The sequence below is a fragment of the Saccharibacillus sacchari genome, assembly GCF_037722395.1.
In the GTDB taxonomy this organism is placed as follows: Bacteria; Bacillota; Bacilli; order Paenibacillales; family Paenibacillaceae; genus Saccharibacillus; species Saccharibacillus sacchari_A.
On the sequence record NZ_JBBKAR010000018.1, the window covers coordinates 1 to 57,671 of the forward strand.

Annotated in this window: 49 protein-coding genes, 1 pseudogene, 1 CRISPR repeat array and 1 riboswitch (1 of these 52 running past the window's edge); of the genes and pseudogenes, 37 read left to right on the plus strand and 13 right to left on the minus strand. The window is 54.1% G+C overall.

The features are described from left to right. Positions 1-221: 221 nt before the first annotated feature. Positions 222-2,036: an adenine deaminase gene (gene ade / locus WKI47_RS05780; protein WP_340226225.1), complete on the minus strand. Its 1,815-nt coding sequence runs from the start codon at positions 2,034-2,036 to the stop codon at positions 222-224. A 143-nt stretch (positions 2,037-2,179) separates the two neighbouring features. Next, positions 2,180-2,279: riboswitch (purine riboswitch) on the minus strand. Between the two features lie 170 nt (positions 2,280-2,449). Between ade and WKI47_RS05785 the strand changes: the two genes are divergently transcribed. Beyond that, positions 2,450-3,670 (plus strand): TraB/GumN family protein, encoded by a 1,221-nt coding sequence (locus WKI47_RS05785; protein ID WP_340226226.1) that lies wholly within the window; start codon positions 2,450-2,452, stop codon positions 3,668-3,670. A gap of 141 nt (positions 3,671-3,811) precedes the next feature. Here the strand turns inward: WKI47_RS05785 and WKI47_RS05790 are convergent, their stop codons facing one another. Then, the gene (locus WKI47_RS05790; RefSeq protein ID WP_340226227.1) at positions 3,812-4,837 is read right to left on the minus strand and encodes a zinc-dependent alcohol dehydrogenase; all 1,026 of its coding nucleotides are present in this window, start codon (positions 4,835-4,837) and stop codon (positions 3,812-3,814) included. A gap of 102 nt (positions 4,838-4,939) precedes the next feature. On the opposite strand from WKI47_RS05790, the gene WKI47_RS05795 reads away from it, so the two are divergent. The 3 genes from WKI47_RS05795 (at position 4,940) to WKI47_RS05805 (ending at position 8,715) form a co-directional block, all read left to right on the plus strand. Next, the gene (locus WKI47_RS05795) at positions 4,940-5,569 is read left to right on the plus strand and encodes a M15 family metallopeptidase (RefSeq protein WP_425355437.1); all 630 of its coding nucleotides are present in this window, start codon (positions 4,940-4,942) and stop codon (positions 5,567-5,569) included. Between the two features lie 174 nt (positions 5,570-5,743). Beyond that, positions 5,744-7,723, plus strand: a complete 1,980-nt coding sequence (locus tag WKI47_RS05800) for an acyltransferase family protein (RefSeq protein WP_340226228.1) — start codon at positions 5,744-5,746, stop codon at positions 7,721-7,723. A 233-nt stretch (positions 7,724-7,956) separates the two neighbouring features. Continuing rightward, positions 7,957-8,715, plus strand: a complete 759-nt coding sequence (locus WKI47_RS05805) for a helix-turn-helix transcriptional regulator (protein ID WP_340226229.1) — start codon at positions 7,957-7,959, stop codon at positions 8,713-8,715. A 10-nt stretch (positions 8,716-8,725) separates the two neighbouring features. On the opposite strand, the gene WKI47_RS05810 is transcribed toward WKI47_RS05805, so the two are convergent. Beyond that, the gene (locus WKI47_RS05810) at positions 8,726-10,114 is read right to left on the minus strand and encodes a PLP-dependent aminotransferase family protein (protein WP_340226230.1); all 1,389 of its coding nucleotides are present in this window, start codon (positions 10,112-10,114) and stop codon (positions 8,726-8,728) included. A 115-nt stretch (positions 10,115-10,229) separates the two neighbouring features. Between WKI47_RS05810 and azlC the strand changes: the two genes are divergently transcribed. Then, positions 10,230-10,958 carry an azaleucine resistance protein AzlC gene (gene azlC / locus WKI47_RS05815; RefSeq protein WP_340226231.1) on the plus strand — a complete coding sequence of 243 codons (729 nt, stop codon included), beginning with the start codon at positions 10,230-10,232 and terminating at the stop codon, positions 10,956-10,958. After that, on the plus strand, positions 10,955-11,281 hold the full coding sequence (locus WKI47_RS05820) for a branched-chain amino acid transporter permease (RefSeq protein ID WP_340226232.1): 327 nt from the start codon (positions 10,955-10,957) through the stop codon (positions 11,279-11,281). The genes azlC and WKI47_RS05820 overlap by 4 nt, the downstream gene beginning before the upstream one ends. Positions 11,282-11,671: 390 nt before the next feature. Here WKI47_RS05820 and WKI47_RS05825 read toward each other — a convergent pair whose 3' ends face one another. Next, positions 11,672-12,121, minus strand: a complete 450-nt coding sequence (locus tag WKI47_RS05825) for a GNAT family N-acetyltransferase (protein WP_340226233.1) — start codon at positions 12,119-12,121, stop codon at positions 11,672-11,674. Positions 12,122-12,210: 89 nt separating this feature from the next. Between WKI47_RS05825 and WKI47_RS05830 the strand changes: the two genes are divergently transcribed. The 4 genes from WKI47_RS05830 (at position 12,211) to WKI47_RS05845 (ending at position 16,105) form a co-directional block, all read left to right on the plus strand. Continuing rightward, on the plus strand, positions 12,211-12,663 hold the full coding sequence (locus WKI47_RS05830; RefSeq protein WP_340226234.1) for a MarR family transcriptional regulator: 453 nt from the start codon (positions 12,211-12,213) through the stop codon (positions 12,661-12,663). A 43-nt stretch (positions 12,664-12,706) separates the two neighbouring features. Then, entirely contained in the window at positions 12,707-13,222 is a 516-nt protein-coding gene (locus WKI47_RS05835; RefSeq protein WP_340226235.1) for a DUF402 domain-containing protein, read from the plus strand. Between the two features lie 318 nt (positions 13,223-13,540). After that, positions 13,541-14,860: an Nramp family divalent metal transporter gene (locus WKI47_RS05840; protein WP_340226236.1), complete on the plus strand. Its 1,320-nt coding sequence runs from the start codon at positions 13,541-13,543 to the stop codon at positions 14,858-14,860. 516 nt (positions 14,861-15,376) lie between these two features. Then, positions 15,377-16,105, plus strand: a complete 729-nt coding sequence (locus tag WKI47_RS05845; protein ID WP_340226237.1) for a phosphatase PAP2 family protein — start codon at positions 15,377-15,379, stop codon at positions 16,103-16,105. Positions 16,106-16,435: 330 nt separating this feature from the next. Here WKI47_RS05845 and WKI47_RS05850 read toward each other — a convergent pair whose 3' ends face one another. Then, positions 16,436-16,918, minus strand: coding sequence for a GAF domain-containing protein (locus WKI47_RS05850; protein WP_340226238.1), 483 nt, complete (start codon positions 16,916-16,918; stop codon positions 16,436-16,438). Between the two features lie 335 nt (positions 16,919-17,253). Between WKI47_RS05850 and WKI47_RS05855 the strand changes: the two genes are divergently transcribed. Both WKI47_RS05855 and WKI47_RS05860 read left to right on the plus strand, forming a co-directional pair. Beyond that, entirely contained in the window at positions 17,254-17,556 is a 303-nt protein-coding gene (locus WKI47_RS05855) for a hypothetical protein (protein ID WP_340226239.1), read from the plus strand. Between the two features lie 287 nt (positions 17,557-17,843). Further along, entirely contained in the window at positions 17,844-19,271 is a 1,428-nt protein-coding gene (locus WKI47_RS05860) for an MDR family MFS transporter (RefSeq protein ID WP_340226314.1), read from the plus strand. 230 nt (positions 19,272-19,501) lie between these two features. Here the strand turns inward: WKI47_RS05860 and WKI47_RS05865 are convergent, their stop codons facing one another. Next, complete coding sequence (locus tag WKI47_RS05865; RefSeq protein ID WP_172245215.1) at positions 19,502-19,969, minus strand: MarR family winged helix-turn-helix transcriptional regulator; 468 nt, start codon at positions 19,967-19,969, stop codon at positions 19,502-19,504. A 299-nt stretch (positions 19,970-20,268) separates the two neighbouring features. Between WKI47_RS05865 and WKI47_RS05870 the strand changes: the two genes are divergently transcribed. Beyond that, entirely contained in the window at positions 20,269-21,003 is a 735-nt protein-coding gene (locus WKI47_RS05870) for an ABC transporter ATP-binding protein (RefSeq protein ID WP_340226240.1), read from the plus strand. After that, entirely contained in the window at positions 21,000-22,271 is a 1,272-nt protein-coding gene (locus tag WKI47_RS05875; protein WP_340226241.1) for an ABC transporter permease, read from the plus strand. Before WKI47_RS05870 ends, WKI47_RS05875 begins: the two co-directional genes overlap by 4 nt. A gap of 355 nt (positions 22,272-22,626) precedes the next feature. On the opposite strand, the gene WKI47_RS05880 is transcribed toward WKI47_RS05875, so the two are convergent. Beyond that, complete coding sequence (locus WKI47_RS05880) at positions 22,627-23,901, minus strand: NAD(P)/FAD-dependent oxidoreductase (RefSeq protein WP_340226242.1); 1,275 nt, start codon at positions 23,899-23,901, stop codon at positions 22,627-22,629. A 220-nt stretch (positions 23,902-24,121) separates the two neighbouring features. Here WKI47_RS05880 and WKI47_RS05885 point away from each other — a divergent pair, with 220 nt between their 5' ends. From WKI47_RS05885 to nadE, 3 genes are all read left to right on the plus strand, one after another. Next, positions 24,122-25,792 (plus strand): ATP-binding protein, encoded by a 1,671-nt coding sequence (locus WKI47_RS05885; protein WP_340226243.1) that lies wholly within the window; start codon positions 24,122-24,124, stop codon positions 25,790-25,792. A 203-nt stretch (positions 25,793-25,995) separates the two neighbouring features. Further along, positions 25,996-26,430 (plus strand): BrxA/BrxB family bacilliredoxin, encoded by a 435-nt coding sequence (locus tag WKI47_RS05890; protein ID WP_340226244.1) that lies wholly within the window; start codon positions 25,996-25,998, stop codon positions 26,428-26,430. Positions 26,431-26,680: 250 nt separating this feature from the next. Further along, positions 26,681-27,496, plus strand: coding sequence for an ammonia-dependent NAD(+) synthetase (gene nadE, locus WKI47_RS05895; protein ID WP_340226245.1), 816 nt, complete (start codon positions 26,681-26,683; stop codon positions 27,494-27,496). 159 nt (positions 27,497-27,655) lie between these two features. On the opposite strand, the gene WKI47_RS05900 is transcribed toward nadE, so the two are convergent. Further along, positions 27,656-28,429, minus strand: a complete 774-nt coding sequence (locus WKI47_RS05900) for an HAD-IIB family hydrolase (RefSeq protein ID WP_340226246.1) — start codon at positions 28,427-28,429, stop codon at positions 27,656-27,658. Positions 28,430-28,521: 92 nt separating this feature from the next. Here WKI47_RS05900 and WKI47_RS05905 point away from each other — a divergent pair, with 92 nt between their 5' ends. After that, positions 28,522-29,208, plus strand: coding sequence for a Crp/Fnr family transcriptional regulator (locus WKI47_RS05905; RefSeq protein ID WP_340226247.1), 687 nt, complete (start codon positions 28,522-28,524; stop codon positions 29,206-29,208). Positions 29,209-29,268: 60 nt separating this feature from the next. Here the strand turns inward: WKI47_RS05905 and WKI47_RS05910 are convergent, their stop codons facing one another. Then, the gene (locus tag WKI47_RS05910) at positions 29,269-29,886 is read right to left on the minus strand and encodes a PH domain-containing protein (RefSeq protein ID WP_340226248.1); all 618 of its coding nucleotides are present in this window, start codon (positions 29,884-29,886) and stop codon (positions 29,269-29,271) included. A 698-nt stretch (positions 29,887-30,584) separates the two neighbouring features. On the opposite strand from WKI47_RS05910, the gene acpS reads away from it, so the two are divergent. Together acpS and mutY are read left to right on the plus strand one after the other, a co-directional pair. Continuing rightward, positions 30,585-30,983: a holo-ACP synthase gene (acpS, locus tag WKI47_RS05915; RefSeq protein WP_340226249.1), complete on the plus strand. Its 399-nt coding sequence runs from the start codon at positions 30,585-30,587 to the stop codon at positions 30,981-30,983. A 95-nt stretch (positions 30,984-31,078) separates the two neighbouring features. Further along, on the plus strand, positions 31,079-32,263 hold the full coding sequence (gene mutY, locus WKI47_RS05920) for an A/G-specific adenine glycosylase (RefSeq protein ID WP_425355438.1): 1,185 nt from the start codon (positions 31,079-31,081) through the stop codon (positions 32,261-32,263). A gap of 420 nt (positions 32,264-32,683) precedes the next feature. Here mutY and WKI47_RS05925 read toward each other — a convergent pair whose 3' ends face one another. Continuing rightward, positions 32,684-33,295, minus strand: a complete 612-nt coding sequence (locus tag WKI47_RS05925; protein WP_340226251.1) for a superoxide dismutase — start codon at positions 33,293-33,295, stop codon at positions 32,684-32,686. Between the two features lie 580 nt (positions 33,296-33,875). On the opposite strand from WKI47_RS05925, the gene WKI47_RS05930 reads away from it, so the two are divergent. From WKI47_RS05930 to WKI47_RS05955, 6 genes are all read left to right on the plus strand, one after another. Continuing rightward, positions 33,876-34,301 (plus strand): GNAT family N-acetyltransferase, encoded by a 426-nt coding sequence (locus WKI47_RS05930; protein ID WP_340226252.1) that lies wholly within the window; start codon positions 33,876-33,878, stop codon positions 34,299-34,301. A 358-nt stretch (positions 34,302-34,659) separates the two neighbouring features. Next, positions 34,660-36,633: a tRNA epoxyqueuosine(34) reductase QueG gene (queG, locus tag WKI47_RS05935; protein ID WP_340226253.1), complete on the plus strand. Its 1,974-nt coding sequence runs from the start codon at positions 34,660-34,662 to the stop codon at positions 36,631-36,633. 110 nt (positions 36,634-36,743) lie between these two features. After that, complete coding sequence (locus WKI47_RS05940) at positions 36,744-37,028, plus strand: YneF family protein (protein WP_037284892.1); 285 nt, start codon at positions 36,744-36,746, stop codon at positions 37,026-37,028. A gap of 95 nt (positions 37,029-37,123) precedes the next feature. Continuing rightward, the gene (gene folE / locus WKI47_RS05945; protein ID WP_340226254.1) at positions 37,124-37,717 is read left to right on the plus strand and encodes a GTP cyclohydrolase I FolE; all 594 of its coding nucleotides are present in this window, start codon (positions 37,124-37,126) and stop codon (positions 37,715-37,717) included. Positions 37,718-37,860: 143 nt separating this feature from the next. Continuing rightward, complete coding sequence (locus tag WKI47_RS05950; protein ID WP_340226255.1) at positions 37,861-38,388, plus strand: hypothetical protein; 528 nt, start codon at positions 37,861-37,863, stop codon at positions 38,386-38,388. 161 nt (positions 38,389-38,549) lie between these two features. After that, on the plus strand, positions 38,550-39,482 hold the full coding sequence (locus tag WKI47_RS05955) for a lipoate--protein ligase family protein (RefSeq protein WP_340226256.1): 933 nt from the start codon (positions 38,550-38,552) through the stop codon (positions 39,480-39,482). 162 nt (positions 39,483-39,644) lie between these two features. Here WKI47_RS05955 and WKI47_RS05960 read toward each other — a convergent pair whose 3' ends face one another. After that, positions 39,645-40,697 (minus strand): alpha/beta hydrolase, encoded by a 1,053-nt coding sequence (locus WKI47_RS05960; protein ID WP_340226257.1) that lies wholly within the window; start codon positions 40,695-40,697, stop codon positions 39,645-39,647. Between the two features lie 633 nt (positions 40,698-41,330). On the opposite strand from WKI47_RS05960, the gene WKI47_RS05965 reads away from it, so the two are divergent. Further along, positions 41,331-42,077: an IclR family transcriptional regulator gene (locus tag WKI47_RS05965; protein WP_340226258.1), complete on the plus strand. Its 747-nt coding sequence runs from the start codon at positions 41,331-41,333 to the stop codon at positions 42,075-42,077. Positions 42,078-42,714: 637 nt separating this feature from the next. Further along, positions 42,715-44,663: direct repeats of the CRISPR family, unit length 32 nt; unit sequence GTTTCAATCCACGCTCCCGCACGGAGAGCGAC. Positions 44,664-44,808: 145 nt separating this feature from the next. Here WKI47_RS05965 and WKI47_RS05970 read toward each other — a convergent pair. Next, positions 44,809-45,744 carry a LysR family transcriptional regulator gene (locus WKI47_RS05970; RefSeq protein WP_340226259.1) on the minus strand — a complete coding sequence of 312 codons (936 nt, stop codon included), beginning with the start codon at positions 45,742-45,744 and terminating at the stop codon, positions 44,809-44,811. 201 nt (positions 45,745-45,945) lie between these two features. Between WKI47_RS05970 and WKI47_RS05975 the strand changes: the two genes are divergently transcribed. The 6 genes and pseudogenes from WKI47_RS05975 to WKI47_RS06000 form a co-directional block, all read left to right on the plus strand. Next, positions 45,946-47,052 (plus strand): extracellular solute-binding protein, encoded by a 1,107-nt coding sequence (locus WKI47_RS05975; RefSeq protein ID WP_340226260.1) that lies wholly within the window; start codon positions 45,946-45,948, stop codon positions 47,050-47,052. Next, positions 47,025-48,746, plus strand: coding sequence for an iron ABC transporter permease (locus tag WKI47_RS05980; protein ID WP_340226261.1), 1,722 nt, complete (start codon positions 47,025-47,027; stop codon positions 48,744-48,746). Before WKI47_RS05975 ends, WKI47_RS05980 begins: the two co-directional genes overlap by 28 nt. After that, positions 48,743-50,005 carry an ABC transporter ATP-binding protein gene (locus WKI47_RS05985; protein ID WP_340226262.1) on the plus strand — a complete coding sequence of 421 codons (1,263 nt, stop codon included), beginning with the start codon at positions 48,743-48,745 and terminating at the stop codon, positions 50,003-50,005. The genes WKI47_RS05980 and WKI47_RS05985 overlap by 4 nt, the downstream gene beginning before the upstream one ends. A 173-nt stretch (positions 50,006-50,178) precedes the next feature. Then, a complete protein-coding gene (locus WKI47_RS05990) occupies positions 50,179-50,931 on the plus strand; it encodes a metallophosphoesterase (RefSeq protein ID WP_340226263.1) in 753 nt (250 codons plus the stop codon). 189 nt (positions 50,932-51,120) lie between these two features. After that, the gene (locus tag WKI47_RS05995) at positions 51,121-51,402 is read left to right on the plus strand and encodes a hypothetical protein (RefSeq protein WP_340226264.1); all 282 of its coding nucleotides are present in this window, start codon (positions 51,121-51,123) and stop codon (positions 51,400-51,402) included. A gap of 12 nt (positions 51,403-51,414) precedes the next feature. Continuing rightward, positions 51,415-51,624 (plus strand): annotated as a pseudogene (locus tag WKI47_RS06000) (GNAT family N-acetyltransferase); the annotation flags it as partial. Between the two features lie 118 nt (positions 51,625-51,742). On the opposite strand, the gene acnA reads toward WKI47_RS06000, so the two are convergent. Beyond that, on the minus strand, positions 51,743-54,463 hold the full coding sequence (acnA, locus tag WKI47_RS06005) for an aconitate hydratase AcnA (protein WP_340226265.1): 2,721 nt from the start codon (positions 54,461-54,463) through the stop codon (positions 51,743-51,745). 253 nt (positions 54,464-54,716) lie between these two features. Between acnA and WKI47_RS06010 the strand changes: the two genes are divergently transcribed. The 4 genes from WKI47_RS06010 to WKI47_RS06025 form a co-directional block, all read left to right on the plus strand. Then, entirely contained in the window at positions 54,717-55,805 is a 1,089-nt protein-coding gene (locus WKI47_RS06010) for a D-alanine--D-alanine ligase (RefSeq protein WP_340226266.1), read from the plus strand. 40 nt (positions 55,806-55,845) lie between these two features. After that, complete coding sequence (locus tag WKI47_RS06015) at positions 55,846-56,175, plus strand: hypothetical protein (protein ID WP_340226267.1); 330 nt, start codon at positions 55,846-55,848, stop codon at positions 56,173-56,175. Positions 56,176-56,294: 119 nt separating this feature from the next. Then, positions 56,295-56,579 carry a hypothetical protein gene (locus WKI47_RS06020; RefSeq protein ID WP_340226268.1) on the plus strand — a complete coding sequence of 95 codons (285 nt, stop codon included), beginning with the start codon at positions 56,295-56,297 and terminating at the stop codon, positions 56,577-56,579. A 444-nt stretch (positions 56,580-57,023) separates the two neighbouring features. Continuing rightward, positions 57,024-57,671: the 5' portion of an inositol monophosphatase family protein gene (locus WKI47_RS06025; protein WP_340226269.1), read on the plus strand. 213 nt of this gene lie beyond the right edge of the window; the window shows 648 of its 861 coding nt (coding positions 1-648); the start codon lies at positions 57,024-57,026; its stop codon lies beyond the right edge, outside the window.

Sequence of the window (57,671 nt, forward strand, 5' to 3'; positions counted from 1 at the left end):
AGTAAAACTTGCGCAGCAAGAGGCCGTTCCCCAATTCATCGGGAACGGCCCTTCTTTTACCTACCACCGGTCGTCAAGCCCAGCGGAGGGAGGGATTCAGTGTAGGAGCGTCAGCGTTCGCCTTTGAAATTGAGAAATCACCTTATAAAACTTCCAATCCGATTTCTCAATTTCAACACGCGACCGAAACGAATCCCTCCCGCAGCGCCACCCTTGCACGACTACCTCTCCGCCACCACACCAATATAAGAGCCTGACGAAAACTCATACAACCCCTGATCCGTCAACTTCAACTCCGGAATCACCGTCAACGTCAAGAACGACAGCATGAGGAACAAATTAAATTCTTTCGACGCCCCCAACCGAGGCAGTGCCCCATTTACCTCTCGCATCGTCGCATACACATCCTCGTACGGCTTGTCCGACATCAACCCACCTACAGGCAGTGCCAACGATGCAATCAACTCCCCGTTTTCCACCACAACCAGCCCGCCGTCCAATCGAACGACATGCTCGATCGCCGCCAAGATATCCGCGTCCGATGCGCCTACCGCCACGATATTATGCGAATCATGCGCGACCGTCGTCGCGATCGCTCCACGCTTCAGTCCGAATCCTCGCACGATCGCAGCAGCTGCATTCCCGGTAGCCCGGTGCCGTTCCGCGACCACCATTTTCAGCAGATCCCGTTCAATAGAAGGTTGGAAAAATCCGCCTTGCTCGTCGACCGATTGAATGCTGCGCTCCGTAATCAGACTGCCCGGCACGACTTCGATCACATGGCACTGCGCAGATCCGGCAGGCAACGCAATCTCGATATCGCCTAGCGTAACCGGTTTGGCATTGAGGTGAGGGAGTGCAATCCGTGATTTAGGCGCTTCGACAGGGATCGGCTGCCGCGATTGAAGCCACCAGGGAACCGTCGTGTCTTCTCCGTTTTCGTCAAGGTCAACGTTCAATCTCGCATCCCTTTTCCGATCGAACACGCAAAGCCCTTTTTTATACACCTGATGAATCGCCACGTCGTTCAGATCGTCCAGCAGCAGGAAGTCCGCCTGATAGCCGGGAGCAACAGCTCCCAGATGACGCAAGCCGAAGCATTCGGCCGCGTTCAACGTCGCCATCTGCACGGCCGTGATCGGATCAAGCCCTTCGGCGATTGACAAGCGTACGCAATGGTCGATGCTGCCTACCTCGATCAGATCGTCGAGCAGCACGTCGTCGGTGACGAACAGGCAGCGGCGCGAATTGCTGGGCGTGACGGCAGGCAGCAGCGCCTTCAGATCTTTTGCCACCGTGCCTTCGCGGATCATGAGATACATGCCCATGTCCAGACGGTCGCGGGCTTCCTGCACATTGACGGCTTCGTGGTCGGTACGGATATTCGCGGCGGCGTAAATATTCAAGTCTTCGCGTCCGATTCCCGCGGCATGGCCGTCGATCAGACCGCCGCCCGAGCGGATTGTGTCCAGCTTGGCGAGCATGCCGGGACTGCCGTTTGCGACCGAAGGGAAGTCCATCACTTCGGCCAATCCGAGTACGCGAGGGTCGGACAAGAACGGGGCGAGCTTGTCCGCATCCAATACCGCGCCGTTATTTTCGGTAGGGGTTGCGGGTACGCAGGAAGGCAGCATAACGAACAGATCCAGTGGAACCTGCTCAGCGTCATCCAACAGGTATTGAATGCCGTCGACGCCCGCTACGTTGGCAATCTCGTGCGGATCGGTAACCGCCGCGGTCACGCCGTGGCGCAGCGACACTTTGGCGAATTCCGAAGGCAGCAGCATGGTGCTTTCGATATGGACATGACCGTCGATAAACCCCGGCACGATAACGCGTCCGCTGGCATCGATGATTTCTTTTCCTTCGTACGAGCCGATTCCCGCAATGATTCCATCGACGACAGCGATATCGCCTTGCATCATTTCGCCTGTAAATACATTGACGATCACTCCGTTTTTGACGACGAGATCGGCTGGGAGACGTTTGGCGGCGACCTCGATTCGTTTGCTTAAAGTTGAAAGATTCGTTGGCATGGATAGGCTCCTTTTCACGTGATAGGCATGGAAACTTGTTAAGACAGTCGATTGAAAAATAAAAAATCCCGACCACAAAGCAAATGCGAACGGATATGAACCCATTCGAAAACACACCGCAGTACCTCGTCAACTCTAAAGGTAAAAAGTGTGCATTTGTTTGTAATCGAGACTTTACGGTTCCCGGTAGAGACCTCCGTACCTTATCTACGGAGTTATACGTGTATGCAATTGGTCGCGGTGATCGATTAGGGACGATTATATCAAGCCGCGAGACAAAGCTCAAGGCGAAAAGCCGTATCGCTCGAACGCGTAAGAATATTGCGACTTTTTGTGCGAATTTGGGTAAAAGGTAAAGAGCAGGCAAGACAACTGTTATTTTATTATCCCACCTTTAAGGAGAACCCACCTACATGAAACCTTGGAAAAACATGCTTTTGTCCCTAACCGTATCCGTTGGCTTACTGGCGTCTTCGGTTCCGGCTCTGGCGGCTACACCTACGGCGTCCGCACCGGATACGACCATTCAAGTGAACGGCAAAGCCATCGATTACGCGTACGGCGAAGCGATTGTCAAAAAAGGAATCACGCTCGTGCCCGTACGCCTGACGGTCGAAGCGCTGGGCGGCAAACTGCAAGACGTCAAAAACGGAACCGTGCGCATCGTCGTAAACGGCGAAACGGTTACGCTGAAGGACAAGGCGCAGCTGATCGGCGGCGTGTCGTTTATTCCGGTGCGTTCCCTGGCCGAAGTAGCGGGTTACGACGTTCGTTGGGATCGTCAGACCCGTACCGTGCTTCTGGTTTCGAAAGCTACGGGCGAGGCAGCGCGCGGCTTCCTATGGGAAGTGAAAAACGGACCGACAACGGTCTATCTGGTCGGTTCGATGCACATCGCGGACGATAGCTTCTACCCGCTGCGCGACGAGTTTGAAAAAGCGTTCGCCGAAGCGGATTACCTGGGCGTCGAGATCGATATCAGCAAAGCGGCCGACGAAGAGCAGCAGCAGATGATCAGCAAAATGGGCATGTACAGTGACGGAACCACGCTGAAAGACCATATTTCGGCCGGTACGTACAAGCAGCTCGGCGAACTTTTGAAAGCCAACGGATTGAAAGCCGACGCGTTCGATGCGTTCAAGCCGTGGGTGGTGGAGACAACGCTGGGCAGCTTGCAAGCTAGCGGTGCCGGATACGAAGCCGACGCGGGCGTCGATCTGTACTTTATCCAGCAAGCGGTCAAGAACAAGATTCCGGTGCTGGAGCTGGAAACATACGAATCGCAACTGGGCATGTTCGACGGTCTGTCCGACGGTCTTCAGGAACGTAATCTGAAGGCCGCGATCGAGAGCTTCGATACGATTGCCGACAGCACCGACGATATGGCGAAAATGTGGAAAAGCGGCGACGAAAAGGCTTTGCTTGAGATGACCAACAGCGTCGCGGAAGATCCCGAGTATTACAAAGCCCTGCTTGTCGATCGCAACGTCGGCATGGCGGACAAGATCGACGGCTATCTGAAAAGCGGCAAAGCGGAAGAGTATTTCATCGTTGTAGGCGCGGCGCATTATTTGGGCAACGACGGCGTGCTCAAGCTGCTCGAAGACAAAGGCTATACTATTTCGCGTAAGTAAAAAGAAAGCAATCTGCGCCATAACGAAAAAAGCCTGTCGATACTCCGATGCTGCAACCGGAGTCCGACAGGCTTTTTTTATGCAAAAGTCAACGCGTAGGCACCTGATCCTGTATGGCCCTGCTTCATCTTCGCGTCCGGTTCACGCCAAGTCGATCAGCACTTTCACCGTTCCCTGCGCGCCGATCGCTGTGTCGAAGGCTTCCGCGATCTCGTCCAGCTTGTACACGTGAGTTACCAATCCCGACAGTTTGGCATGATGCTTGGTGATATGGCCCACTACCGCCGCCAGATCTGCATGCGTATAACCGCTCGCTCCTTGCACCCGGACTTCTTTGGACATGATCTGTCCGAGGCTGAACGGAACTTCCTGTTTGTACACGGCGATGATCGCGATCCGCGCTTGCGGCTTGACGATCTCCATCACGGCTTTGAACAACGGAGCGGCACCTGCGGCATCGACAAAAGCATCGACGTCCGGCACATCCAGCCCATACACGTTCACTTGTCCGAAAAGAGCGGTCAGCCCGTCAGCCAGCGCGATTTTCGAGGTGTTGACGGTAAGGGCGCCCAACGCCTCGGCTTTGGCCAATCTCCATTCGTCGATATCGACCACGCATACGTCCGCGATGCCTTCGGCGATTAGGCTGGCGGCAGCCAGCAGCCCGATCGGTCCCGCGCCGAGAATAACGATATGTTCGCCCGGCTTCGGATCGACGCTGAAAGCCCCGTGTCGGCCTACGCTCATCGGTTCCAGCAATGCAGCAGCTTCCAGTGGTACCTCCGGCGCGAACGCGTAGAGGTTGTGATTCAGCGCCGCCTCTTCAACCACCACATACTGCGAAAAACCGGAGCATTCCAACGATTTGCGCCGCCCGGCCTTTTTAGCGGTAATCGGATTGATTCCGACATGCTGCCCGACCGAAATTTCCGAAGAAACTTCCGAACCGACCGCGACGACTTCGCCTGCCATTTCATGTCCGAACTCCGAGCCGAGGCTGATCCCAAGATTGCCACCGCCGGCTTTGACGATATTGATATCCGTTCCGCAGATGCCGCTGCGCAAGTTGCGAACGAGCACGTCTTTGGGGCCGATCTCGGGGAGTTCCTTTTCTACGATACGAATATTCGCTGTTCCTTCATATACCGCTGCTTTCATTTTGTTCATGTTTGCTCACTCCTTATCGGTAATGGTGCGACTTGCCCTCTATCCTGCCGGAGTGTTATAAATTCAAGATAAACAAAGTTCGGGAAGGAAAGGGGCAAAACGATGTCGGGAGCAGCGCCGGGGCCGAAAGTTCGCAGAGCGATACGCAAAAAGAAAAAAGGGAAGACTGCGGCGATTTCTATCGTCTTTTTGCTGATCCTTCTGGTTGCCGCCTGGAAAGGCATGGCGTTTTTCGGTTATGTACCGGATGTTCCGGGCGAAGAACAAGGGCGGATCATCGGCATTCACCCGGAGGTACAGGCCAAAACGAACGACTTGGTTGCGCAAGCGGCCGACCGGGGCATCGAGATTGTGATTACGTCGGATTTCCGCAGCAGCGAGGAGCAGGATCGGTTGTTCCGGCAAGGACGCGAAGACTCGGGGAATATCGTGACCAATGCGCGGGGCGGTCAGTCGTATCACAATTACGGTCTGGCTATCGATTTTGCGTTGCGTGACGGAAAAGGCGGCGTGGTGTGGGATATGGAAGTCGATCGCAACGGCAACGGACGCCCGGATTGGATGGAGGTCGTCGAGTTGGCGAAAGCGTTGGGCTTTGACTGGGGCGGCGACTGGGATCGTTTTCCCGATTACCCGCATTTTCAAATGGACTTCGGCTATACGCTGCGTCAGCTTCAGAACGGTAAAGTGCCTAAAGGCTCTCAGGTGGAAGCGATAAAGACCGATGATTGAAGCCGGATCAGGTATAGTCGTATTTTGAACCCGTAGGGAAGGTTAGTTGTTCGGAAGAAGCAAGAAAGTTACGATTTCCACTCCTTTTTGTCATCTTTTATTTTCTTTGTACGTCTCGGAGAAGCGTATAATTCGAACGGTGTAAATAAGCAGGGAATGAAAGGTGCAGCAGGAATGCAAAATACTTCAGGCAAGGCGATAGATGCAAAAAATCGGGCGACCTTATATTCCCCGAACATTCATGGACCCGGCAAGGCCGGGAAGCTGAAGGCCGAAGACGGGCGACGGCATATGTATGGATTGGACGGCCTTCGGGCTGTTGCGGTACTGGCGGTTATCGCCTATCACCTCGACCTCGGTTTTCTGCCGGGGGGATTGTTCGGGGTGGGGCTATTTTTCGTGTTATCGGGGTATTTGATTACGGATATTCTTCTTTCTCAATGGCATCGCACAGGCTCTATGAACCTGGCCGATTTCTATATTCGACGGGCAAGAAGGCTTCTGCCTGGCATGGTTGCCGTGATCGCCTCCATTATGATTTGGCTATTTTTCGCTGACCCAAACCGGCTGTCCGAGCTTCGTGGCGATATCGGCGCGGCAGCGTTATACATAAGCAATTGGTGGTACGTTTTTCATCACGTTTCTTACTTCGAAAGCTTCGGTCCGCCGTCGCCGTTCGGGCATTTCTGGTCGCTGGCGGTAGAAGAGCAATTTTATATCGTTTGGCCGTTGCTGTTGTTGCTGCTTATTCCCTTGATGCGGAAAAAAGGGCCGCTGCTGGTATTCATCATCGGGCTTGCGCTGCTATCTGCGGAAATGATGGCGTTATTATACAACCCGGATCTCGATCCAAGCCGTGTGTATTACGGAACGGATACGCGTGCTTTTGCACTGTTGGCGGGGGCTGCGTTGGCAGTCGTCTGGCCGAGCCAAAAGCTGTCTTCCGCGATCGGTCCGGGCGCACGGATCGTGATGGAGTTGATGGGGGCGGCTGCGTTGGCTTTCCTGCTCTACGCGATGCTGACCGGAAGCGAGTATGATCCTTCGCTGTATACGGGCGGCATGGCGCTGCAAGCCTTGTCGGCCGCGCTGCTTGTCGCCGCATTGGCACATCCGGCGTCTCTATTGGCCCGCGTGTTCGGAATCGCGCCTTTGCGTTGGATCGGGCGGCATTCGTACGGACTGTATCTGTGGCATTATCCGGTCATCGTCTTGACGACGCCGAGCGTGGACACGGGAGGGCTTAATCTTCTTCGCGTTGCGCTTCAATTGCTGGCGGTATTCGTATTGGCGGCTGTGTCGTTAAAATATATCGAAGATCCGATTCGCCGGCATGGATTCCGCGCCTTCGTATCCGGTCTGTGGAAACGCGGCAGACGCCGTTCGGGCCGTGTCGTGCTTTCCCGCACCGTTACGCTGATGAGTGCGGCGCTGATCGTGCTCGCGTTGGTTCGACTCACGCATACGCCGGAGTCTGCGACCACGGCCGACGTCGCCCAGCCTGCTTCGCAAAAGCAGGCGGCAGCTATTTCCAAAGAAACGGTGAAGACCGCAAAGCAGGGAAACAAACCGGCCTTGCCAAGCAGGCTGGGAGCTTCGGTCAACAGCACTCCGCCTGCTTCTACTCCTTCAAAAAAGGCGCAGAGCGAGCAGCCAGCCGCTAACACGGATACAGTGGCGTATACGGTGATAGGCGATTCGGTGATTCTCGACGCCAAGCCTTATTTGGAGGAAAGTATCGCGAAAGTCTTTGTGGACGGTAAAGTCGGACGGCAAATGTGGGAAGCGCCTGACCTGCTATCGCAGTTGGAAAGTCAGCAAAAGCTGGGTGGACGCGTCGTGATCGAACTGGGCACGAACGGTTCGTTCAATACGAAAAAGCTGAACGAAGTGTTGGACAATCTACAAAGCAAAGAGCGGATCTATCTCGTGACAGTGAGAGTGCCTCGCTCCTGGGAGCGTACCGTGAACCGTTCCCTGACCGAAGCGTCCGAGCGTTACAACAACGTCTCGCTGATCGATTGGTTTAGCGTCAGCGCGGGACATAACGATTATTTCTCGGAGGATGGCGTACATCTGACTCCTACGGGAGCGGAAGCTTTTGCGGCGCTGGTGAAGCAGGCGATAGAGAAAAAGGCTGCGATTCGTTCCTGAATCGCAATCTTGATGTACGGCTTCGCCGATGAAACAGAAGCAGGTTACGGAAAAAGCGCGGGCGACAAAAGGATGGGGTTGGAAACGGCCCGAATATCCCGTCTTTTCGCGCTTTTTTGCTCGATGCAAGCTATGCTTGAACCGCTGTATTTCCCGAACTCAAGCAGCGGTTGATATACAAAAAATCCGGCTCGGGCTACACTACAGTCATTCCAAAACAAGGAGCGATGGACATGTTCGACATGACGAAGATCGGCCTTAACATTGCACGTTTGCGCAAGGAAAGCGGAATGACTCAGATGGAGCTGGCGGATCGGTTGGGCATCAGTTATCAGGCGGTAAGCAGTTGGGAACGGGGGAGCACGATGCCGGATATTTCGAAGCTTCCTTTATTGGCGGATAGCTTCGGCGTGAGTATCGACGATATTTTGAGCGGCGGACGGGGAGCGGATCTGGTGCGTAAAATTGTATCGGGACCTGTCGAAGAAACGCTGCAACCGGGCGAAGTATCGGCGGAGGAGTTTCAGGAGCTGGCTCCGCTGCTGCCGTCCAAGCAAGCCGACGCCGTATTTGGCCGCACGGAGCAGCCGAGCGGGTTGGGCGAGCTGATCGCGGTTGCGCCTTTTATCAGCGAAGACGTACTTGGGGAATGCGCGCTGCGGGCTTTCGGTACGGTGGCGTTGTCGGAACTCGTGGCATTGGCTCCATTTTTGGATGAAAAAGCTGTGGACGAATTGGCGCTGCGCGCGTATGGAACGTCCGGGGTTTCGGGAATGGTCGCATTGGCTCCTTTTATGGATCGGGACCGACTGGACGCATTGGCGAGAGGGATAGCGGCCGATAGCGGCAAGGAGGGAGTAGCGGCGCCTGCACCACCGGCAGCTCCGTCTGCACCTGCCGAGGTCCACTCGCCGCAACCGGAGGATCGAGAAGAAACGGACGGGCCGAAAATGGGCAGCCATTCGTCTTCCTTCGCTGATCCGTCCCGCTAAGGAACTCGGATCATAGATGGCTGCGAAGAATCTCAAGCCCTGTCCGCAGCTCGTCACGGGATTCGGTTGACGATAACGCGACGCGCACATGCTGATCGCGCGACGCCGTTCCGACCAGAAAGCGCTCGGAGTGGAAAACCCGTACGCCTTTTGCCAGTAGGTCACTCTCGAAGCGCGAAGCATGGACCGGATTCGGCAGACGCAGCCAGCGGAAAAAGCTAAGCGGGTGGCCCGGATCGTCCGGTTGAGGAAAATAGTCGGCAAACAAATCGTTGGCGGATTTCGCCAGCGATTTTTTGTATGCGACAATTTCGGTTCCGCGCCCGGACGCGATAATCTCGGTGATGATCTCGGCGTCGAGCGAAGAGGTCTTGACGTTGACGTGGTAGATCGCCCGAAGCATCCGCTCGCGCATGGCTTCGCTGAAAACGACATAAGCGACGCGCAGACCGGAACAGATCGACTTGCTGGTGCTGCAAATATAGACGGTCTGCTCGGGTAGCATCTGACGGAGAGGAATGCCGTCTTCCGGCGTCGTACCGTGGAGCAGGGCCGCGTGAATATCGTCTTCGATGACGATAAGGCCGTGCTTTTCGATCACGTCGGCCAGCGCTTTTCGGCGTGCATTGGGGATGAAGATCGCGGTAGGGTTGCAGCACGACGGCATCAGGAACACACCTTGCAGCTCGGCATTCCGACAGCCGTTGTCCAACTCCTCCGGAAGCATGCCAAAGTCATCGCCGGGGATCGGAATCAGCTTGATACGCAGCGATCGCGCCAGCTCGATAAAGTTGGAGTACGTATATTCGTCCACGGCGATCCGGCTGCCCGGTTCGAACAGCGCAAGGAGCGTGATGGTCAGCGCGTTTTGCGCACCCGATACGATGGCGACCTGGTCGATGGTGGCTTTTATGCCCAGCGGCTCCATCCAACGGAGCGCGGCTTCTTTTTGATGCGGTATGCCGGCGGGGTCGTCGTAGTTGAGGAAGCGCTCGACGCCGACTTTTCCCGCTACTTTTTTCACGGCTTCGGCGATCATGAAGTTGCTCTGCTCGAACGAAGCCACCAAGCCGAAGTCGATACATTCCATAGGAACGCGGTCGCGCGAGATCGTGACGGAACGGACGGCATTGGTCGAGACGAACGTTCCGCTTCCGGTGACCGCGTGCAGCAGACCTTTCAACTCGCAAGTTTTGTAGGCACGCGTAACGGTCGTAAAATTGATATCGAGAAAGTCGGCCAGCTCCCGCTGCGGCGGAAGTTTGGTTCCCGGCGGCAGAAAGCCCTCCGTAATATCGCGTTCCAGCATCCGGGCCAGCGACAGGTAGATCGGACGGGTCAGCTCGCGCCGCTCGGGACGCCAGGACATCGGATAATCGACAAACGAATTGATCGGCATTCAGCACGTCACTCCCCGCAAAATTGTAATCCATACAATTATACAATTGATTGTATGGATTTACGAGCCTAAAATGAACAGGACAAGTTTACATGCGAGGAGAGGAATAGACGATATGAACGAAAATGCAACGAGTTCCAAAGCATTCCGCGCCGCGTTTCCGGTGACGCTGCCGATTCTGGCCGGTTTTATGTTCCTCGGAATCGCTTACGGCGTATTCATGAACGTATCCGGCTTCGGCGCCGGTTGGACGTTCCTGATGAGCCTGCTGATCTTCGCCGGTTCGATGGAATTCGTGGCGGTCGGATTGCTACTCGGAGCTTTCAATCCGCTGGGAGCGCTGCTGCTGACGCTGATGGTTAACGCGCGGCATTTGTTTTACGGCATCTCGATGCTGGAAAAGTATAAAGGAACAGGCTGGAAAAAGCCCTATCTGATCTTCGGCATGTGCGACGAGTCGTTCTCGATCAATTACTCGGCCAAAATTCCGGAAGGCGTGGACCGGGGCTGGTTTATGTTCTTCGTGACGCTGCTCAACCATGCGTATTGGGTAGCCGGGGCGACGATCGGAGGCGTGCTGGGTTCGTTCGTGAACTTCGATCTGAAAGGCTTGGAATTCGTGATGACCGCGTTGTTCGTCGTCATCTTCGTCGAGCAATGGATGAAGCAAAAAATACACGATAGCGCCGTGATCGGCATCGTCGTCTCGGTGCTGGGCCTGATCCTGTTCGGACCGGACCGCTTTATCATTCCTTCGATGATCGCGATCCTGGCCGTACTGACCCTGACGCGCAAAGCTTTGGAACGTAAAACGGCGCAAGCCGAAGAAGGAGGTGCGGCATGATCATGACCGTCAGCCAACAAATCGTCATGATCGCCGTCGTCGTGCTCGGCACGATGGCGACGCGCTTCCTGCCGTTCCTCATTTTCCCGCCCGGCCGCCCGACGCCCGAATACGTCAAATACCTCGGCCGCGTCCTACCCGCCGCCGCAATCGGCCTATTGGTCATCTACAGCCTGAAAGACATCAACCTGCTATCTTCGACCCACGGCCTGCCCGAACTGGTCTCCGTCGCTGTCGTCGTATGGCTGCACATCTGGAAAAAGAACATGTTCCTCTCCATCGCCGCAGGCACGATCCTGTACATGATCTTGATCCGTCTATGACGCGGATAGCATAAAGAAAGCCAGGCCCGAAAAGCTCGAATCCGAGCGCCCTACGATCGGATTTTCGGAAATAAGTGCGTATATGCACTTAATTTCCTCGAATTATTCCGTTTTCAGATAATAGATGTGTATATGCGCTTAATTACTCTGTACAGCGATCTTTCACGCGTTTTTTCTTCAAATAAGTGTATATACACACTTATTTGAAGATTCGAGAGCAAATCCAGCGAAATAAGTGTATTTGCGCACTTATTTCAACCCCTCCCGCTCAAACAATTCCCACTTACACCCTTTCGAAAAAGTGAATTTCGGACGCCTGCGCTAACGAATTTCTCTCGCAAGGCTCCCGCATCACCCGAACTTTTTCCGCGAACAAGATTCCCGAAAAAGTTACGCGTTTCCCTTTCTCAACATGTCCACGTGAGGAATCCCGTCTTCCGGGTACACCTCGGAAATCGGACGGAAGCCGAACGAGCCGTAGAACTTTTCCAGATAGTGTTGCGCTTGAATCTTGATCTCCTGTTCGCCCAACTCTTCCGTCAAAAAAGCGATGGCCCGTGTCATCAGCTCCTGCGCCAATCCCTGCCCCCGGAAGGCGTCGTTCACCAACACGCGTCCGATCGAAGATTGCGTATACGCCACGCCCGGAGGAAGCAATCGGCAATAGGCTGCGATCTGTCCGTCTTTTTCCGCAAAAAGATGATGGCACTGCGGGTCTTTGCCGTCGATCTCGGGGTACAGGCAGTTCTGTTCCAGCATAAAGACGCCTACCCGTTCCCGAAGAATCCGGTAAAGTTCGTCGCCGCCCAATTGTTCAAAAGATTTTAAATGCCACTGCATGTCTGCTGCCCCCTGTGTATAATTTAATGTAAATACGCTGAAAGAAGCATACAATAATTTTATTGCGTTTGCAATAAAAGGGGGACGTCATGGGCAATATTTTACGGGAGGTCGGGGCGATCGCGAGATGCTTCGAATCTATTTCCAACATCGAATTCAAGCCATATGGCCTTTCCAAAAACCAATATATCTATCTGGTGCGCATTTGCGAAAATCCGGGCATCATTCAGGAAGAGATCGTTTATATGGTAAAAGTGGACCGTTCGACAGCCTCGCGCGCGATCGAGAAGCTGGAACGTGACGGCTTTATCCAGAAAGAGCAAGAGTCCGATAACCGGAAGAACAAAGCGTTGTATCCAACGGAAAAGGGCAAAGAGATGTACGAGTTTCTTCGCAAAGAAGACGATTACTCCAACTCCGCCGCAGTCAAAGGACTGAGTGCCGAAGAGCAGGAAACGCTGCTGCAATTGCTGCAAAAGGTACGCGCCAACGTCGAACCGGATTGGGAAATGGTGAAGAACGGCGGCAGCCGGGAATATTAGGGCGGAGCCAAACGTCGGATGACCATTGAAAAGGAGTCGCAAAATGAATCTGAAACTGCATTCGCTGAAATATGGCAATATCGCGCATTACGATTGGGAAATGACGTTGCTTGAAGAACGGGAAGGCTTTCTGATTGCGGAGGGAAAATCCGGGCGGCAGTTGAAGCATTATACGAAAGGGCAAACGTTCACCATCCCTCACGCTTCGTTGGAAGTGTATGCGCTGCAAGAAGGATTCACGGTCAGCTTCGATATTTTGGACGGTGACGTGATCTCGATCTATTGCAATGTGTCGGAACCTTGCATTCACGACGGGGCCGACGTCTCGTTTATTGACTTGGATCTGGACCTGCTATGGAACAAAGCGTTGGGGTGGCATGTGGTGGATGAAGAAGAGTTTGAAGACAATCGTCGCAGACTGAATTACCCGGATCATGTGGCGGCGTATGCACGACAGGCGTTGCACGATTTGCAGGAGCGTACGCGCCGGAAGGCATTTCCTTTTGACGGTAGCTTGAATGACAAAATCGCACAGATCGCGGCTGGGACCGGGAAGTAGAGCCGTTAATTATACGCAGTCTTGATGCGAGTTTCACGGGCGCTTCCAAATGTATCCATGATAACGACGCAAGCCAAAAGCTTCGTCGTTTTTTTTGTTTTGTCGTTGTAGTGTATGAAAATAAGTGAAAAAAGTTCGATTTTTTGCAACATTCATTTATTACAGTGTTTACATATAGAAAGAAAAGGACTATAATCAACTCAAAAGTTGCGCCGGGGAAACATTCGTGCGTAAGGGGAACAAATGTAACGCAAGGAAATATAGAGTTAATAGGAAAAAGAGATAGAGATGAAGAGGTGAGGAGTCATGGAGAGAGACATGGAAAGAAAAGCCGCACGTCAGAGAGAAAAAGCACCGAATGAGCTGGCCGGTCGGCAGGCTGAAGCGAGAACCCGGACCGAGCTGGCCGCACAGGCCGTTTTGAACGGAGAAACCAAAGGATTGAAACGGCTGCTGCCGTTCCTCGGCCCGGCTTTTATCGCGGCTGTTGCTTATATTGACCCGGGTAACTTTGCGACCAATATTACAGCGGGATCGCAGTACGGCTATATGCTGCTCTGGGTGATCTTCGGATCGAACCTGATGGCTGTATTGATTCAAGCGTTATCGGCGAAGCTTGGGATCGCGACAGGACGCAACTTGCCGGAGGTCGCACGCGACCGCTTCCCGAAAGGCGTCTCGATCTTCCTGTGGATTCAGAGCGAATTGGTCATTATCGCGACCGACCTGGCGGAATTTATCGGGGCGGCACTGGGCTTGTACCTGATCTTCGGTATTCCGATGCTGCCTGCGGCGTTGATCACGGCTGTCGCTTCGTTCGCTATTCTGGAGCTGCAACGCCGCGGCTTCCGGGCGCTTGAAACAGGGATCGCCGGGATGGTCGTCGCCGTCGTATTGGCGTTCGCGTTCCAGGTATTTATGGCAAAACCGGATATGGGCGCGGTAGCGATGGGGATCTTCACGCCGCAGTTCCAGGGCACGGAAAGCATTATGCTCGCGGCAGGGATTTTGGGCGCGACAGTGATGCCGCACGCGATCTACCTGCACTCGTCGCTGACGCAAAACCGGATCGTCGGCCGTAACGAGGAAGAGAAGAAAAAGATTTTCCGGCTTGAATTTTTCGATATCGTGTTCGCGATGGTCGTGGCCGGCGCGGTGAATATGGCGATGCTGATCATTGCGGCCGCTTTGTTTTTCAAAAATGGGCTTGTCGTGGAAGAACTGGATCAGGCATTTATTCATTTCCGAGAACTGGCTGGGCCTGCGACGGCTATCTCGTTCGGCTTGGGTCTGCTGATTGCGGGCCTGTCGAGTTCGTCAGTGGGTACGATGTCGGGTGACGTGGTTATGCAAGGCTTTATCAATAAACGCATCAACTTGTACCTGCGCCGGGCGATCACGATGACGCCGCCGCTGGCTCTGATCATTTCGGGTATTGACGCGACGCAGGCGCTGGTTACCAGTCAGGTGATTTTGTCGTTCGGGATCGCGTTCGCGCTTGTGCCGTTGATGATGTTCACAGGTGACCGGAAACTGATGGGCGGGCTGGTGAACCGGCCGATCACGAAGATTCTGGGTTGGGCGATTGCGGCGCTGGTGATTGCGCTGAACGTGTTTTTAGTGGTGGAGAGTTTCTGAAGACGGGGTTGAAAATCCTGTTCGCTGGGGGCGGGCGCTGCGGGAGAAATTCAGTTCAAGACGCTGTCTCGCCTCATAAAGCCTTCGGCTTTACGGGCTCAAAGGCGTCTTTCACTGAATTTCTCCCTCCGCTGGGCTTCCCCGGAAGGGCGGGTTTTCAAAAGCGTCTTCAGCTTGGGGATGCTGTAGGGGAAGGATTGCTTCGCTTGGTGAGGGGAGCTTGGATAGGGCTTGGAGGGTCTGGATTTTGCGTTATGGAGAATCTGGATGTTGTTCGTTCAAATCATATAGTGTTGCAGGGGACCTTTTTCGCTATGCGGGGGAGGTTTTTTGTTTGGGGGGGAATTCAGCACGCATTTGGCGGGAAGTGTTTCGATATGTCGTTAGGAACGTAAATTGAATGTAAAGTCTGCTGGGTGGTATGATGGGGGTTCGAAGTTGCCAAGTCACGCAAAAGGGCGGCTTTGCCTGTTTGGCAGGACGTATTGACTTCAAGATGAACTCGGAGGAATAGGGATGGAAAGATGGAAAACGAAAGCCTCGATGAGGCATACGGCTGTTTGTTTTATAGGTTTCGGCGTGCTTACCGTGGCTTTTGTGCTGATCGCGATGTTGGTCAGTTCGGGCAGTCAGGGCGTTATTGATTTTGACCATAAATGGATCGGGCGGATTCAGGGGCAGGAAGCACCGGGATGGACGGCTACGGCAGAGACGCTATCCTGGATCGGGTCTACGAAAATCGTTATCGTTTTGGAAGCGATTCTGCTGTTGTTCCTGCTATTCGTGCCGCGTCTTCGCTGGGAACCGCTGCTGGTGTTGGTGGCGACCGGAGGAAGTGCGCTGATCAATATTTTGCTTAAAAACTTGTTCCAACGCGAGCGTCCGGATATCAATCGCCTGGCTCAGGAATATTCATTCAGTTTCCCGAGCGGCCATTCCATGGGGGCATTCGCGCTCTACGGCATTTTGGCTTATCTGCTCTGGCGCATGATTCGCCCTCGTGCCCTTCGAATCGTGGCTCTCGTCCTGTGCATTCTGCTGACCCTGACCATCGGTCTCAGCCGCATCTACCTCGGCGTCCATTACCCGAGTGACGTCATCGGCGGCTACGTTGCCAGCGGCGCATGGCTGGCTCTGACCATCGGCGTCTTCGAATACTGGCGCCACCGCAAACAACGCCGCCTCGGCGGCCGCACCGAAGCCGAACGCCAAGAGAATATGCGCGGCGACGGAATTTTGTCGTAAGCAAGGCTTGAAGCGGTATGAAAGGCTAACATAATTGAATGCTGTTATCCAGTATGTTAACCGCGTTCGATATACATTCATGTTAGCGTACGGGTCTTAAACTAAAAAAGGACACCATTCTCCCCAGAGAGAACGGTGTCCTTTTTTCATAATGAATAACCCCTTATTCAATGTCAATCAGCTGTACCTACAGCCGGAAGCCTAAGGCCAATGTAAAAATTCAGCGAAAGACGCCTTTGAGCCAATAAAGCCGAAGGCTTTATTAGGCGAGACAGCGTCTTGAGCGAATTTTTACATTGGCCGCCCCAAGCTTCCCCCAGCGCATAGAAGTTACAGCTGCGCGACGAGAATCTTCGCGAATGCTTCGACGAATTCCTTATCCGTTTCGTCAAACCGCGCATGCTCCGGGCTGTCGATATCCAGCACGCCGATCAGCACGCCGTTTTCCTTAACCAACGGAACGACAATCTCGCTGTTCGTCGCCGAATCGCAAGCGATATGGCCCGGGAACGCATGCACGTCCTCGACAAGCTGGGTTTCGCGCGTTTGCGCAGCGGTACCGCATACGCCTTTGCCCATCGGAATACGGATGCAGGCCGGCAGACCCTGGAACGGGCCGAGTACGAGTTCTTTTCCGTCATAGAGATAGAAGCCGGACCAGTTGGTGTCGCTGAGGCATTGGGCGAGCAGCGCGGAAGCATTGGCCAGATTGGCAATGCGATCCGGCTCGCCGTCGATCAGGGCTTTCAATTGGGACAGCGCGGTCGCATAGTTGTCTTCGCGCGACCCGGCGTAGGCTTTCGTTTCAAACATGGGCGTGAGCCTCCTTCATAAACGTATCGTTTCGAAAAATGTCGATTGCGCGAGGCAAGCGATTAAGCCGAATATCGTGTATCCAGTATTCTTAATTAAGGCCTTTTCCGGTGTAAATGTCAATGGAACTGTACGTCGTATCCGTAGAATGCAGAGTCGATTTAGCCTCATGCAAGTTGTGGAGCCGGGTGTTTCCTACATTAAACGGACGGGTAAATAGTGGGTAACTCAAACGCTGCGTATTTTGCCGAATGCGGGTAGATCAAGTCGGATATGCCTATGCAATCGAAGGTTAAGGGATGCGACAGTCGTTCACAGAATGGAGGAGGAGCGATATGCAGGCTGCAACTCAGAACTTATTCATCAGGATTCACCTGCTGCATTATGCGGAGGAGCAAGACATCTCGATCCGTGAAGCGCTACCCAAACTGGAGCGTGCCGGCTATCGGGTCGCAGACCGGGAGGTTAAGCAGGAATTGGAGAATCTGGCGGCTGAGAATTTGCTGACCGCCCACGGTGAGGAATTCACGTTGACCGGAGCCGGGATTACCGAACTGCGCAAGGTTCGTCACTCGCTTGGCAGCATGTGTTCGGAAGTGCTGACGGAAAGCCAGACCGCCAAGGCGGCAGGAGCCTGAGAGAGAACGGCCCGATGACTCTTTACGTGGTGAGGTAAGCCGCTCGGAGCCGAGGCTTCTGAAGCGGGTGCATCCCCGAATTCGTCTCCATGGAGCGGATTCGGGGATTTTTGCCGTGTAGAAAAAAGCTGTACCGCTCGGCTTCCGTGTTAGAATGGAAAGACGTGCCATCGCGCTTTGGGTCGAAACATGATCGGGATCGCGCGAGCATCAAGACTTTGGAACGGGAGGCTCTTAACGCTGTGGAACAACTGCAAGACAAACGAAAATACGTGCTAGCGGGGCTGATGCTTTCCACCTTTTTGGCGGCGGTAGAAGGTACGGTAATTAGTCCGGCTACGCCGTCGATCGTGGGCGAGTTCGAGGCGGCTTCGCTGATGAGTTGGGTATTTGCCGCTTATTTGCTGACGATGGCCGTTACCACGCCGATCTTTGGCAAGCTTAGCGATTTATTTGGACGCAAGCCGATCTTCCTGTTGGGCTGTATCCTGTTTATTGTGGGCTCGGCGTTGTGCGGATTTGCCGGAGGCATGGAGCAGTTAATCGCTTTCCGTGCGCTGCAAGGGATTGGAGCAGGTGCCGTAATTCCGGTGACCTATACCATCGTAGGCGACTTGTACAAAATGGAGGAACGCGGCAAGATTCAGGGGATGATCAGTTCCGTCTGGGGCATCGCATCGCTGGTAGGTCCGCTGCTCGGCGGTTATCTGGTCGATACGTTCTCCTGGCGCTGGATCTTCGGGATCAACGTTCCGTTCGGCCTGTTGGCGGTGCTGTTCATTATGCTGTTTTTGAAAGAAGAGCGTATGCGGAAAAAAGCGCAGATCGACTGGGCCGGCGCCGCAACGTTCACGATCGGGATGACGGCTCTGTTGCTTGCGCTGACTTCCGGCGGACAGTCCGCTTCCTGGAATTCGCCATTGATGATCGGTCTGCTTATCGGTGCGGTGCTCATGCTGGTCGTATTCGTATGGATCGAGAGCCGCGCCGCGGAACCGATGGTACCGCTGAAGCTGTTCCGTATTCGGGATATTACCTTTTCCAGCATTGCGGCGATCTTCGTTAGCACCTTGCTGATCGGTCTGACCACCTATATCCCGCTGTGGGTACAGGGCGTGCAGTTGGGAAGTGCGGTGCTGTCCGGTATGCTGCTGGCGCCGATGTCGTTCACCTGGATCGTCGGATCGTTTATAGGCGGGAAAATGATTGCGAAAAGCGGCGCACGCGGCGCGGCCGTTATCGGGTTGTCCGCATTGGTATTGGGAAGCGCGGGCGTGGCTTTGATGGGAGGAACGGCGCCCGTCTATGTGCTTCCGCTGCTCATGCTCGTACTGGGCTTGGGCTTCGGTATGTCGCTGACGGTATTCACGATCGTTGCGCAGTCTTCCGTCGGCCATTCGCTGCGAGGAGCTTCGACGGCACTGAATACTTTCCTGCGTACGCTCGGGCAGACGCTCGGCGTGGCCTTCTTCGGGACTTTCCTGAACGCTTCGCTGCTGTCGGACCGAGGCGCATCAGGCGCCACGGAGGCAGAGATTAATCAGCTGTTGTCCGAACACGGACGTGCCGAACTGCCTGCCGAGAAGCTGGCTAGCCTATCCGGCGTACTCGAAGGCGGATTGCATCAACTGTTCATTGTGATGTTGGTCTTGACGGCGCTCGGTCTGCTGGCCGTCATTCCGTTGAGCAAGCGTCCTCCTGCGCCGCGTGAGTAGCGGGTGGAGGCGGAACGACCGTCAAGACGCTTCCCAAACGTATTCCCGATAAAAATAAAAAGACGATTTTCCGATCCGAGGCGTAGTTTCGAGCCCTGACAGAAACAGGCTTAACACGGCGCACCCGGATACGAAAAATCGTCTTTTTATCATCCCGGCAAACATTGAGAAAAATTTCACTTAACAAGCAACCACGAACCTCGAAAAACTCCCATCGCCGGGACGCCGCGTTATTTGCGTGCCGACGGAGACAATCTTTCCGCTTCCATGCCCATTTTTTTGAGCAGCGAGATCAGTTGAAGCTTTTCTTCTTCTTCCAGACCGCTCAGCGCATTCGTGAGACGTTCTGCGTAATTCGGATAAGCTTCGTCCATCAAGGCGCGTCCTTTTTCCGTCAGATCGGCATAGATAACGCGGCGGTCGGTCGGGCAAGGGTGACGCACCAGCATGCCGTGACGCTCCAGCTTGTCGATCACGTAGGTGACGTTGCCGCTTTGCAGCAGGAGCTTGGCTCCGATTTGTTGAATAGGCTGTTGGCCTTTGAAATAAAGAACTTCGAGAACGGCAAACGCCGTAGGGTTGAATCCTTGAATTTTGCTGCCGCTTACGGCATGTTCGTTGACGCTTTTGAACGATTTGGCGAACACCCGGTACAGATGCAGCGACAGTTCGGTATCGCGTGCCTGAGCATGAATCATTGTGCCTCCGCCTTTCAAATTATGGTAGATGAATTATATTTATCTTAATTCAGGAACATTGCTTTCGAACATGTCATTTGTCACAGTTATTCATTTTTAATTATTTAAATTTTTGTGTTTTCACCGAAGTTTCAAATTTGAAGTGATGGCGCGCATAGGAGAAGGTTATCGAAAAAAGAAACAAAACGTTGGAGGAGCCGTAATGTGGAGAATGGAAGCTGTTTTTCTGATAAAGACACCGAGAACGGGCATACATACAGACTGTCGGCAATAGATAAAGGGAGAGGATGAACATAGGAATGGAAGGGTTAACGCAACAGGAAGAAAAGAAAAACGAATATGCGCTGGAGGTCAATATTGACGAAGCAGGGTATTCATCGGGCGACCCTTGTGTACGCGGAGTTTCATTTAAAGTAGCGAGCGGAGAGCTTGTTGGATTGATCGGGCCGAACGGAGCGGGAAAAAGCACAACCATCAAGGCCATTTTGAAGCTCGTTCCTCATGTAAAAGGGGAGATCGTGCTGGGTGGTTCCGGGACGTACGCGTATGTTCCCGAGCAGCCTCTCTATTACGATACCTTGACGTTGTGGGAGCATCTGTCATTGGCCGGAGCTGCTTATGGAATGGAAGAACAGGACTTCGAGCGCAGCGCAAACGAGCTGCTGGAGCGCTTCCGGATGACGGATGCCCGCGACAAGCTGCCAGGAGGCATGTCGAAAGGAATGAAGCAGAAGATGATGCTGATGATCGGATTTTTGCTGAAGCCGGATATCTATATCGTCGACGAACCGTTTATCGGGCTGGACCCACGGGCGACAAAGGATTTCCTGCGCCTATTGGACGAGGAATGCAAGCGGGGAGCCGGAGTGTTGATGTGCACGCATGTGCTGGATACAGCCGAGAAAATTTGCGATTATTTTGTACTGCTTTCTGACGGGCAGACGGCGGCTCAGGGGGATCTTGCGCAGATTCAGGCAACAAGCGGACTTGCGGAAGGGGATCTATTCGACTGTTTTGAGGCATTGACGGTATGAGCCGCAACTCGGCATTTGCAGGACTTGCCGCTCCGGGAGCGTTATTTCGCCGCAGATTGCACGACTATATCGCCAATGAACGTCGCAACCTGCTGTTGGTCGTCGATTGGGTGGTGGCGTTATACATCATCATTCCTTTTGGCTTGCTGGGCCTGCGTTATTATTACGGGTTCTGGCATGGGGAAATTCCGGCAGCATTCGCACACATTCCGTTAGCTGCGTTGGGGCTTGTTCCGCTCGTAACGGCGCTCGCTTCGCGTCCGATTTTGCTGCTGGAGCAGGCGGACGCCGTCTTTTTGAGACAGCAACCGGGATGGCTGCGCGGTTTGTTGGGAAGGGCGGGTATAGGGTTTGCGGTTTTTCAGATTGGCAAATCGGTATTGATTCTGCTCGTCTTGCTGCCTTTTCTAAAAGAGGGCTATCAGCTTTCTTGGGCAAGCCTTGCGATTCTATGCCTGATGGTTTGGACTTTGCACTCGGTTGTCGGAATGCTTCTGCATTTTGCGGGAGTTTTCCGAAAGGAATGGTGGAAACATGGGGCATTCATTCTGGGAGCGATAGCGGCTTGCGCATTATTTATTTGGGCTATGGCTAACGGTGCGGTAATCGGTGCGCTCGTTGCTTTATTATTTGGTATGGCCGCAGGGGTTCTGATCGGCAAACGTGCTTTGCTGTCCCATCATTTCGAGGAAAGTACGGCGGTCGATTTGGCTGCGCGACTTCGCTTCACAGCGCTTCTGTTGTCCCAGTCGATAGATAAGCCGCGTTTGCCGAAGCAGAAAGTGCGGCTCCTGCGACGTTCAGGGCCACTGCTACCCAGCTTCATGGGCAAATGGCAGACCCGTCAAGTCGCGGATGCCGCACTCAAAAGCGCACTGCGTGAACGGGGGTATGCGCGTATGTACCTGCAATTTTCGAGTGTGAGCCTAGCCGCTACCGTCGTCGGTCCGCTGTGGGTCGGATGGATTGTCGTGCCGCTGATGCTGCTGTTGTTTTCGATGTGGCTGAGAGGGCTTTGGTTGCAATTCGCCGAGCATGCTTTTCCGCCCGTTGCGACCATGGATCGCGGACGGCTCGACTCGGCTTGCGGACCTGCGGTAGGGCTTCAAATGTTGCCGATTGCTTTTGCTTTGAGTGCTTGCCTGGGTGTGAAAATGTTTGCGGCCTGGTGGGGAGCTGTAGCGCTGGGCGTTCCGGGAGCGGCTGCGGGGATGCTGCTGGCGTATATGCTTGCGGCATTTTGGCAAAAGAAAGACGGTGCAGCTTAGAGCGTGTCTTCAAACCTGCCCCGGCACGAATATTGCCAGGTCGTGTTGCAAAAAAAGCAACCTAGCGCTTTTAATTCTCCTCATTTTCAAGCTACGTTGCATATTCGGCAATCTGCAAGATTTAAACACGCAAAAACCAAGTATAAGCGGTTTTTACATTGCTTTTTTGTCAATGTAACTTTCCTAAGTGGACGATTGTAAATTCTACGTTGCCTAAAAAGCAATCCCCATACGCAGCTTCGCCGGTTTTTGTAAAACGATCTAAAAGTCTCAAGTCCTTTAGCTTCTATTAATAATACAAAAAAAGCCGTCCGTCTTCATGACCGGGTTCGGCTTTTCTTTTTCATCAAGTTCATCAAGTTTCACTTCGCAAAGCCCGTTCCGCCGCGCTTGTTCCTGCCGCATGTCCGGTCGAAAACGCCGCCGTAATATTATATCCCCCGGTGTAGCCGTGAATATCCAGCAGCTCTCCGCAGAAGTACAATCCTCCGGTGAACTTCGACTCCATCGAATGCGGGTCGATCTCCTTCAAATGAACGCCGCCGCCCGTAACAAAAGCGTCTTCGATCGACAACGTGCCGTTCACCGGAATCGGGAAAGCTTTGATCAGCTTCGCAAGCTCCGTCCATTTGGCTTTCGGAATATTGTCGTGCGTCAGCATTTCGTCCAGTTCCGCGCGTACGAGCAGCAGAGGGATCAATTTTTCCGGCACAACCGTTTTCAGCACGTTCTTAATCGCCTTCTTCGGATCGGCTGCCGTCAGATTGAGCGTCTCGCGATACACGTCGTCGGCGCTGCGGTCCGGCATCAGATCGACCGTCACGCGCACCGTGCCGCCGGCCTGCTTATCCAGCTCTTTGACCACGTACTGGCTGCAACGAAGCGCCGCCGGGCCGGACAGGCCGAAGTGCGTGAACAGCATGTCTCCCGTATGCGTGACGAGCTTTTTGCTTTTGGCGTTCCAGACGGTCAGTTCGATATCGCGCAGCGACAAGCCCTGCAATTCCTTGCTCTGGATAAAAGCCGCGCCCGACGTGATCGGAACCTCGGTCGGGAACAGCTTCGTGATCGTATGGCCCGCCGCTTCCGCCCACGGATAACCGTCCCCGGTCGAGCCGGTTTTCGGAACGGACTTGCCGCCGACCGCCGCGATCACGCAGGACGCGGAGATTTCTTGGCCGTTTTTCAACCGAACGCCCGACACTTGCCCGTCCGCATACAAAATACGTTCCACCGGCGTGTTGATCCGCACTTCGACGCCGAGCGAGCGCACCCGTCCGACCAGCGCGTCGACGACGGTTTTGGCGCGGTCGCTCACCGGGAACATGCGTCCGTTGTCTTCTTCTTTGAGCGCGATGCCCAAGCTTTCGAAAAACGCGATAATGTCGCGGCTGCCGAATTGCGACAGCGCGCTGTACAAAAACCGGCCGTTGCCGGGAATCCATTTGATCAGATCGTCGAATTCTTTGTTGTTGGTCACGTTGCAGCGTCCGCCGCCCGAGATGCCGAGCTTGCGCCCCAATTTATCGCCTTTGTCGACAAGCAGCACGCGCGCGCCGCTTTCGCCGGCCGCCACGGCTGCCATCAATCCCGCCGAACCGCCGCCGACGACGATTACGTCATAATCCAAAATACATCTTCCTTTTCTTGCGTCCGGCCTTTGCCCGTAAGCGGATCGTCGGACGTTTATTCATGATTGCTTCCATCATAGCATAATCCGCTGCGCGTCATGATCCCGTTTAAAAATGATAGGTATATTGAATCAGGAGAAAGGTTGTGTTTTAATCGAAGTAGATGCGTTTACCTTTTTATTGGAAATTCCATGAGACAAGACAAAGGGGAGAAGGTAGATGGAGCTATTCAAGTTGTTTATCATCCAAGTCCTATTCGCCGTTTTGCCTATCCTTTTGTTGACTCCGTTCGAAACCTTTTTTCGCCGCTTCGTTTCTAAACCGCTTTCTGCCTCCAAATCCGATTATGTCGTTCAAGCTTTTACCGCCGCTTGCGCCGTTTCCGTGCTGCTTTGCTGGTTGCTCGATCTGGGCAGCGCGCGGATCGACGGGCAGCTCGCCCTGCTTCCCGCTGCTGTAGGCATCCTGTACGGATTGCCGCGCGTAGGTCTTTTTTTGGCTGCGCTTTACGGGTTGTCCGGCTTTTTGTTTGTCGGAACGGATCAAGCCGATTATTTGTGGATCGAAACGTTGGCGCTATTGCCGCTGGTCGTTGCGCGAGCCAGACTGCTGAGATTAAGTCGTCCGCTGCGTATCGTGCTGCTGGCGGTCTGGATGTGCGGCGCGTACACGCCCCATCTGATCGTGCATATTCAAGAACATGCCGGAGTGTCCGCGTGGCCGTTGGTCGTGGTTGAGCTGTTGGCGGCTTTATTATCCGGCGCTTTGCTGCTGCTGTCCCGACGGGCGGCGACCGACCGTTTTTTGCGGGAAGAACAAGCCGGGCTGATGCGGGAAAAAGTGGTCGAAGAAGAAACGAAACTTCAGGCTTTTATGCGTACGCTGCCCGGTTTTGCGCTGGCTTTGGATCGTTCGCGCCTGATTACGGCGATCAACGATCAGGCTTTCGCCGCGCTGCAAAAAAAGTCGCCGTCGATCGGCCGCGAAGCCGTTGTCGGCAAAACGTTCGAAGAATTGCTGATGTCGATCGGACTGGCGCCCGACCCCGTGTTTTTACAAGCACTTGATACGGCTACCGAGCAAAATTGCACGGTCGAGCGTACGCTTTCGTTCGGCAGCCGACGTTTTCGCTTTCATGCCTCGCCTACGCATACGGGAAAAGGCGAAGTGATCGGCACCGTATGCAGCATTTACGAAATCACGGAAATCGAGCGGATGCGCACCGAGCTGGAGCATATGAATAGACTCAGCATGATCGGACAGATGGCCGCCAGCGTCACGCACGAAGTACGCAATCCGATGGCGGTCGTGCGCGGCTACCTGCAACTTTTGCAGAAAAAAACGCCCGCCGATTACGATCATTACTACGAAGTCGTGCTTCAGGAACTGGACCGCGCGACCGGGATCATCGACGATTTCCTGTCGCTTGCGCGCACGCAACCCGATCTGAGCGAGACGCGCAGCCTGAGCCTGGTGGTCAAAGAGCTGATGCCGCTGCTGCAAGCGGACGCGAATCTGCGCGGCCAGACGCTGCGGCTGGAGACGGACGGGACAACGGAAGCGATGCCGATGCACTCCGGGGAAATCAAGCAGCTCGTACTCAACTTGTCGCGCAACGCGATGGAAGCGATGGACGATCAGGGCGAACTGGTCGTGCGCGTCGAAGAATCGGAAGATTCTTTCCGGCTGCGGGTGACGGATAACGGCCCGGGCATCCCGGAAGAAAAAATCGAACAGGTTCGCCAGCCTTTTTTTACGACGAAAGAACGCGGTACCGGTCTGGGACTTCCGTTATGCGCGGGGATCGCGGAGCGGCACGGCGGGAAGCTGACGATCGAATCGGAGCCGGGAAAAGGAACCGAAGTGACCGTCGAGTTCGCCAGAACGTAAGCGCGGCGAGTACCATGACCGCTTAAGAGGTTAGGTTACGCCCCTCGAAAACCCGCTTAACCCGTGCGTGTTTCCGATGAACGCAAACCTTTGATTTGATGCGGTCAAAGTACGAGCATAAGCAATTACGGAAACGGCTTTCCTTTCGTTAGGGAGGAAGGTATAATGGAGGCACATCAACGACTTGGAGGAGTGAATCGAATATGGCTATGTCTTTCGATCAATATATGCGCGACATGATTCAACCGATGCGCGACGAACTGACCACACTGGGCATTCGCGAACTGCGGACGCCGGAAGAAGTGGAAGAGAATCTTCCGAACGCTTCGGGCACGACGCTTGTCGTGATCAACTCGGTGTGCGGCTGCGCCGCCGGACAATGCCGTCCGGGCGTCGCCCAAGCGCTGCAACACGAGAAAACGCCAACCAACCTGTTCACGGTATTCGCCGGACAGGATAAAGAAGCGACGGCGCAAGCGCGCGAATACTTCGCGCCGTACCCGCCTTCTTCGCCTTCGATCGCGTTGTTCAAAGACGGCGAGCTGGTACATTTTATCGAGCGCCATTCGATCGAAGACCGTTCCGCCGGCGATATCGCCGACGATCTGACGCGCGCTTTCGACGAGTTCTGCGGATAACAGCTTGACCAACCTCAATCAGAGGTTTACGTTTAACGCCGACAAAGTAACCCTCCGGATTTCCGGTAAGCGTCGCGGAAAAAGCTTCGGCCGGACGATCCCGTCCGCCGGAGCTTTTTTACATCGCAATCAGGTCGCTTGACGCCAATGAATGTGAAAAAAAACACCGCGTAAGTTCGATGTCAGGCCGTTGCGGGTATAATGGTGAAGAAAGCTTCATATTTCGGGTAGTCAAAGGAGAGGATTCACGATGAGTTTGCAACAACAAATTATCGCCGAATTGGGCGTGCAGCCTACGATCGAGCCGGAAGCGGAAATTCGCAAACGGGTCGATTTCCTGAAACAGTACGTGCTTGCGGCGGGCGCCAACGGTTTGCTGATCGCGATCAGCGGCGGCGTAGACAGCGCGGTCGCGACGGGACTGTGCAAACGCGCCACCGACGAATTGACCGAAGAAAACGGCAAAGAGTATATCACGCTCGGCGTGTTCCAGCCTTACGGCGACCAGTCGGATATCGAGCACAGCTACGCGACGGCGAAAGCTTTTAACCTGACGCATACGATCGAAACGAATATTCAGGACGCCGTCGACCATGTTTCGCTGACGGTAGAGAAAAGTTTCGAGAAACTGGATATCAACAATCCGAAAAAAATGACCGACAAAGGCAAAGGCAATATCAAAGCGAGAACGCGCATGGTCGTGCAGTACGCGTTGTCGTTCGAAATGAACCTGATCGTCGTCGGCACGGACCATGCTTCCGAAGCCGTGACCGGTTTCTATACGAAGTGGGGCGACGGCGCGGTCGATATTACCCCGTTGTCCACGCTCAACAAACGCCAGGTCCGCCAAGTAGCTTCCGCGCTGGGCGTTCCGGCCGAGATCGTGACCAAAGCGCCGACGGCCGGATTGTGGGTCGGGCAGACCGATGAGACGGAACTCGGCATTACGTACGACGAGAACAGCGACTATCTGGAAGGCAAAGAAGTGTCGCCGGATGTGCAATCGCTGTTGGAGAACTTCTACAAAAGAACGGCGCATAAGCGGAACCCGATTCCGGGCATCTGATCGCGGGACGCGCTCGGCATTTTCGCTTCGGCACCGGGCCGGACCTGCACGTCGAAACGACCTTTTTGCCCGTCGCTGCGCGGGGATAAAGGTCGTTTTTTGGTCGTTTCGAACCGCCGCCCGCCGAACGAGGAATGGGGGGCGGCGAAACGCGTATTTTTAAGAAGGAAAAGGAAGCCGGTTTTGCAGTTCCAGGCGCAGTTCGTCGATCTTGCGGATTACCGTTTCTTCGTCGCAAAGCACGCAGTCCGTCGACAACGGACGCAATCCGGCGTGTTCGCCGACGCAGACCGATCTCGCGGCGCGGCGGAACATCGGCATATCGTTGGCATCGTTGCCGAAAGCGATAAATTCGCCCGAGCGCAGCCCCGCCCGGCGCAATCCGTTCCATTTGTCGATTCCCGTCGGACTGATATCGAGAATCTGTTCCGTTCCGTGTTCGGACACAACGACGGGCAGCCGCTCCAGCGAAGCGCGCAGGCGCTCGGAATCTTGACTGCGCAAGATCACGACCTTCGCGATCTTTCCGAGCGAAGCCGTCGGCAGGTTTTGCGCCAGGCCGTGCGGATCGAGATTGCGGCGGATCGGATGATTTTCGTCGCCGGAAAAACTGTAATGCCAATCGCCGTCGATCAGGTAATCGGCGCGGTGTTCGTCGACGAGCGACAGCAGGCTTTGCGCGGTATCGGCATCGAAAAACGCTACGAAAACCTGGCGTCCGCCCGTATGGACGAAGCTGCCGTTGCCGCCGATCAGCGCGCAGCCGTGAAGATGCGGAGGCAGCACGGGCAGCAAATCGCGAATCGGCCGGGCCGAAGCGAACACGACTTCATGCCGGTCTTCGATCAGCCGGTCCAGGCAAGCGATCATGTTGACGCCGAGCGGCTCTCCGCGGTAACAAATGGTTCCGTCCAAATCAAATACGAATTTCATGGTTCGACCTCCTTGTTTTCCCCATCAGCATACTGCTGTTTTTCGAGGCCCGGAAGGACCGATGTCCGCGACAATGCCAAGGAGGTTTTGATATGCGAATAGATGATGATCCGGAACGGATACGGGCGTACATGTCCGAGCATAGTTTGGAGTCGATGTTTACCGATCCGTCGAATCTGGATTTTCAATTGCGGGAGTACGAAAAAGGCGAGACCGTCATGGCGGAAGGCGACCGGATCGACGGATTGTATATTCAAGTCGAAGGGCAAGCGAGGGTGTCTTCGAACGTCGAGACGGGAAAGTCGCTGGTGCTGCGTTTTTGCCATCCCGTCTCGTTGTTCGGCGATCTCGAAATCGTTCGGCGTCTGGACGTGCAGTCCGACGTAAAAGCGGTTCAAGATTGCGTGTTTCTGTTTATTTCCACGAGTAGCGTCGAACGTGACTTGATGCGCGACGAGCGCTTTTTGAACGAGTTGCTTCGGCATATGGCGTACAAGCTGCATACGTGCACGATCGCGTCCCGCGTCAATCTACTGGCTTCGGTCGACGAACGCCTGGCGACTTATCTGATTTCGACGCGCGCGCAAGGCGGGTTCGGCAAAGAACTGCACAGCACGCAGACGGCGGAGATCGCGTCCGTGATCGGAACGACGCAGCGCCATCTGAACCGGGTGATCCAAAAGTTCGCCGATCGGAACCTGCTGAGGCGGGAAGAGGAAGGATTCGTCGTCACGGATTGGGAGCGGTTGGACGAGATTTCGCAAGGCATCCGCTACTGACCGCCGCGAATTATCCGCTGTCGGCCTGACGGTATGCGCTAACGAACGCTTCTTGCACGCTCAGGACAGATACAGCTCGAAAGCGGCGTCGTATTCTTGAGGATGGTATTTTTCGTGCGCGGATAGCAGTTCAGTTTGCGCGTGCTGAAGGATGTTCCGGTATTCCGCGCTTGCGCTTCCGGTGCCGGACATACGGCCTACCGCGTCGCGGCTATGTTCGAAGCTGCGTTCGACCAATGCCCAGTGCCGCGCGTACTCCGCTTTGGTCATGCCGATCAGGGTGAGGATTTTGTAGAGCGCGATCAGCGGTTCCAGATGCGCTTTGACCACGTCGATCGAGTAAAATTGTCCCAGCGTGAACTTGATCTCGACGTCCAGATCCGCGGTTCCCGCCGTTTCCAAAATCACGTTCGTCGGCGTATGTTCGAAATAATTGTAACGCAGAATCTGCCGCTTGCTGCTGATCGCTTTTTGCCCGTCGACATGGATCATGCCGATATTGGTGAACGCGTATTCGTCTTTGGCGGACTTGAGCAGGAAATAAAGCTTTTCGTTCATTTCGGTAAAAATGTAAGCTTGCGCCTGACAGTTGGCGAATTCGGACGGAGGAATGACTTTGCACTTATCCGACATGCCGGTAAGATCCGAAGTGACGCGCGAGAAAATGTTACGGGACAAAAAGATTCCGCCTTTCGATTATGGAGTACGATCCAGATAGGTAGGGGGCTTGTGGAATCTATTTTACCCGATGCGAATACAGAATCAAAGCAGCGCATCGGAGGACGGCGGAAGCCGGGAGTATGCGACGAATACGTTAAGCAAAAAGCGCGACAGGTGAACGATCCCGGCTTGCCGAAGAAAGAGGAACTGGAGTTCGGTGTAGTCTCCTGATACAATATAGGGCGGAAGCCGGCGATTCGGAGCTGGAAAATAGAAGCCGGAAGCTGAAAGTCGAAAGTTTGAAAACCGGAAGTCGAAAATCCGACGCTGGAGGTTTGACGAGTCGGAGCGGGCCGGAGCGGATGGTCACTCGTTATTACGCGCGGCGTCGAAATACCTGCATATATCCAGTTAATTCGAATTTATAACGTTGGAAGACCGAATACCTGCATATATCCAGTTATTCGCAGAGAACTATCGCAATCACGCGTGAATCGCTTCATTTAGATGGAGATCTGCATTTATTTTCCCGAAAACAAAGAAAAACGTAAAAATAAATGGATATATGCAGGTATAGGTCTGTGCGACGGAGATGAGATGTGTTGGCTATAGATCGAGATCCGTTAACAAGAGGCACGAAAAAAAGCCTGCGATCGACAAGATTCGGAGCATAAAAAGAGTCGGAACAGGCAAGCGCGAAGCGGAGGAACGACAGAATGATTTACGGAATCGGTCACGACCTTTTGGAAATCGGACGTGTCGTTCGGGTGTTGGACGGGCGGCAGGGAGAGCGGTTTTTGCAGCGGGTGTTGACCCCGGCGGAACTCGGCATCGCGCGAGAGCGGGGAGCGAGATTGGCGGAGTTCGTTTCCGGGCGTTTTGCTGCCAAGGAAGCAATCGTCAAAGCATTGGGCTGCGGAATCGGCCATATGGTTGGATTTGAAGATATCGAGATCGTTCCGGATAAGCTGGGCAAGCCCGGCGTCACGCTGTCAGATGAAGCCTGGAATAGGTTGAGTCTGGCGGGAGGGAACGGTTATGTCATACATTTGAGCATTACGCATCAGCCGGGGATGGCTTCGGCCTTCGCCGTAGTGGAAAGGACGACATCATGAGCAGCGAAACGCAAACAAGCCTGGATGCAGGCAAGCAAGTCGGGGCAGGTGCGGCCGGCGAGACGGCAATCAGCGTATGGGAACGGATCGTCGGTATCGAAGCTGCCGAGAGCCGCGAATATTTCAGCCGGGAGCTGCTGGTCTGGTATGATCGCAGCAAGCGGGATTTGCCGTGGCGCAGGCATCGCGATCCGTATTTTATCTGGGTGTCGGAAATTATGCTTCAGCAGACCCGGGTCGATACGGTAATTCCGTACTTCCATCGGTTTATTGAGCGTTTCCCGACGATTCGCGATCTGGCGGAAGCACCGCAGGAAGACGTCGTGAAGATGTGGGAGGGGCTTGGTTATTACTCCCGGGCTCGGAATCTGCAAGCGGCCGCGCAGCAAATCGTCGAACTGCATGACGGGCAGATGCCTTCGGCGCGAGAGCATGTTTTTGCGTTAAAAGGAGTCGGTCCGTATACGGCAGGCGCTATTCTCAGCATCGCGTTCAATCAGCCGGAGCCTGCGGTCGACGGCAACGTGATGCGTGTGCTGTCGCGCTACTTCCTGATCGAGGACGATATCGCCAAGCCCAAAACGCGGATCGGGATGGAAAAGATCATTCCCGGCTTGATTCCCGAAGGGCGGGCGTCGGACTTTAACCAGGCGCTAATGGAACTCGGAGCGCTGATCTGCACGCCGAAATCGCCGCATTGCCTGATTTGTCCGGTCATGGAGCATTGCCGGGGCCGGATCGAAGGCATGGAGCGCGAGCTTCCGGTCAAAACAAAAGCCAAAAAGCCTCGGCCCGAGCAGCGTTTGGCTATTTTGCTGGAAGGTTCGGGCGAGAATGAGGGGCGCGTGCTGGTTCGTCGCCGTCCCAAGACCGGGCTGCTGGCGAGCATGTGGGAAATTCCGCATGTAGCGGCAGCGGGCGAAGACTTGGGCATCGACGTGGTTCAGCTCGAAGAGCTGCTGGAGGATCGCGGGTTGGCATGGTCGCCGATGACGGCTTATATGACCGCCGAGCATACGTTCAGCCATATTCATTGGACCATGCGGGTGTTGATTGCGCGTGAGCAGCCGGATGTGCTGGCCCAGCTAGTCGCCGAGAGCGGCGTTCCGTACGAAGTAGCGGTGCCGGAGTCGGCAGTTGAACCGGAGCTTCGTTTCGACACGGAAGATTCGGGCGAAGAATGGCGCTGGGTGTCGCCGGAAGATATGCAGGAGATCGCATTCCCGAACTTATTCTCGCATATTTTGAATACGTATTTCGAGGACGGAAACAAGCTTTGATACGTCGTCGACGCAACTCGGTCGTGGCATGTTCCTACCTGCATGGAAAAAGCGAGAAGTAGAATTCCAATGGAACGCATATCCTTTAGCCGCTCTTTTTTGAGAAGTTTTGATTTTAACGGAACAGAGAAGCGCTTAGACGGAAAAAAGGGGCTTAAAAGCTTGAAAACTTCCTCTTTTTCGATTCTAAGTGTCATTTCGTTCCGTTAAAAATCTCAAACGCGCGATTTGGGTTTCGAAGCGTCTGCTGGTTCCGTTAGAGTCTTCATCCAGGATTTATTCCAACTACTCCGCGTCTCATAAAAGCTTCACTTCACACATGAATCATGCAAAAAACGCCGATCCCGGAGGATCGGCGTTTTTGTGTATCGGTTGTTCCGGCATAACCGGGCAACCGTTTATTGCGATAGGAATCGAAACTTATTTTGCTGCTGCAAAACGCTTCGACACTTCATCCCAGTTCACTACGTTCCAGAACGTCGAGATGTAGTCCGGACGTTTGTTTTGGAATTTCAGGTAGTAAGCGTGCTCCCAAACGTCCAAGCCGAGGATCGGAGTCAGACCTTCGAAGATCGGGCTGTCTTGGTTTGGAGTGCTCGTTACAGCCAGTTTGCCGTCTTTGCCGACAACCAGCCATGCCCAGCCGCTACCGAAACGAGTCGTAGCTGCTTTAGCGAAGTCTTCTTTGAATTTATCAAAGCCGCCGAGGTCGCTGTCGATTGCCGCTGCCAGGTCGCCGGATGGAGCGCCGCCGCCGTTTGGTCCGATAACCGTCCAGAACAGGCTGTGGTTGTGGTGTCCGCCGCCGTTGTTGCGAACAGCGGTGCGGATGCTTTCCGGTACGCTGTCGAGGTCGCCGATCAGCTCTTCCAGGCTCTTGCTTTGCAGTTCCGGAGCGCTTTCCAGAGCAGCGTTCAGGTTTGTTACGTATGTGTTGTGATGGCGATCGTGGTGGATTTCCATCGTCTGTGCGTCGATATGAGGTTCAAGCGCGTCGTTCGAGTACGGCAGTGCTGGTAGTTCAAAAGCCATGATAAGATTACCTCCTGCTTAAGTTGGATTTAACGACGTTGCCCGGCTAAGTGATGTAGCTTACATAGGATGTACACAGGGACGTCCTTACACCTTATTAAACAGGATCACTTTCTTTAAATCAATAGGTCATTTTTTCTCCGTGACTTTTTTTGGCGCAAAAAGAGCCTCTCAATTGTTAAAAAGATCATACCGATGTAAAAGGGTCTTCGCTTATGATGGAGCCGTGCACGCAGCGCCGAAAAACGCGCGAAAAGCGTTTGCATGGTGGCGAAAAAACTCGAAATCCGATACTCTTCAAATAAAAATAATGTTTTTTCGTGTCACTTATGGTTTAATAATCGTGTGAGTAAAGTAAATCCACCGGCAACCTCGTATTTTTTCTGCCTTTTTTGTAAACTCGCGTCTTTCTTTCTGTAAAAACCTGACTCAAGTAAGCGTTTGCGAAAAGTTTATACCGATGATTTTCATAGCAGGGTCGTGTAACGGCAGACCAGTGTGCTGGCCGTTTTATGTTATGGACGTCAGAAGTTGCTTTTTTGCATGAGCTGCCATTTCCAAAGAAGAAGGGGATTTAAGCATGAACGTTCGTTCTTTTCAATTGAGTGATTCCAGTCGTGTCACGGAACTTCTGCAGGTCGCTTTATCCGAAGAGTGTTATGAAAAGACGATTGGTCCTTTTTCCCGGCAGCTGTCCTGGGATTCGGAACTGATCTTGGTAGCGGAAGACGGAGATGAACTCGTGGGCGTGATGATCGGTACGATCGAGCGCGATATGGGTTGTTACTACCGAATCGCCGTGCATCCGGATTATCGTCGGCAGGGAATCGGCAAAGCATTGGTTGCCAAGCTTGAAGGACGCTTCCAACAGCGTAAAGTCAACACTATTTTCGTATCGGGCGACGAGCACAATTCGCCTGCGCTGCCGTTGTACGAAGCGATGGGATATGGAGCAAACCGCATCCTGAACGCATTCCAGAAGCTCAGTATTCTGGCCGTACACTAAAAGGCAAAGCGCACAAATTCATCCGAGAGCGGGGAGCATTCGGATGCGGCTAATCAGCCGGAGCGTATACACATATGCGGGTCCCCGGGAAGGAACCGCTTGAATTTGCATAGGCATGCCCGTTCCCTCGGGCGCCTGTACGACGATATCGTCGGTACGGACGCTGGAGAGCACGGGGATGCTTTTATTTTTTGCAACTCGATTTTTAGATAGATTCGCGGTAAAATGGAAGAAGTCTTACATCCGATTTTTCGATAAGGAACAAACCGAAAAGCGCTTCCGGAATAGGTTTACGATCCGGAACTAGCGCCTTTTTTTGCGGATATAAAGGGGATATAAGAAGAAAGGAGGCATCGGGATGAACGAACGGGAAAAAAGCGGAGTCGGCGTACAAACAGCCTCGTGGGAAACGCTGAAGCGTGAAATTATCGAGGCTGCGCCGTCACTCGGGATCGACGACATCGGATTCGCTTCGGCCGATCCTTTTTTGTCGTTAAGGGTCAGATTGGAGCAGCACCGGGCCAAAGGGTTCGAATCGGGCTTCGAGGAACCGGATCTGGACAAAAGAACTTATCCGGCACTGAGCCACGAGGACCCGCAGTCGTTGATCGCGATCGCTGTGGCCTATCCGTCGAAGCTGGAAAACGCGCCGAAGTCCGAACCGGGACGTACCCGCGGCATGATGGCACGTTCGGCGTGGGGGCGGGATTATCATTTTGTACTGCGCGAAGCGATGGAGCGATTGGTCGCTTTTATTAAGGAAAAAGTGCCATGGGCCAGTGTCGTGAATATGGTCGATACGGGCGTTTTGTCCGATCGGGCGGTCGCGCACCGGGCGGGAATCGGTTTTCAAGGGAAAAACTGCATGATTATTTCTCCCAAATACGGCTCGTGGATTTATCTCGGCGAGCTGATTACGAATATTCCGTTTTCTGCCGACGAGGAAGTTCAGGAAGACTGCGGAGACTGCACGCGCTGCATCGACGCTTGTCCCACCGGCGCGTTGGTCGGTCCGGGGGAATTGAACGCGCAGCGCTGCGTGTCTTTCCTGACCCAAACGAAAGGACTGCTCAGCGAGGAATTTATGATGAAGATCGGCAATCGGCTGTACGGCTGCGATACGTGCCAGATCGTTTGCCCGAAAAATAAAGGCAAGCACTGGCCGCATCACGCCCAGCTTCAGCCGGACCCGGAAAAGGCCAAGCCGCTGCTGCTCCCCATCCTCGATCTGAGCAACCGGCAGTTCAAGGAAGAGTTCGGCCATACGGCGGCAGCCTGGCGCGGGCGCGGACCGATCCAGCGCAACGCGGTGATCGCGCTGGGGAATTTCAAGGATGAGACGGCGATGCCGAAGCTGGCCGAGGTGCTGGTCAGCGATCCGCGTCCGGTCATGCGCGGAACGGCCGCATGGTCGATCGGGCGGATCGGCGGTTCTGCGGCCGAAGAAGCTTTGCTCGCTGCGCAGCCTTTGGAGCAGGACGCAGAAGTGCTGGAGCGAATCGCTATGGCGCTGAGCGAAGCGCGGGAAGGGCGCAAGCCGCGTCCGGCGAAAGGCGATCCTTCGAGACGCGGGCAGGTAAACGACCCGGATGTGCGTCTGGACGGCGCAAAGCCGACGGCAACGTATGTTGATTCGTCGTCAACGACCGGCCAAGCGGATCATGTATCCCAAGCCGCGAAGCCGAGCGAGAGCCATGAACCTGCGAGCGAACCGAAAACGCCGAACGGCGTCGCGGATGCTTCCGCGCTCCCGGACGAGCGTCCCAAGGACAGTTTGATCCCGCTGTTGTCGCCGAAGACGCTTTTCTATGACGAAATGCAGTCTCCGATCGGCAAGCTGCTGCTAACGGCAAGCGAAAAAGGATTATGCCGTATCGACTTCGGAACATTCGAAGCCCGAGGCGCGTCTTTGCAAAGTTGGGCCAAGCGGTGGTTCGGCGCGACCGAGCTTGTACGCAAACCGGATGCGATCAAGCCGTATAAAAAGCAGCTGTTTGAATATTTGAAAGGGCATCGGGAGACGTTCGAGCTGGAGCTTGACCTACAGGGAACTCCGTTTCAGATCGAAGTCTGGCGGGCGCTTGCGCAAATCGGCTATGGCGAGACGGTTTCTTATAAATGGATTGCGGAAGCGGTCGGGCGCCCTACTGCCGTGCGTGCTGTCGGCGGCGCGAATAACCGTAACCCGCTTCCGCTTATTTTTCCCTGTCACCGCGTCGTAGGCGCCAACGGCAAACTTGTCGGTTACGCGGGAGGTCTGGACGTGAAGGAGAAGCTGCTCGCAATCGAGCAACGCAGACTGCATGCCAACAACGGCAAAGAACACTTCTAATCCCAGTCGCAAGCAGGAATTATAAATTGCGGCAACCGCCGCCTCGTGCTACACTTAACTCGTGCGTCTTGACGCACTTATATAGCCAAAAACGTGGGGTGACTTCAACGATGTGGTGGAATTACGTAATACCAATCGTCACATTGATCGTCGGTTTGGTCGGCGGTTTCTTTATCGGTGTGTATTATTTGCGTCGTCAGCTTACAACCATGCAGAACGACCCGCAAATGCTGCAAAAAATGGCCAAGCAGATGGGCTACAACCTGAATGGCAAACAAATGCAGCAGGCGCAGCAGATGATGAAGAAAAACGGTGGCAATATGCCGGGCGGAATGCCTGGCGGTAAAGCGCCGAAAGGCAACGCGTTTCCTCCAAACAACAAGCGGAGAAAATAAGCGCAAAGTCCGGAACGTTACAGAGGTTTCGGACCCTGCATTGGCTGGGCCTTTTCTCGGGTCCAGCCTGTGCATTAGGTAAGGAGGAGCGAGGCATGTCCGGCGTTAACGATTATACAAACAAGAAGGTTGGCGACAACCGTGAGCAGATCGAGTATCATGTTGCCCAAATCCTGGAGCTGATTGGCGAAGACCCGCAGCGGGAAGGGCTTTTGGATACCCCGGCGCGCGTGACGCGGATGTACGAGGAGATTTTTGCCGGATACGACGTGGACCCGCGTGAAGCGTTGGGCGTCACGTTCGACGAGCATCATGAAGAGCTGGTTATCGTCAAGGATATTGTCTACTATAGCCAGTGCGAACATCACATGGCGCCGTTTTTCGGCAAAATTCATGTTGGCTACATTCCGAATGGCCGCATCGCGGGCTTGAGCAAGTTTGCCCGTCTGGCTGAGGCTGTTACGCGTCGCCTGCAAGTGCAGGAACGCATCACTACGCAGATTGCCGATATTTTGGTCGAGGTTCTTCAGCCAAAAGGCGTCATGGTCGTCGTGGAAGGCGAGCATCTGTGTATGTGCGCACGCGGCGTGAAGAAACCGGGCAGCAAGACGGTGACGACAGCGGTTCGCGGCGTTCTTCGCAACGATGCGGCGCAGCGCGCCGAGTGTCTGGGACTGATTAAGAACTGAAGCTGATCGGTGAAGCAAGATGAACCTGTCCGGTGCCGGGCGCGGTTTCGCATCGTCTTTTCTTGGGAGAGGACGATGGTCGAAAACACGCGTGCCGGGTCGGCAGGTTCTTTTTTCACGCGTAAATAAAAGGAGGGACCAAGATGAAGAAAACCGCGATAGGACTGACTCTGCTCATGTTGCTTGTGCTCACGGCCTGCGGCAAGCCTGCTTGGGTAGGACATCAGGAATCGGAGCCGTTGGTCGGCACGGAGCAACTGTTCGACCTCAAGGCTTACGATCCAAACGAACAGGTGACTTTGACTTGGGACGGACAGCAGGTGGCCGGAACGTTCGAACGTCACCCGGAACTGCCTGTTGGCGTGTACGTACCGGAAGGCGCGACGGCATTCAAGATGAGTAACGATACGGCGTGGGGGTTTGAAAGTCGGCAGATCTTCATGACCGTGACGAAAAACTCGCTGATCGACGCTTCGTTGATGCGAGATCGTACCCAAGAGCTTATGATCTACAAAGAGTATCGGGGCTCGATCAATGACGGGCGCGTCGCGGACTTTTTCCAGGTCGAGCAGGGCGGAGAGACGTATGTGGTATCGTTCACTTATCTCGACAAAGCCAAGGCGCTTCCGCTGTTGACGGATATGGCGAAAAGCCTGCGGACCGTTGAATAAAACGTCTTTTAGTCTTTTCAATAGATACGTTAAAGCAGGCCGGAATTGTCCGGTCTGCTTTTTTCTTTAGATCGATAGCGACGGGAATGACTGAAGTGTGCGAAAATGAACAAAAGAAGATTAATACGGAGATCGAAAATTCGCATAAGGGGGCTGGCAGCATGGAAAAGGATCGCTTGATCGAGAGTAATGGGGACGTGGTCGGACAGGCGGGTGAACGCGTAGCGGGCACGACTGAATCATCCGATCCGATCGACAAAGCATCGCGTACCGAAAACAAAGGGGGATCGGCATGGCCTCCCGGCATTCGAATCTGGACGCCGCCGCTGGAAAGTATGCCGGAAGACGTCATGTTCCCGTTGGCCTGGGAAGAAATGATGTGCCGCCGCGTAGGTGAAGGCGAAGCGCCGATCATGCACATCTGGCGGCATCCGTACGCGTTGACGATCGGGATGCGCGACCGCCGTTTGCCGAGAGCCCCGCAGGCGATGGACAAGCTTCGCGGCGAAGGGTGCTCGGTCGCCGTACGCGTATCCGGTGGTGCAGCGGTTCCGCTGGACGAAGGCGTCGTGAATGTATCGATCATTTTGCCGAATCCTGACCGTAAGCTGGAGCTGCATGGAGACTTCGAACGGATGGTGTCGCTGATTGCAGGAGCCGCATCGCCGTGGACGAGCGAGTCGAAAGCCGGAGAGATCGCGGGAGCTTTTTGCCCGGGAGATTACGATGTTAGCGTCAACGGACGCAAGTTCTGCGGAATCGCGCAGCGGCGGCAGACGAAAGCTTATATTTTGACGGCTTTTGTAATCGCGGAAGGAAGCGGGGAAGAGCGGCGTCGGCTGGCTCGGGAGTTTTATGACGAAGCGTCCGGGATTCTAAGACCTGGACAAGCTTACCCGGATGTCCGTGAAGGTTCTATGGCAAGTCTGGACGAGCTGGCAGGCGTGCCTTCGGCTGAAGCTTATATGGCGTCGCTGGTGGAGTGGATGATCGAGCAGGCCGGGGCATCGGTGCTGAACGAAGGGCCGGAGCTGCCGCTTGACGAGCTGGATCGCTTATCTGCGGAGCTGAAAACGAGGTACGATCGGGATTGAAAATGGCTCCGGCAGTTTTTTTGCGGGGATGTCGCGTTGGAAACATAGAAAAAGCCGCTTTCGTCCGTCCGATCAAGGGACGGGAAAGCGGCTTTTTTCGCGAAAAGATTGGACGAACAGAATTGCACGAACACAGCCGGGAAAAAGGTTCGTTTTCAAACGTTACGGGGTACTGATTTCTCCCACCTCGCCGTTCTCGATCTCCTCTTGCTCCGCCAGGCGGATATCCCCGAGGAAATTGGATACGCGGCGCAGATATTCACGCGGATGCTCGCGGAAGATCAGCTCGTGATGCGAATCTTGCACGATCCAGGATCGGGAGTTCGGATTCGTCTGATTCGCGGCAAGTTGCTCGGCAATCTCGTACGGAGCTTTCGAGTCTTCGGTGCCGTGGATAAAGAAGATCGGAATCGGATAATCTTTTTGCTCGACTTCTTTGTACGGAATCTGGTTGAGACTTGTTCCGTTCAGCACCGGGAAAAGCATCTGCAAAATCTCAAGCGACGGATGGCGCGGGAGCGCGATGTTTTGGCGAATATTGTGGTACAGCGTATCCGGTTGAAGCAGGAAGGCGCTGTCCAGAATCATGGCGTCGATATCGTCGCTGATCAGCGCGGCTTGAAGCGCAGTGCCGCCTCCCATCGAAAAGCCCCATACGACGACTTGTTCGGCGCCTTTTTGCTTGGCATATTGAACGGCTCCGAGCAGCTGCTGCGTTTCCTTTTTGCCGCCGGTTGCCACTTCCTTGCTGCCTTGCGAAGCAAAGCCGTAGTCGAACATAATCACGTTGAAGTTGAGCCGGTGCGCGTAATGCGCGATGTCGTACATCGGAATCCAGGTCTCTTCGCGGTTGGCTCCATAGCCGTGGCTGAGTACGATTGTTTTCTTCGAATCTGCATCGTCAGCCGGAATGTACCAGCCTTGCATGATGCGGCTTCCGTCGACTGCGGGGAAAGTGACGTCCTGGTATTCCATGCCCACGGCTTGCTTTGGGTTGGAATAAAGCGGAGCCACGGTGGGGTTGGACAGTACCCAAGCAATATAAGCATGCAGCGCGACAAAACAGAAAATCAGAAAGAAAAGAATCGATAAGAACAAAGCCACTGCTATGTTACGCAACCGACGACGGCCCGGCGAAATCTCCTTGACGTGTTCCTCCGTTTGCGAAGCGTTTTGCTGCGGCGACGGAGCGACGGTTCCGGAAGCGGGATTCATCGCGGTCTCTCCTTGTTTGAAATTTGGGTCTGAATAGGTAACGTCCGCAGATTCTGCATAAAAATCAAAACTCGAATCTTGTTGAAAAAAGAGATATGCTTTGTTTTTATGGTATGCTTCGACGCTGTGTAAGTCAAACCTAATCCTTTTATCGGACAACGGTTGTGTTTCGTGTATGGCGGGAAAGGGGCTTGGGAGCGGGAAGCGAGAAGACTGCGAGAGAAGTTGCCAGCATACGCTTCCGAAGTGCATTTCTTCGAAATGCTTCACAATTCGCTGTCTCACTTGGAAAACGGGATTAGAATTTTAGATGGTGGTTTTACAAGTTCAAAGGCGTCTTGAACTGAATTTCTCTCTCCGTCTTCTCGCTTCCAGCTACGTTGGGCTTTCCCGGTGTGTTTTTTAGTTCGACAAGGATCTTTGAAGTGCTGGAGTTTCATAAAAAATATTTTTGTTTCATATAATGAAACGTAAATGTGATATATTAGTAAAGAAAAGAAACGCCGCTGTGTCGACATATTGAGCAGGGCGGGGTCGTGATTTGCGGATTGCGCCATATCTTTTATATCAAACGTGAAGGCAATCGGTGAAACTCAAAATTTCGATGAGAATCCGGAGAGAAGGTATACCTGTATGGAAGACGGCAAACTGAAAGTTCGCGCCGTTGATCGTGCGCTCGATATATTGCTGTGCTTTACCCGTAAAGAAAGTCTGAGTCTGACGGAGATCGCGGGCGAAGTGGAACTGCATAAAAGCACGGTGCATCGGCTGATGACTACGCTTGAGGAAAAGGGTTTCGTCAGCCGCGATGCGTCGACCGAAAAATATCGGTTGGGGATTAAAATTTGGGAGCTGTCCGCGCATTTGTCGAACACGGACGATCCGGCTCTTTTGCTGCTGCCGTCTATGGAAAAGCTGCGGGACGAGCTGGACGAGACGGTCAGTCTGTATGTGCTGGATGGCCGGGAGCGGCTGCGTATTCAGGCTGTGCAGAGTAATCAGGCGATTCGCCGCGTGGCTCCGGTCGGGGCGCGTTTGCCGCTGTATGTGGGGGCTTCCAGCAAGGCGCTTGTCGCCTTTTCCGGTGATCGGGAGCAGGAATATATCTTAAGCGATCCGGTCTGGCCGGACTCGGTCAGCCGCACGGCTTTCCGCGATCAGCTTCGGGTGATTCGGGCGCGGGGTTATGCGATGAGCGTGGAGGAGCGGGAGCAAGGAGCAACGTCGGTTGCGGCTCCGATCTTTGATCTGAAAGGCAATCTGGCCGCGGCCTTGTCGGTGTCGGGACCGCTGGCTCGGCTTCCGGTAGAGAAGCTGGAGAGTTACGCGCCGTTGTTGATGGAGCGGGCGCGGGAGATGGGGATGATGATACGGGGGTGAGGGAAGCACGGGGGTGCTTCCTAAGGGCAAAGTCCTGTTCGGTGTAAAGGCTTGGGGCGACGGCGGGAGAAATTCGTTCAAGGCGCTGTCTCACGCAGAAAGCTTACAGCTTTCCGCGTTCAAAGGCCAACATATCGAAGAATGTTACCGCAGGCTTTCTTCGAAATCCTGTATTTCACTGAATTTCTCCCTCTACCTGGGGCTTTTACAAGGAAGGCGGGCTTTGAAGGAAGCGAATCGGGCTTTTGCGTAAGGTTGGGTTAAGTGATTGAAAAAAGCAGGTTGATTCCCTTGTATAGAGGGAATCAACCTGCTTTTTGTTTGTTACGTAAATTGAATTGAGAATTGCGAGTGCTCAGGTAATTTCAGAGGCGGATGCTTTTTTCAACGGAGAAAAGCCAAAGTTGCGACGCGTAACGGATCGGAGCGACGCTTAGCGGCTTGAATTCGAGTTTTCAAAATTCTAACGGATCGAGGTGACGCTTAGCCGCTGAAAATCGAGTTTTGGCGTGTTTAAAATGTCTTTTTCCTTTCTAAGCGTCAGTAGAATCCGTTAAAACTTTGAGGACGTGGAAATGGCATTCTAAAGGCCATGTCGATCCGTTAGAAATTACAAGTCTGCGTGTTATGGCTATTGAGTTCAATCTACGCTCTCGCACGGAGAGCGACCCAGTATCGAGGATCATTGCACGGACTTCTCTGGTTTCAATCCACGCTCCCGCACGGAGAGCGACGAAATTGACGGTAGGGTCGATCGGACCGTGGGTGTTTCAATCCACGCTCCCGCACGGAGAGCGACTGGCGATGCGTAAATCGGCTGTACACCTACAAATGTTTCAATCCACGCTCCCGCATGGAGAGCGACTATCCACTTGCCCGGACAGGCCAATAAACAAAGCGTTTCAATCCACGCTCCCGCATGGAGAGCGACCGGAAAGGGTGATCGCAATGAAGCCGAAAACACTAGTTTCAATCCACGCTCCCGCATGGAGAGCGACTCCGGCAGTCATTCGGTCAAGTTCAGTGTATCCAGTTTCAATCCACGCTCCCGCATGGAGAGCGACCTCGGATACAAAATTAATTTTAGAGGATTTAATTGTTTCAATCCACGCTCCCGCATGGAGAGCGACCTCGGATACAAAATTAATTTTAGAGGATTTAATTGTTTCAATCCACGCTCCCGCATGGAGAGCGACCGAACCGTTTAATGATGATTCACTTTGATTTATTGTTTCAATCCACGCTCCCGCATGGAGAGCGACTCGATGACACTTCTTCCGGTGTAAGTAATGACCTTGTTTCAATCCACGCTCCCGCATGGAGAGCGACTCGATGACACTTCTTCCGGTGTAAGTAATGACCTTGTTTCAATCCACGCTCCCGCATGGAGAGCGACCAGTTGCCATCGGGTTTGTGGTTGAGTATCCTTCTGTTTCAATCCACGCTCCCGCATGGAGAGCGACCTAACTTCATACGCATACTGCTTGTTTGTGGCATGTTTCAATCCACGCTCCCGCATGGAGAGCGACGCAAGATTAGGGCTATAATTCGGACCCCAGCCTGTTTCAATCCACGCTCCCGCATGGAGAGCGACTTGGAAACCGGAAAAAAGTAGACGCTCTGCTGGCTGTTTCAATCCACGCTCCCGCATGGAGAGCGACAATGAACGCGATCCTATCGGACTTATCATGACACAGTTTCAATCCACGCTCCCGCATGGAGAGCGACAATGAACGCGATCCTATCGGACTTATCATGACACAGTTTCAATCCACGCTCCCGCATGGAGAGCGACAAATTTTAGACGTCAATCTAACTTGCGGAAGATCGTTTCAATCCACGCTCCCGCATGGAGAGCGACCCATATTCATTCCCATTTGTCTCACTCCTTTCAGGTTTCAATCCACGCTCCCGCACGGAGAGCGACAAGACCGCGGGCATCGACGCAGGGCGGGTTCGTGTTTCAATCCACGCTCCCGCACGGAGAGCGACGGGAATGCCGTGGGAGACATTGCAGAAATGATGCTCGTTTCAATCCACGCTCCCGCACGGAGAGCGACATTCACCTCTTAAAATTTTATACTTAATTATAAGCGTTTCAATCCACGCTCCCGCACGGAGAGCGACGTTGTAACTGACCTCAATCACACCTTCATCCGGGTTTCAATCCACGCTCCCGCACGGAGAGCGACGTTTATGGGGGCGTTGTAATGGGATTTGATGATGGTTTCAATCCACGCTCCCGCACGGAGAGCGACCAGAAAGCGGCAGATAAGGCGCGCAAGGAGCGAGTTTCAATCCACGCTCCCGCACGGAGAGCGACGAGGCATTCGGCACTGAAACCAAAATCGTCAGCAAGTTTCAATCCACGCTCCCGCACGGAGAGCGACGACAGAAACGACATTTTTCATATGTTAATATAAGTTTCAATCCACGCTCCCGCACGGAGAGCGACGGTTAGGCGACTCAATAAAAGGTATGGGTGAATGTTTCAATCCACGCTCCCGCACGGAGAGCGACGCGGTACCGGACACGTCCGCTGCAACTTTCCAGAGTTTCAATCCACGCTCCCGCACGGAGAGCGACTGCACCCACTTTCAACCCTTGTGCCACAAGGCTTTCGGGGGCAAAAAGTGCGAACCTCGAAATTAGCGTATCCAAAACTGGGCAAAAACACAAGTTAAATGGGGGAAAGCCTTATACCATGCGGGGTGCGAACCTACCGGGGATTTCATGGGAGCTTCAGGTTCGCACTTTTTGGAGCGGGATGGAGTTGTTGATCTTCCCCTATGCCTTTCACATACCTGATAAACTCCCGCACCGGAGCCGAATAGATCGGCTCGTCCCGGTAAGCCAAGCAAATCCGCCTGCGGTTCACGTAACCGGGGAGGGAGCGGCGGATTAGCTCGCCGTTCGCCGTCTCGCGGAGTACGCTGCGCAAAGGGAGGACGGCTACGCTGTCGTTGCAGCGCAGCGTTTCTTTGATCGTCTCGATTGCTCCAAGCTCCATCACGGAGGAGAAGGTCAGGCCGATTTCTTGGGCCCACTGCTCGGTCAGGCGACGGGAGGTGGAGCCGGGTTCGTGCAGCAGGAAGGTCTGGTCGGCGAGGTTGTCTACGGATAGGGCAGTTTCGGTGCTGAGCGGGTGCGCGGGATTCATGACTAACTGCAGCTCGTCCTCGATCAGAGGCACGACGATCAGTCCTTTTTCCTCTCCGTCCGGCAGGGATACGACAGCGGCGTCGATCTCGTAGCTACGCAGCATCGCCAAGGTATCGCCTGCTTGTTTGACGGTGAGTTGCAGTTCGATCTCCGGATTGAGCTGACGGAATTGTGCCAAATACGGCGGCATAAAGTAAGTAGCCGGCGTATAGCTGGCTCCGAGGCGCAAGCGGGCGCGTTCGCGTCCCGAGCGGGATTTCATCTGGCGCTGCGCTTCGTCCATCAGGGTCACGATCCGCCGTGCGTAAGGCAGCAGCTCCTCCGCGGCTCCCGTCGGCTGAAGCGTACGCGCTTGTTTGCGGAACAGCTCGACGCCAAGCTCTTCCTCCAATTTTCGCAAATGAAAACTGACGGTGGGCTGTTTAAGTTCGAGACGCTCCGCCGCCGCGCTCAAGGTGCCGACCCGGCAAATCTCCAGAAACACTTTCAACTGCTGCACGTTCATGCTTCGTTTTCCTCCCCCAAACGTCTGATTCAGGTTGGTCCAGCCATTACGCTCGAAGTATAGAATTTATCTTGATTAAAAACAATACGTATAGATAGATTTAATAAAACTTACCGTTTCCCTTTACGACGTTCTTACATTGCACTGATAAAGTGAAAGCAGGAAATAAATCCAGACGGATAACGGGAGGCTTACTCATTCATGAAACTTTGGAAAACGAAATCGGCGGCGACGCTTGGACTGCTACTTCTCACCTTTACGACAGCATGCGGCAATGGAGCAAGTCAACCGACGGCTCAGGCTTCGACCGACGCTTCGGCAACATCGGCAGCAACTTCCACGGAAGCAGCGGCAACCACAGATGCAAAGCCGGCAGCCGGTGAGGAAATCACGGTATACCTGAACGATTTCGATGCAGTGATCGGGGACATGTTCGAGAAGAAAACAGGCTATAAGCTGAACGTTGTGGTCGGTAACGGTGCCGAGATCATGTCGAGAGTCGAAGCGGAAAAAGGCAACCCGCAGTGGGACGTGCTCTGGATCGATTCCATGCCTTCCGTATACGGACTGGATCAGAGCGGACAGTTGCTGCAAGGCTGGACGCCGGAAAATGTAGATAACCTCAAAGACACGTTCGAAGCGCAAGTACCGGATGACAAATCGTATTATCCGACAGGCGCGCATGCGGCAGGCGTACTGGTGTATAACACGAACGAAATCTCCGAGGCCGAAGCTCCGAAATCATGGGCAGACCTGACAAAGGATTCGTACAAAGATTTGATCGGAACGGCAGACCCCGCGATCGCAGCTCCGGCGTATCCGTTCGTATCGTGGTTTTTTGAAAACAAAGGCATGGAAGGCGGACAGGATTACTTCGGCACATTGATGCAAAACGGCATGCGCGTGTATCCGAAAAACCCTCAGGTTGCGCAAGCATTGACTGCCGGAGAAGTAGACGTGGCTATGCTCCAGGAAACGAATGCCTACTCGCTCGCGAACGCTGGCGAACCGATCGAAATTATTTGGCCGGAAGAAGGCGCGCCGGGTTCGGTACGTGTAGCGGCGATCCAAAAAGATACGAAGCATGCGGCTGTCGCCAAAGAATTCGTCAACTTCCTGCTCGATCCCGAAGTGCAGCAGCAGCTGATCAACGAAGGCGACGAGAGCTACTTCGAACCGTCCGCGGAAGGCGTGGACACGAAGGAAGACCGCGAGCCAAATGCCAAACTCAACATCGCCGATGCTGCTTGGGCCAGCGAGCATGAAGCGGAAATCAAACAATGGTTCGCCGATCAGGCGATTCAATAAACGGCAATATGCTTCGGTTGAACGCAAATAAGCTCGGCTGGATCGTCACGATCGTGCTGGCCGTGCTGGTTCTTTTCCCGCTGGCGGCCGTCATCGTTCAGGTGCTGCTGCCCGGGATTTTCTTCGGCTCGCTGAACTTCGGAGATATTGGCCTGCTATTGGAATTATTCGAACGTCCGTTATGGCGTAAATCGTTGGAAAACTCGCTGATCCTCGGCTTCGGCACAGCTGTACTCGGCACGCTTCTCGGTACGGTGCTGGCAATGGCGCGTATGCAATGGAAGTTCCCCGGAGCAAGATCGCTGGATGCCGCGGTCTGGGTGCTGTTTATTATGCCGTCGTTTATTCTGGCCCAGGGCTGGATCATGTTCTCGACAGGCAACGGATTGGCAGCTTCGATATTCGGATGGCATTGGGTAACCGCAGCGGTCTTCCAACCGGCTGGCCTGATCGTGATCATGACCCTGAGCAAGTTCCCTTTGGCCTACTTAAGCGTGAAGGCGGCCATGGAATGGAAAGTTGAAATGTTATCTGACGCGGCACGGCTGTGCGGAGCAGGTCCTTTTAAAGTATGGCGGACGGTTCAGGCTCCGCTGCTGCTTCCGGCCATTCTTTCGGGTATGGCGCTTGTCTTCATGGACACGATCGGCGATTTCGGTCTTCCGTCCGCCGTAGCGGCCGTATATCGTTTCCCAACGTTGCCGTACTCGATTTACTCTGCTATTTATACGTCGCCTATCCGTTTTGATATGGCTGGCGTACTGTCTTTATATTTGGTTGCCTTGATCGCGGTCGCGATGCTGCTGCAATTCTGGGTGCTGCGCCGCTCGCGGTATGACGTATTGAGCGGACGCGCCGTGCCTTCCGTGCCTAAACCGGCCGGACGCCGCATGACTTGGGTGTTGGCTGTCGGTAACGTCGTGCTGCTGCTCGCCGTGATCGGAATTCCGATTGGATCGAGCATCGTGACCTCTTTGCTGAAAATCCAGACAAACGGCTTGACGGCTTCCAACCTGACCTTGCAAAACTACGCATCGTTGCTCTCGGAAGGAAGTTCGCTGTTACCCGGTCTCGGACGCTCGCTCCTGATCGCCGGATCGGCTGCCGTTATCGGTCTAATCGTGGGGTTGGGTGCAAGCTTCGTCTTATCGTATTCAAGATTCCGGTTCAAACGCGGCATCGAAACGGCATCCTTGATCTCGTTCGCCGTCCCGGGCGTCGTGCTCGGCATCGGCTACATTTTCGTCTGGAACCAACCGTGGCTGGAAAGCCTGGGTATCCGTTTGTACGGCAAACCCGGCATTCTCGTATTGGCGGCGATCGCGGGCGCGATTCCGGTGATCACCCGCGTGATGACCGGCGCCATGGCGAAAGTGCCGGAAAGTCTGCTCGACGCCGCCCAGATGCAGGGAGGCTCGCTGATCAGCCGCATCCGGCATATCCTCGCTCCGTTGGTGCGCGGCGCGTTGATCTCGGCGGGACTGGCGGCGTTCGGCGCTTGCGTGTTCGATCTGGCCGTCAACTCCATCCTGTTCCCGCCGAACTTCGAAACGCTTCCGGTCGCTATCGACGACGCGTTCGAAGATTTGCGTTTCGGTTATGCTTCGGCAGCGACCGTGGCGGGAGGCGGCATCGTCGTCTGCATCATCATGATTCTCGAACGATTACTCCGCAGAAAAGAGGCGAGTGCATGAGCGCATTGAATGAAACGATCAACTCAGAAATCCGTCATCCGGCATCCGGCGAAGCCCCGAAATCGTCCAACGCAGGAAAGCTTGCCGCAACCGCTCCGTTACTGCTCGATATCCGTGACGTCACAAAACGCTACGGCAAATTCCATGCGCTCAAAGGCGTCTCCCTCGACCTGCGCGAAGGCGAGATCATCAGCGTGCTCGGCCCGTCGGGCTGCGGCAAATCGACTTTGCTCCAACTGGTGGCGGGACTGGCGAAGCCCGACGGCGGCGAGATTTTGTTGTCGGGCCAACGCATCGCTTCCGCATCCGGCATGGTGCCTCCGGAAAAACGCGGCGTGAACATGGTCTTTCAAGATTACGCCCTTTGGCCGCATATGAGCGTTTTCGAAAATATTGCTTATGGGTTGAAACAGAAAAAAATGGATCGTGCAGCGATTGCAGCTAAGGTTGAGGAGGCGTTGGACTTACTGCGTTTGAACGGTCTGCAAGACCGACTGCCGCCGCAGTTATCCGGCGGCCAACAGCAGCGCGTGGCGATCGCACGCGCGATCGTCACCGAGCCTCGCCTGATGCTGCTCGACGAGCCGCTGTCCAATCTCGATATGCGTTTGCGCATCGAGATGCGCACCGAAATGGCGGTCCTGTTCCGCCGACTCGGGATCAGCGTCTTCCATGTGACGCATGATCCCGAAGAAGCATTTGCGATGGCCGACCGCCTGCTGATCATGCGCGAAGGCGCCATCGACCAATTCGCTTCGCCGGAAGAATGCTTCCAACGCCCGGCAAGCCGCGAAGCCGCTTCGTTGCTTGGCGCAATCAACCGCTTGGAAGGCATATTCGAATCGCTCCCCGGCGGCGGCCTTGCTCTGCGCACGGACGCCGGCCTGGTTCCCGGCGTCTTCTGCGGCCCAGGCGAAGCTCCTCGGCCCGGCGAACGCGGCGAACTGCGTTTCCGCCCGGAAGAACTCAAAACCGAGGCCGAACTAGCGTTGATTTCTGGTCATGCCCATAGCCTTAACCCAAACCATCTCGAAGCCGTGAACGCTTCAGCCGGAGCGGCACCGATCCATTCGTCCGTACCTGCCGGAACCCTAACGTTCCGAATTTTGCATGGCACCTTCGAAGGCACCCGCTGGCGCTCCCTGGCCGAGACCCAAGCCGGAGACCGTGCTTACCTGCTTCACGCATCACCCGTAACTCCCGGACAAGAAGTCACCCTGACGCTTCCGACTCAAGCCGCGCTATTATACCGTGCGTAACCGGAGCCTTCTTTTTATGCAGCCCTTTTTGAACGGAACACGGTCCTGCCTTTGAAATCTTATATCGATTTGAACGCTTGGGTCGTCCACTTAGACGATCCAAGCCGTTCAACGCCTTTAGCAGTTGAACTAACGAACTAACCCAAATCCCCTCGCCCCTAGGAGCACCCATCATGAAACTTTCCAATCGACCTGCGATTCCCGCCCGGAAGTTCGAACGGCTTCTGGCCATATCCGATATTCACGGACACGGCGAAGGATTAGACCTGCTGCTGCGGGAAGCCGGATACAATCCGAACAAGGATCAATTGATACTGGGCGGCGATTACGTCGATACCGACCCGGATACCTGGCACATCCTTGATCGAATCATCGGATTAACCGATGAAGGAGCCATCGCTTTACCCGGCAACCATGAACTCAAGTTATTGGCGCTACAACCGTCGTCTCGTTTTCGAATCGAATCCAAGCTTCGCTGGCTGCGTGAATTGCCACCATGTGCCGAAGCGGGCGGATTTTTATTCGTACACGCCGGATTTCGTCCCGGCATTCCGCTGGAGCAGCAGAGTCTTCGCGACATGATCGAAATCCGCGAGCCTTTCTGGAACTCCGGCGAACAAGACTTTAACCGAAACGACCGAATCGCCGGACGAACGATCGTATTCGGTCACACGCCGACATTCAAACTCGGCGCAACCCCAGGTTCCATCTGGACCCGCCCCGGCAAAATCGCGATCGACACCGGAGCCAAACACGGGCTGCGCCTTACCTTGATCGACCTGGCCAACGCCATAACCTACTCCTGCTCGACGGCTCCCGACCGCCTTTACCGAGACGTCCGCCAACAAAAATTTTGTCTAGCGGATGCAGGCTCGAACGCCGTTCAACCTCAAGCCGTAACTCCTCAAGTTTTATTTCCTGAATAAGTTAGGCAAAGCAAAAATGGAAACGACCTCTACCTCCGCTGCAAGCGAAAGATGAGGTCGTTTCCATTTGTAATCCGCCAACCGATCCGTTTAGCGGGAGAAGCTGTTCTTTTTTTGCTTTTCACGCTTTTTTTCGGCTATCATAAACATCATGTAAAAAAGCTTATCCGCGAAAGGCAGGGATGGATCATGACGATCACGTTTACAAAAGTCTCCACCATGCAGCAAATCCAACAAACGGCAGCGCTGGCTTCGGACATCTGGCATGAGTACTACATAACGCTCATCACGCGCGAACAAATCGCTTATATGGTCGACAAATACCAATCGGTACCGGCAATCGAACAGCAGATTCAAAGCGGAGGGTATACCTATTATCTCATGCAAAACGGCTCGATTCCGGTCGGTTATCTGGCATTCAAGCAGGAAGAGGGGAAAATGTTTTTGAGCAAGTTTTACGTGGCCCAATAGCATCGCGGCAAAGGCTATGCCAGCGAAGCGGATACTTTTATCGAACAGCTCTGCGCGAATTCCGGCCTGAGCCATATCTGGTTAACCGTCAATCGCGATAACCGCTCCAGTATTGCCGTTTACGAGAAAAAAGGCTTCCGCAAAGTACGCGAGCAAGTCGCCGATATCGGCAACGGATTCGTGATGGACGACTTTATTATGGAAAAAGAAGTATCAGGCTAAAAGTGAATATTCGCGTCTGGTACAGAGTACTATTGTCACTTAAAAAACCGCTCCTTCCGCCTTCCGGCGAAAAGAACGGTTTTTTTATAAGGATGAATCTTTTACCCAAGCTATAGATTTAGTCTTGGGAGACTTTCATCATCTGACGAAGCACCGTTTGCAGGATGCCTCCGTTGTAGTAGTAGTCGATGTCGACCATGCTGTCCAGACGAGCGATGGCATTGAATTCGAACTTCGTTCCATCTTCGCGCGTTACGGCTACGGTCAGCTTTTCGCCCGGCTTCACGTCGTTGCTCAAACCGAGGATGTCGAATGTCTCGCGGCCGTCGAGGGCCAGCGATTTCCAGCTCGAACCTTCTTCGAATTGGAGCGGCAGAACGCCCATACCGACAAGGTTACTGCGGTGAATCCGTTCGAAGCTTTCCGCGATAACGGCTTTGACGCCAAGCAGCATCGTGCCTTTTGCCGCCCAGTCGCGCGAACTGCCTGTGCCGTATTCTTTACCCGCGATGACGATCAAGCTCTGGCCTTCGTCTTGATACTTCATCGAAGCATCGTAGATGGACATCACTTCGTCGGTCGGCAGGTACTTGGTTACGCCGCCTTCGGTGCCCGGAGCAACCTGGTTGCGAATCCGGATGTTGGCGAACGTACCGCGCATCATGACTTCGTGGTTACCGCGGCGGGAACCGTAGGAGTTGAAGTCTTTGCGTTCGACGCCGTTTTCAGCCAAGTACAGACCGGCAGGGCTGCTCGGCGCGATGTTGCCCGCTGGAGAAATATGGTCCGTCGTGACCGAATCGCCCATCAGCGCCAGCACGCGGGATTGCTTGATGTCGGCGATATCGTTCAGGCCTTCGTTCAGCTTGCGGAAGAACGGAGGGTTTTGGATATACGTCGACTTCGCATCCCATTCGTACAGTTCGCCTTCCGGCACTTCGATCTCGTTCCAACGCTCGTTGGCGGTGAAGACGTTGGCGTACTTCAAGCGGAACATTTCCGGCGTGATCGCCATGGCGATCGCGTCGCGGATTTCTTGCGAAGTCGGCCAGATGTCGCGCAGGAAGACCGGTTCGCCTTGTTGGTCGTAACCCAGCGGCTCTGTCGCCATATCGATATTGACCGTACCCGCCAGCGCGTAAGCCACAACGAGCGGAGGCGAAGCCAGATAGTTCATTTTGACCTGCGCGTGAATCCGGCCTTCGAAGTTACGGTTGCCGGACAGTACGCCCGCTACCGTCAGGTCGTTATCCGCGATCACTTGCGCCACTTCGTCCGGCAGCGGGCCGGAGTTGCCGATGCAAGTCGCGCAGCCGTACCCCGCAACGTAGAAGCCCAGTTTTTCGAGCGGCTCCAGCAGACCGGCTTTGAACAGATAATCGGTTACGATCAGCGAGCCCGGAGTCAAGCTGGTTTTTACGTATTCCGGACGGACCAGACCGCGCTCCACCGCTTTTTTCGCCAGTAAGCCCGCGCCCAGCATAACGCTCGGGTTCGACGTGTTGGTGCAGCTTGTGATCGCCGCGATCGCGACGGCACCGGCGCCCATTTCGCTCGTTTTGCCGTTCTTGTGGTTGACCGTGACTTTCTGCGCGATTTTCTCGTCGCTCAGACCGTAGCCGCCTTTGTCGACAGGAGTACGCACGATGTCTTCGAAGTTTTTCTTCATATTGGTCAGTTCGATACGGTCCTGTGGACGTTTCGGTCCGGCGAGACTCGGCACAACGGAAGCGAGATCAAGTTCCAGCACTTCGCTGAATTCCGGATCGGCCATGTCGTCGGTACGGAACATGCCTTGCGCACGGTAATACTTTTCCACGAGTTCGATCTGATCGTCTTCGCGTCCCGTGCTGCGCAGGTAGTTGATCGTTTCCGCGTCGACAGGGAAGAAACCGACCGTCGCGCCGTATTCCGGTGCCATGTTGGCAACGGTCGCGCGGTCTGCCAGGCTGATATTGCTCAGGCCGGGACCGTAGAATTCGACGAATTTGCCGACAACGCCTTTTTTACGCAAGATTTCAGTGACGGTCAGTGCCAGGTCGGTCGCGGTTGCGCCTTCGGCCAAGCTGCCTGTCAGTTTGAAACCGACGACATCGGGGGTAACGAAGTACAGAGGTTGACCCAGCATGCCGGCTTCCGCCTCGATGCCGCCAACGCCCCAACCTACAACGCCCAGACCGTTGATCATGGTGGTGTGGGAGTCCGTGCCGACGAGGGAATCCGGGAAAACGTAAGTCTCTCCGTCGATCACTCTCGTTGCCGCTACGGAAGCGAGGTACTCCAGGTTGACCTGGTGCACGATGCCTGTTGACGGCGGTACGGCGCGGAAGTTATCGAATGCCGTTTGCGCCCAACGCAGGAAGCGGTAACGTTCTTCGTTGCGCTCGAATTCGACATTGATGTTGTAATCCAGGGCGTCTTCCGTACCGAATGCGTCAACCATGACCGAGTGGTCGATAACGAGGTCGACAGGCACGAGCGGATTGATCTGCTTCGGATCGCCGCCGGCGAGCTTAACCGTGTCGCGCATCGCTGCAAGATCGACGACAACCGGAACGCCGGTGAAGTCTTGCAGTACGATACGTGCCGGGATAAACGGAATTTCTTTATTTGCGTCGCGGTCTTCGTTCCAAGTCGCGATTTGCTTGACGTGTTCCTCGGTGATCGCGCGGCCGTCGAATTGGCGCACGGCGGCTTCGAGCAGAACGCGAATCGAGAACGGAAGCTTGGAAATGCTGCCGTGTCCTTGCTCTTCGAGTGCCTTCAGGCTGTAATAACGGTAAGTCTTGCCACCGGACTCAAGGGTGCTGGCGGCGGAGAATTGATCGGACAAAGCCATGGGGTGTACCTCCTCGGAAAATGGGATGAAGCGACTTTAAAAGGTTGATTGTTTCATTTGGTGAAACCAAATTTCAAAAATATCTGTTTTAATTATAACGTTTACAATCCGGCGCGTAAAGTCCTTTTTACCCCCAAATTGCCGCGTCGCATCGAATTTGGAAGCCTCGCGGTATGCGTCTTTTCTTTGCAGGCAGGCCGCCGATCTACTATACTGGTGAGAGAGTTTTTAATGAATTGACGGGGGTTCAGACATGACAGCAAACAAAGTAACCGTAGGACTGGTATATGGCGGCAAATCAGGCGAACACGAGATTTCATTGCAGACCGGTTTCGCGGTAATGAACGCATTCGATTATGGCAAATATGAGATCGTTCCTTTTTATATTACCCTTCGCGGCGAGTGGCGAATGGGTTCTGTTCTTGACAGACCGATGAATTCGGTGGAAGACATGAAGCTGGAGTCCGCGTCAGGCGGCACGGCTGAAGCGGCAGGCGCCATGTTCGCCGCGTTGAGCGGGCAGGATAGCAGCATAGACGTGATGTTCCCGCTGCTGCACGGCACGTTCGGCGAGGACGGCACCATTCAGGGACTATTCGAAATGGCGGGACTTCCTTACGTGGGCGCGGGCGTGCTTTCGTCTTCCGCCGGTATGGATAAGGATGTAATGAAAAAGCTGTTTGCCGCCGCAGGCCTTGAACAAGGCGAGTATATCGCGTTCGGCGAGCGCGATTGGCGCGTAAGCCGTCATGAACTGTTGCAGGAAGCGGAGAACAAACTTGGCTATCCATGCTTCGTTAAGCCGGCGAACCTCGGTTCCAGCGTGGGCATTTCCAAAGCTGCCGATCAGGAAGCGTTGATCGATGCGGTGGAGCTGGCACTCCGTTACGACCGCAAAGTACTGATCGAGACGTTCATCGACGGACGCGAACTGGAAGTGGGCGTGCTGGGCAACGACGAACCTCAGGCTTCCGTACCGGGCGAGATCGTGTCTTCCGGCGATTACTACGACTATAACGCGAAGTATATCGACGGCAAATCGGAGATGATGATTCCGGCTCCGGTCGATGCCGACCTGGCCGATTCGCTGCGCGAACTGGCGATTCGGGCGTTCAAAGCGGTTGAAGGCAGCGGACTGTGCCGCGCCGACTTCTTCGTCCGCCGTTCCGATAACAAGATTCTGATCAACGAAGTGAATACGATGCCGGGCTTCACGCCGTTCAGCATGTATCCGCTGCTATGGCGCGAGACGGGGACTTCGTATCAGGCGCTGCTCGATAAGTTGATCGAGCTGGCGTTGGAGAGACATGAAGTACGGACACAATTGCAGTACGGAAGATAAGCGGTCAAAGATAAATAGAACGTTAAAAGGAGAGAGACTTATGGGATTCGAAGCGGAGTTCACCTCGATCTGCAAATTCAAAAACGAACAAGAGCTTTATGAGATTTTGGAATACGGACGCGGCAAGTTACGCAAAGACGGATTTCGGATTTTTCCTACCGGGCAAAAAGCGATCGCGTACACGCCGGACAATCAAGCAGTCGCGATTGTGTTGGTTACAGCCTCGATCGCGGAGATCAATTTTCAAGGCCAAGAAATCACGCAGGTCGAACTTGATCTGATCCGTAAATTGACGGACGAAGAATCGCGGGTACTCACGGCTTTGGCGCATGAGATGTATTTCGGAGAACAGGAATCGAAACAAGACTAATGTTCTAACAGATACGCTTTTAACCTCCCCTCAAGGTAAACAGTGAAAAAAGACCTCATGTGCAAAATGAGATCGACACTGGAGACCGGAGGGGTTTTTTATAGAAGGAGGTGAATAGCATGTTAAGGGTGCTTTTAATTATTGGGGTTGCCGTATTGAGTGTTTGCGGCGGTCTGCTGTTTTTGAGTTTGTTCGTTACACTTTTGTTGACTACGGGGAGAGGTTTTATTGTTTTTCATGGGCCGCCAAAGTGGCAAACGATCCTGTTTATGCTTTTAACTCTTCTGCCGTTTATTGCCGCTGTATACTTTCTGAACCGGAAAAATGACCATGTACTAATCAATGCAATCCTTTTGCCGTTCATTTCATCATTCATTCTTGGTTTTATTTGGGAAGTTTCATGAATTAAACACTAGTAAAGGTGTACAAGTACAGGAGCGCATTACTTTCTGGAATTATTGTATCGGAGTTACGTGACGTTTTTTGCTGGAGAACCAAATTTTAAAACTGTCAAACCTATACACGCGTATTCATACATATATGTATGCTTGTGCCGTCTCGCAAAATTGCGCATAATAGATTTAGAGACATGTATTTGCACGCACATGTATGCTTGTTCTATCATCAATAGTTGCCGCATCAGATTCAAATGAACCCATATGCTGCATCGTTACGTTTTTCATGGAGCGAGTTGGCCTTGAGCGGCATCGTTTATGGCTGTGACCCATGCTGGAGCCCGGACAGAAGATGTTCCAGTTTTCTCGGTCGTGATCTCATCGGTCAACTCGAACTCACTATCATAGACTGTTGTTGGTACAGTCACCTTTACCAAGAAAGGCGGTACAATCGTGGAATCGAACGACAAAATCCCTTATGTACTCACAGGAAAAAGCTATACCGCTGTCGCGGTCAACGCGGCAGCCAAAGCAGGCGAATGGATAAGAAGCAGACAGGGAACGCACGGTCAATTGTCCACGAAAACATCCGGACAGGACCTGGTCACCGAGATTGACAAAGGCGCCGAGCAGATGATCCGCCGTTTGATCCTGACCCATTTTCCCGATCATGGCATTTTGGGCGAAGAAAGCGTCGAACCGGGCGAAGAAGCTTCGATTCGCGCTTTGTCCGAAGTTCGCGACGAAGAATATCTGTGGATTATTGACCCGATCGACGGAACGACCAATTTCGTACACGGTTTCCCGTTCTATTCGGTCTCGATCGCGCTGGCCCATAACGGCGAAGTGATTCTGGGCGTGATCTACGATCCGTCGCGGGACGAGATGTTCGTAGCGGAAAAAGGCAAAGGCGCTTATGTTCACGGCGTTCGCATGGCGGTATCGAAGGAAGAACGTTTGGCCGAAGGTTTGATCGCGGTAGGCTTCCCGGCCGATCCGGTCGTGAAACTTCCGATCAATCTCCGAGGCATCGAAGCGCTTGCCCCTCGTGCGCGCAGCTTGCGTGCCGGCGGATCGGCAGCACTGCATCTTGCACATGTA

Coding starts and splice junctions, on each gene's coding strand:
- ade (WP_340226225.1), bottom strand. CDS start 2,036: ATGCCAACGAATCTTTCAACTTTAAGCAAACGAATCGAGGTCGCCGCC.
- WKI47_RS05785 (WP_340226226.1), top strand. CDS start 2,450: ATGAAACCTTGGAAAAACATGCTTTTGTCCCTAACCGTATCCGTTGGC.
- WKI47_RS05790 (WP_340226227.1), bottom strand. CDS start 4,837: ATGAACAAAATGAAAGCAGCGGTATATGAAGGAACAGCGAATATTCGT.
- WKI47_RS05795 (WP_425355437.1), top strand. CDS start 4,940: ATGTCGGGAGCAGCGCCGGGGCCGAAAGTTCGCAGAGCGATACGCAAA.
- WKI47_RS05800 (WP_340226228.1), top strand. CDS start 5,744: ATGCAAAATACTTCAGGCAAGGCGATAGATGCAAAAAATCGGGCGACC.
- WKI47_RS05805 (WP_340226229.1), top strand. CDS start 7,957: ATGTTCGACATGACGAAGATCGGCCTTAACATTGCACGTTTGCGCAAG.
- WKI47_RS05810 (WP_340226230.1), bottom strand. CDS start 10,114: ATGCCGATCAATTCGTTTGTCGATTATCCGATGTCCTGGCGTCCCGAG.
- azlC (WP_340226231.1), top strand. CDS start 10,230: ATGAACGAAAATGCAACGAGTTCCAAAGCATTCCGCGCCGCGTTTCCG.
- WKI47_RS05820 (WP_340226232.1), top strand. CDS start 10,955: ATGATCATGACCGTCAGCCAACAAATCGTCATGATCGCCGTCGTCGTG.
- WKI47_RS05825 (WP_340226233.1), bottom strand. CDS start 12,121: ATGCAGTGGCATTTAAAATCTTTTGAACAATTGGGCGGCGACGAACTT.
- WKI47_RS05830 (WP_340226234.1), top strand. CDS start 12,211: ATGGGCAATATTTTACGGGAGGTCGGGGCGATCGCGAGATGCTTCGAA.
- WKI47_RS05835 (WP_340226235.1), top strand. CDS start 12,707: ATGAATCTGAAACTGCATTCGCTGAAATATGGCAATATCGCGCATTAC.
- WKI47_RS05840 (WP_340226236.1), top strand. CDS start 13,541: ATGGAAAGAAAAGCCGCACGTCAGAGAGAAAAAGCACCGAATGAGCTG.
- WKI47_RS05845 (WP_340226237.1), top strand. CDS start 15,377: ATGGAAAGATGGAAAACGAAAGCCTCGATGAGGCATACGGCTGTTTGT.
- WKI47_RS05850 (WP_340226238.1), bottom strand. CDS start 16,918: ATGTTTGAAACGAAAGCCTACGCCGGGTCGCGCGAAGACAACTATGCG.
- WKI47_RS05855 (WP_340226239.1), top strand. CDS start 17,254: ATGCAGGCTGCAACTCAGAACTTATTCATCAGGATTCACCTGCTGCAT.
- WKI47_RS05860 (WP_340226314.1), top strand. CDS start 17,844: ATGCTTTCCACCTTTTTGGCGGCGGTAGAAGGTACGGTAATTAGTCCG.
- WKI47_RS05865 (WP_172245215.1), bottom strand. CDS start 19,969: ATGATTCATGCTCAGGCACGCGATACCGAACTGTCGCTGCATCTGTAC.
- WKI47_RS05870 (WP_340226240.1), top strand. CDS start 20,269: ATGGAAGGGTTAACGCAACAGGAAGAAAAGAAAAACGAATATGCGCTG.
- WKI47_RS05875 (WP_340226241.1), top strand. CDS start 21,000: ATGAGCCGCAACTCGGCATTTGCAGGACTTGCCGCTCCGGGAGCGTTA.
- WKI47_RS05885 (WP_340226243.1), top strand. CDS start 24,122: ATGGAGCTATTCAAGTTGTTTATCATCCAAGTCCTATTCGCCGTTTTG.
- WKI47_RS05890 (WP_340226244.1), top strand. CDS start 25,996: ATGGCTATGTCTTTCGATCAATATATGCGCGACATGATTCAACCGATG.
- nadE (WP_340226245.1), top strand. CDS start 26,681: ATGAGTTTGCAACAACAAATTATCGCCGAATTGGGCGTGCAGCCTACG.
- WKI47_RS05900 (WP_340226246.1), bottom strand. CDS start 28,429: ATGAAATTCGTATTTGATTTGGACGGAACCATTTGTTACCGCGGAGAG.
- WKI47_RS05905 (WP_340226247.1), top strand. CDS start 28,522: ATGCGAATAGATGATGATCCGGAACGGATACGGGCGTACATGTCCGAG.
- acpS (WP_340226249.1), top strand. CDS start 30,585: ATGATTTACGGAATCGGTCACGACCTTTTGGAAATCGGACGTGTCGTT.
- WKI47_RS05925 (WP_340226251.1), bottom strand. CDS start 33,295: ATGGCTTTTGAACTACCAGCACTGCCGTACTCGAACGACGCGCTTGAA.
- WKI47_RS05930 (WP_340226252.1), top strand. CDS start 33,876: ATGAACGTTCGTTCTTTTCAATTGAGTGATTCCAGTCGTGTCACGGAA.
- queG (WP_340226253.1), top strand. CDS start 34,660: ATGAACGAACGGGAAAAAAGCGGAGTCGGCGTACAAACAGCCTCGTGG.
- WKI47_RS05940 (WP_037284892.1), top strand. CDS start 36,744: ATGTGGTGGAATTACGTAATACCAATCGTCACATTGATCGTCGGTTTG.
- folE (WP_340226254.1), top strand. CDS start 37,124: ATGTCCGGCGTTAACGATTATACAAACAAGAAGGTTGGCGACAACCGT.
- WKI47_RS05950 (WP_340226255.1), top strand. CDS start 37,861: ATGAAGAAAACCGCGATAGGACTGACTCTGCTCATGTTGCTTGTGCTC.
- WKI47_RS05955 (WP_340226256.1), top strand. CDS start 38,550: ATGGAAAAGGATCGCTTGATCGAGAGTAATGGGGACGTGGTCGGACAG.
- WKI47_RS05960 (WP_340226257.1), bottom strand. CDS start 40,697: ATGAATCCCGCTTCCGGAACCGTCGCTCCGTCGCCGCAGCAAAACGCT.
- WKI47_RS05965 (WP_340226258.1), top strand. CDS start 41,331: ATGGAAGACGGCAAACTGAAAGTTCGCGCCGTTGATCGTGCGCTCGAT.
- WKI47_RS05970 (WP_340226259.1), bottom strand. CDS start 45,744: ATGAACGTGCAGCAGTTGAAAGTGTTTCTGGAGATTTGCCGGGTCGGC.
- WKI47_RS05975 (WP_340226260.1), top strand. CDS start 45,946: ATGAAACTTTGGAAAACGAAATCGGCGGCGACGCTTGGACTGCTACTT.
- WKI47_RS05980 (WP_340226261.1), top strand. CDS start 47,025: ATGGTTCGCCGATCAGGCGATTCAATAAACGGCAATATGCTTCGGTTG.
- WKI47_RS05985 (WP_340226262.1), top strand. CDS start 48,743: ATGAGCGCATTGAATGAAACGATCAACTCAGAAATCCGTCATCCGGCA.
- WKI47_RS05990 (WP_340226263.1), top strand. CDS start 50,179: ATGAAACTTTCCAATCGACCTGCGATTCCCGCCCGGAAGTTCGAACGG.
- WKI47_RS05995 (WP_340226264.1), top strand. CDS start 51,121: ATGACGATCACGTTTACAAAAGTCTCCACCATGCAGCAAATCCAACAA.
- acnA (WP_340226265.1), bottom strand. CDS start 54,463: ATGGCTTTGTCCGATCAATTCTCCGCCGCCAGCACCCTTGAGTCCGGT.
- WKI47_RS06010 (WP_340226266.1), top strand. CDS start 54,717: ATGACAGCAAACAAAGTAACCGTAGGACTGGTATATGGCGGCAAATCA.
- WKI47_RS06015 (WP_340226267.1), top strand. CDS start 55,846: ATGGGATTCGAAGCGGAGTTCACCTCGATCTGCAAATTCAAAAACGAA.
- WKI47_RS06020 (WP_340226268.1), top strand. CDS start 56,295: ATGTTAAGGGTGCTTTTAATTATTGGGGTTGCCGTATTGAGTGTTTGC.